Origin of the sequence: Gilliamella sp. BG1, assembly GCF_046635625.1 — a bacterium.
Classification (GTDB): domain Bacteria; phylum Pseudomonadota; class Gammaproteobacteria; order Enterobacterales; family Orbaceae; genus Gilliamella; species Gilliamella bombi.
Genome location: NZ_JBIDFG010000002.1, coordinates 1 through 57,671 on the forward strand (window position 1 = coordinate 1; position 57,671 = coordinate 57,671).

Sequence of the window (57,671 nt, forward strand, 5' to 3'; positions counted from 1 at the left end):
TATTTGTAGTAGCTTTTCCCACCGTTTATCTGTTAGCATTGTTCTTGGCATGATGAATCGAGTTATGGTTGTTTTTGACAGAATTATTATAACTCACATCATGCCGTCTAAAAAATAATCACGAAAGATCAACACGCCCTAGTTATAAAAAATTCTAAAATTGTAACTATCCCTTAAAATAGTGGAATGGCAACACATATTCAAACAACAAAATTAAGGAGTGGTTGTTAGTTAAACTCTATCGGTGGCAAATAACATAACGATGAATGCAACCATTTGTGATTGTACCAATAAGCATAGGCTGCAAAAGATTGTCGCAATTCTAAGGAAAAAATAATAATAAAAGGAGAAATGTTTAAAGTTTCAAAAAGTGAACTAATAAATTTTATTCAAAAATCAATAGATATGGGTGATATGCGAGAATTTCTGATTTCACCGATTTCGACCAATAGTAAAAAGGAAGTTCTATATTTAACAGAAGATTCATATTATTTATATGAACCTTAGTTTTATTTAATTATACATATAGAAAGTAAATACATCACGACAACCTAGACAGGATGGTAAGCAAAAAACACAGCAAACACGGCCAAACCGATTACCGCCACGACGAGCACGGCCGAACCCAAACCAAACAGAGCATCGGCGCCACCCAGCACTACCACTACGACGCCGAACACCGCCTGAGCGAAGTACGCATCGAACAGCTCAACAAAACCGAACGATACCGCTACCTCTATGACGCCCTTGGCAGACGCATCGAAAAACAGAAGTTAGACCGCGAAGGCAAACCCTACAACCGTACCCGCATCCTGTGGGACGGCTTAAGAATGATTCAGGAAACCGGCCCGAATCACCCCACCAGCCTGTATATCTATACCGACCAGAACAGCTACGAACCACTGGCGCGGATAGATAAACGAAGTAACGAGCCAGAAAGAGTCATGTACTTCCACACCGACCTCAACGGCTGTCCGGAAGAGCTTACCGATGCAAACGGTGAAATACTGTGGGAATGCAGCTTTCAGCTGTAGAGAAAACGGATTCATGAAATCGAACATGAATCGGTAGAACAAAACCTCAGATATCAGGGACAATATTTAGACAGAGAAACTGGTTTACATTACAATACGTTCAGGTACTATGATCCGGATATAGGTAGATTTACCCAGCCAGACCCGATTGGGTTGCTGGGTGGTTTTAATCTGTATCAGTATGCGCCTAATGGGTTGACTTGGATTGATCCGTGGGGTTAACATCTTGTAAACCTGTAAAAGCTGGTGAAGGTGGTAAATTTAGAAAACTAAATGCTCGTGGGGTTAAAGGTGATAAATTGACTCCTCACCATATGCCTCAAGCTGCGGCAGGATTTACTTCAAAAGCTGATGGTGGCGCACTTGTAATAACCGAATCAGAACACTATTTAACAAGGACTTATGGATACAAAGGTGCGATAACTAAGGTACAGGACTTTGGATTATCATTCCGGCAAGTACTTGCAAAAGATATTAAAGATATAAGAAATATTGTTGGCTCTAAATATGATGAGGGTATTCGAGATATTATTAAATATTACAAAACAAACTATCCAGAATTAATGAAAAAATGATTTGGAGATTCTATGAGACGATCTGTTAATGAACTTATTAAAATGGGGCCTTTGCCTTCAGAGGAAAGTTCTGATATTGACTTTATTCAGAAATATCAGAATATTTTACATAGCATTCAACCACCTTTATCAAATGAAGAAGCGACTAAACTAATTACACTCTTTGGTAATGATGAAAGTTATGGATTAGCTTGGTCACTATTACATCTTATTGAATCGAGTGCCGATTTTTCAGTAGATAAGCAACTATTAGAAAATGGAAATCCATGGATTCAGCTATTAAAAAAGAGAACTATGAATAAATAACCTTTAAATTGTAATGAATCTGTAACTATCCCCTAAAATAGTACAGCCAAAAGTAGAAAATTCTCTTCATTAACCCTCAGAGGATTTAATTATGAAAAAAATGACTGAACATTAAATTGTCGCTATTTTAAATAGAAGCTGAAGCCGGTATTCCTGTCAAAGAACTTTGCCGTAAATATGGCATCGGCAATTCGACTTTCTATAAATGGCGGGAAAAATACGGTGGTATGGAAACCTCCGATATCAAACGTTTAAAGGAGCTGGAGGCTGAAAACCGCAAGCTTAAGCAGATGTTTGCTGAGCTCAGTTTAAAATCTCAGCTTCAGGAGGAAATCATAAAAAAGCTATAGTGCCTACCAAGGCACGTAAAGCATAGGCTTTGGAGTTACAAGAAAATCATTTTGTTACTATTGCTATGAGCTGCGCTATTGTTGGCTTAAGCCGCTGTGCTTACTATTATCAGCCCAAGTTACCGGATGATTCAGTGATTAGGTCGGTACTCAGTGCGATCACCGATAAGCATTTACGCTGGGGCTTTCCCAAGTGTTTTAATCGCATCAGAAAGCTCGGCTATAAATGGAATCATAAACGTGTGTATCGGGTGTATTGTGAATTGAAGCTTAATCTCAGGGTAAAGCGTAAACAGCGTATTCCTCCACGAAGCCCAGAAAGGCTATCAGTACCCAATAAACAAGGTGAATGCTGGTCAATGGATTTTATGAGTGACAGCAGTCGCAATCAACGCAAGTTTAGAACTTTCAATGTGATAGATGACTTTAATCGTGAGGCGTTAGGCATTGATATTGCAGTCAGCTTGCCGGCTGCAGGATTACCCGTTATCTGGATAAACTGGCCGAATATCATGGATATCCATTAAAAATACGGGTCGATAATGGGCCAGAATTTACAGGAAAAACCTTTATAAACTGGGCTAAATCACATGATATAACCATTGATTATATCCAACCCGGTAGCCCATATCAAAACGGGTATATTGAACGATTTAATCGTACCTATCGTACTGAAGTACTCGATTTATATCTTTTTAACAACTTAGCACAAGCAAGGAGAATAACCGAAGAATGGTTAACGATTTATAATGCCGAAAGACCGCATGAGGCATTAAATAACATGACACCGATTGAGTATAAAACACTAAAACAAGCAGCATGATTTTCTACGTGAGTTGTGTACTAAGTTTGGGGTATTTACAATATAGATTCAAACCAAGCAACAATCCAACTATGTCAGACTGTAAAGCGTCCTATATCCAGATCATAATATTGGAAAGTATTGTAATGTAAGCTGTCTTCTCTGTCTAAATATTGTTCCTGATATCTAAGGTTTTGTTCTAATGATTCGTGTTTGATTTCATGAATGCCCTTACCCCAAATCTGATAGCTGCATTACCACAGTATTTCGCCATTCACATCTGGTAGTTCTTTCTGGCTGCCGTTCAGGTTAGTATAGGAATACAAGCTGGTAGGATAATTCGGCCTGTTTCCTAAGCTATCCTTAAACAGTCCCACAGGAACAGGTACGGTTGTAGTGTTTGCCTTCGTGGGTTAGGTAAAGCTTACTTTTACAGCTGTGCTAGTAACCTTTATTGTTTCGCTATTTTAAAACTATCGTATTGTATATACCCATAATGATTCTTTTTTTGTTTTAAAAAAATTAGAGGAAGAAAAGTCGATATCATTCTTTTTTGAATATGAAAGTAATAGATCATAGGTAACCCTATCTCTAATTCGCTTTTTATTATATTGTTCTTTGTCTTCAAACCACAAAAGATCACCTTTTTCATAAAAAAGCCATTTATCTTCTTTCATTGCCCTAACTAAGCGGACAGTTTCTCCAGAATCAGTAAAACTCATCTCTATTAAAGGGTAAGCTCCACTTAGTATCCTAAATGATAGATAGCTTGAATGGTTTGCTTCCGTTATACAATAAAGTAAGGAATCCCAACCATCAGATAAATTAGATACAAAGATTAATTTATTATCATTCACACATGAATAATAAAAAGCTCCTACTGGTGGGAAATAGCCACCTTTTTGAATATTCAAATGTATTTCTTCAATTAGTTTTCTACTTTTTTGAGGCTCATACAACCAGTTTAATCCATTCTGAATAATACTTTCAATCTCTGTGAGATTACTATTAACTATGGAAAACGCTAACATCTTATTCATATCTTGAAAAGCCATTTAAAATATTTCCTGAATCGTCAATTAACTAAAATGTATTTCTGGCATTAGGATCAAGTCTTGGAATTATATTTTGATGTCCAAGGCTACCCTTTAATATTGTATCCACTTCAATATTATGGTGTTTACAATCTAAATCAAATTGAATATCTGGTCTATTTTTACCAACTACATTACCTTTTAATATCTACTTTCGGATGGTTCTAGCACCGTGATTTTTAGCATCCTTAATAATATTGTCAATAAAATTATTATGAGCTAATCCATCGTATTTTTTCCATTACCATGATTTGGACAAGCAGCCCCCCCCCACAGTTCCACCTAATAAACCATTAGGTGCATACTGATACGGATTCAAGCCACCCAACAGCCCAATCAGATCCGGCTGAGTAAATCTACCTATATCCAGATCATAATACCTAAAGGTATTGTAATGTAAACCAGTTTCTCTGTCTAAATATTGTCCCTAATATCTGAGGTTTTGCTCTACTGATTCGTGTTCGATTTCGTGAATCCGTTTCCCCCATAACTGAAAGCTGCATTCCCACAGTATTTCGTCGTTTGCATCGGTTAGTTCTTCCGGTACTTTCTAGTATTAATGAATAGCCTTTTATTTTGTTAAATATTTATTGACTAAACATTTTTCTTAATAAATTATGATAATACCCCTAAATACCAATTCAAGACGTATAAAGATTTAGATCTAACATTATTTAGATCTTACTTATCTGTATTTTCATCTTTTCTAAGATTTTTTCTAAATTCATCTAGTCCTTCCGAACTCAAATCTTTAATATAGATTAATGTCGCTATGCCAGTTTTATTATTTACTTCTTTTAGCCATTCACAAAAATTATCAAATATAATATCGTCACATTCCTCTTGATATAAAAATCCACTACCTATCGTATGTGAGTCATGTAATTGGTCTAAAGCACAAATAAATTCATCTTTATTTTTAATGAACCAACTCATAGGTAGTTTAGTCATAATATCCATTAGCTTTAGTTCATCATCATAATCTAAAAAGGATGGTTTATTTTTCAAAAAATTGTATAGTATATTCTCGTTCATAAATTAATATCCTGAGCCATCTAATAAAATCTGAGCCCCATTATTGTCACTACGAAAAGGTTCCCATATTACATCAGTTCTATGATTCTGCTTATTTAAGGTATTGGTAATACAAGCCATTAGACCATTTGCTAAGTTAGATGTTAGCCATTTGGCTTCCGCGGAAAAATCCGTGCCATGTCCATATATTTGATATCCATCACCCTTATACTTAAATCTAGCTCTTGAGAAACGATTAGGCTCAGCCCTTCAATTGTTTGCTATTTCTCTTTATTTGGCACATATATCGATATTTTATTAGATTTCCCCTCCTTTATAAACATAAATAGGTTGCATTGTTCCTCTTTCGCCATTTTCTCCAAGACAAAAGGTAAAGTCTTTATTAACAAAATAGATAGCAGGAAATAAACCATCATTTCTATTTTCAAGATATGATAAAAAGTTTTTCAAAGAAGATAAAAATAAGTACATATTTTTTCCTTTTCCATCGACTAATACATAACCCTGTATATTTTTATCTATATCAAGATTAGTAATATCAATCGCCCCTTTTGGCGCTATATAGTGATTCCATAAAGGACCATGAGTCTTTATATCTTTTTTAACAAAAGGTTTTCTGAAAGTATGAATAATAACTTTTCTAATTTCTATTGCTTTATCGTTCTCAATGTTTGTACCAAAAAAATTGGTATATGTCGAAAATAATAGGTCCATAAATTAATTCCATATATCATAAAATACATGTCCGTCTGCCCCTTATTTAGTCTGCCAGTCATACCATTTTATATGTTGAAGATCATTATCGAATGGAACTGTAGATTCTGGAATTCTATGATATTCATAGCCTCAGTTTACAGTTTTAGGGTGTAGTTTATTATGTGAAAAACCTTCACCAAAAATATCTTCAATTAGCTCTCAAGTATTGCGCTCATTTGGAACACGTATATTGTGAATGTTATTGCCATCATTATCAGTTACATATACTCTAGTCATTCTTAATTTTCTACTGCTTTTTGCTATGCTTTTATTCCTGGCTTTGCATTGCAGACGGATTTTGCGACCGTTTTTAAACTGGTATTTAGCACCAGAGAGGGTATAATACTTTTCGATGCTGTCAGATAGTTATGTTAAAATAATTATGCCATTTGAACAAAAAAAAGACCCGCATTATTAAAATCATCAATTTTCTTTTTTAAAAATAAATACCCAATAGCATCAGATAAAAATAATGCTCCACCATCATGAACTGGAATATCTGATGAATATAATTGACCAATAAAATCATATTGTTGCATTAATTTTTCACAAGCAACAATTCCCTTGGGTATTTTATTTGACAAAAAAGAAAATGTTGGATAATCACTATTCTTTAATTGTGTTTTTTTTAATTCAAGATATTGAGGAGCAAGGCTATTACTATTTTCGCATAGCTTTGATATGCTTGTTAACGTTACTCTTGTAAATCCTGATTTTAAGTGATCGAGTTCTGCATCATCACCAAAATAAACAATATCGTCTAAGAAATATCTATTTTCATTATAAGTTGAAAATACGGAAATATATTTATCTTTAGGAAGATTAATTCCACTAATAGAATCAGATAATTTATCATTATCAATTGTGAATAATAATGTTAAATTTTCACCTAATGGATTTTGGGGCCACTTGCCATCAATAAATGCACCTCCTCCAAATTTGATACCACTATTTTCATTTGATGAAGGTATAAGTTCATATACTTGTTGCATGATATCTCCATTAACAACATTTGCTAATTTTTTATAAAATCTATCTGTTTTTTTTTCAGGAATACCAGCTCTTTTCAGAAAATAAATTTGTAAATACCTCTAGACTTAGTACACAACTTACGTAGAAAATTAAGCTGCTTGTTTTGGTGTTTTATACCCAATCGATGTTATGTTATTTAATGCCTCATGCGGTCTTTCAGTGTTATAATGTAATCCAGACCTTATCTAAATACTATCTCTGATATCTAATAAAATCTTGCTATATTGATTCATACTCAATTTCCTGAATACCCCTGCCCCATAACTGAAAACTGCATTTCCTCAGTATTTCGCCGTTCGCATCGGGCAGTTCTTCTGGACAGTCGTTCTATGCGGACTTTGCTCAGGTGGTGTTCAGCGTCATAGTGGTAGTACTATTAGCCAACCTAATTTAATTTCAGTTTTTCTTTTTAACTTAAAAATATTTTTTCAATATATTCGCTTACTTTTGAATTAATATTACTTATATACTTAATGTCTTCATAAGAGCCAAATTTTAAAGCACCTTCTAAGTTATCATGCAGGACTAAAAGATTATATGCTAATTCCTTTGAAATAAAATCTTTTTCTTTATAATTAGTTACCATTTCATCTAGTGAAGAATAGAGATCATTCATTGTTTTTTCATCTAACTTATTTAATAATCTAATTTTTCCAACTACGTCGATAATCTTTTCATTAACATCAGAATTTATAATGTTCATAAAATACCTAATTAGTTACATGTCCTGCAACCATATATTATTCGAGTTTAGTTAAAAAAGTCCAAAAGTTATGTTTTAATCTTGTCTAATAACTCTATAGACTTTGCCGTTTTTTATACAACCAAACTTTCTTTGCTAATCGATTAATTCACGTTAGAGAATTAGGCGCATACAGAAACAGATTAAATCTACCCAATAACCCAATCAGGTCTAGCTGAGTAAATTTACCTATATCTGGGTTTCAAATAATAAAATTAAACAGACTTTTTTAGTGATAACCCAAAATCGATAAATCCCTCAGAACTTATAACAAGACACCATTTATTTAAAGAATCAAAAAAATAATGATGTTGAGGGATGCTTTCTACAGCAAAAGCTAGAAAACTATCAAATTGATTAAATTTTAAATGCACTGCAAAATTTAAAGATGAATCATTTATATAGTAAATATCTCCGCTTTCTCTAATTTTAGCGGATATATCATTATCTATAATAAATTTTTTTATTGTAAATAACCAATTAGAATAGCTTCCAAAAAGTTGATTACTTTTGTGTTTAAGAGTTTTTGACCAATCAATTTTGGTTCCTTTCCACTCAAACGAATTAGATAATTGGTATGCAATATTTTCCCAGTTATCGATCAACTCTGCTGGTTCTGATAATTGAGAAAGTTTAATTTTTATTTCATCATCAAAAGTCATGAAACTCTCCATGGCTTAGAAGGAAGTTTAAATCTAAGCTACTACACTGTCGCTGACTGCTATTTAGTTTTACTATAAACTACTGTGATGCATTTCCCTACGTCTATTTATTTTTATAATAATTATAATAAATATGCTGTTCCACTGTTAGTTTATGTGCCAATTGACTCGTTTTATCTCATTTGTAATCCGCCCTTTGCACCAACTTGTATAGCTATAAAACAAAATACTACTAATAGATAATAATTATTTATATTTACTAAATTTTTCTACCCAGCCTTTTTTTGTGAATAGTTCACCTGATAAACCATCACTGATATCAACAATATTTTTTTCATTTTTACCTTCTTGAGATATTAATAATCTTATACTTTCTTCATTTTGTTCTAGCATATCTAATGTATTGTAAATAACACTATCAATAGCAGTCAGTACTACTTTTTTTAAAATTTCAATCTGATGTTTATCAAATATTTTTAATTCATTATTTAATTTAACCATATTTGCAGATTTAATTTTACCTTGAACCATTCCTTCAAATTCAAAAATTGACTGATCTCTAACACGACTAATGAGCTTTTGACCAAAAATATCAAGTAATTCTTTATCTAGCATATTAAGACTCTCCGGTTTAATTCCCATGGATTTCCCCATAACTGAAAGCTGCATTCCCACAATATTTCACGGTTTGCATCAGGTTGCGCCGATGGTCTGTTTGATATCGGATGATGATACTTATCTGGTGCTGGTGGCCATCGCCATAAAAATGAGGCTAAGGCCAAATATATCCCTGTTATTTAAATAATTTATATTATTGCAGAAATTTAATAAATTAGAGATCTAAAAAATTGTCATATTCAGAATAATAATTTAATGCTTTTATAAATTCATTTGTAGTAGCTGAAGGTTTCTGATCTATAACTGAATCGACTACATCAGCAAATTGTTGACCTGAGTAAAGATAGTTTAGTTTCTTTTTTAACACAAGAGGCGGATAAATTTCTTTTCCATTATCATCTACATCTGGATAGTCATCAATGTAATAACTTTTATTACTTAGCAAATCTTCATCAGATTCACTATAGAGACAAAAATCATCACCTCTTTCAATATTGCCTTTCACATAAGAGATAATATCCTTTATTGGATAAAGATTACCTTTAACAAGCATAATATTCATACTCCGTAATAGAAATTATTTAACAAAGTTTCTTACTGATAAAATCATTTAAAATTCATTTTGATTATTCTTCTACATATCACGGCCACTTTTATAAATAACATCCGTTGTTGAAATTTTTAATGTTTCATTAAAGACCTAACTAAAGAAATTTGCTTATATCAAAATAAGAGTTCCCATGAAATCATTGTGTAAGTCAGCTTCTATTTTTAAATATCAACTTTAAAATTGATACTTGTGGTGCCTTTTGATTATCAAATGATTTAATTAAAGAAGAATAGTTTGAAGTTATTTCTTTGGTTAAAACGGCAAAGTTCCTTTTATACTCCCAAAATGCTCAACATTGACATCCAATGATTTAAAATAATTAAAAGCATCGATTATATTTGAGAATTCTTTAATTTCTTCTGTACCATAATCCTCAATAATTTCCATCTTTTTTCTATGATATAGAAAAGATAGGTATTATATAATCCATTTTTCTTTTTCAGTGCGTATTGGAATAAATAGCATTCACCATCTATTTCCTTTACTTCATCAAATCCTCTAACCTTGCCTTTTTCTATGACAGAAATTAAATGTTCAATTGAAAAGTTATTCATCTATATCGATACTCACCATTGTTCCATTTGAACGTTTAATGCTTATATGGAGCAAAGAGCTATGCCCTGTTCCTTTAGTGTCGTCATAACCATATTACACGACAGATATTAGAATCAATAGAATAATTTTTTTGTAACAAATTTTACCACTTTTTTTGGATTTTACACTAATTTGCAGTTCCTTGAGGGCCTCCTTGTAAAAATTTAATGTTTTTAGGTTTTACAAAAAATTAAATACCTTTAAATATTATTAAAAGGGTAAATTAATTTTTTTATTAAGTTTTTCTTCAATAAGCATAGATAATTTTTCAAATAATGTTTCCCAAACCTGTACATACTCTATTTTACTGATAGAAAGTTTCATATCAGGAATTTTTCCATTATATATACCTACATCTGGTCCCTTCTTATATTCAAGTTCTACACCTTTATCATTAATGTCATAATAGAAGTAAAAATCTGAACCTTGCTCACAAAACCAAATATCATCTTTGCCTGTCCAATTATTTTTTACTCGTTTGATTGACTTAACTATTTCTTCATAACATACTGTTATATCAGGATAAAGATCAATATTTACTTTGTAAGTTTCTTTCAGTTTAATAAAAAACTCACAATCAACATATCTTCTCAATTCTTCCAATGCATATTGAAAATGAGTTAGTTCATCATCTATATCATTATCAATATCGTCTATAGGATTTTTATATTTAATATTGAATATGGTTTCCATTTTAGTTTCCATGAATATATGACATAATTTTTACTTTGAGGTATTAATAAAAACACCTAGTCACAGTATACATATATATTTAAACCATCATTGAATGATTTTTCCAGAAAATCAATGAAATGAATAATTGTTTCAAGATGTAATTTTTTTGTTTTAATAAGACTTTTTAAGTCCTTTATCAAAGGCTGAATTTCACCATATAAAATGGTAGTATCAGCATAATAATCATCAATTTTTTTTATTATTGGATACTGACTTAATGGTTTCGCATTATTGAGTAATTTATCATAATCAAATTTCCTAAATGAAAATACTGGTGTGCTTTCATCTATTTTCTTTTCATTTTTTGATGCCATAAAATCCAAAGCCGTAAATACCTCATATTTAACTTGATGAGAAGCCTCTATTCCTTTTCCGTTTATCATTACCACTATTCAATCCCACTGATGGTTTCAAGCCAATCCATCACACACTAACACAGGTTAAACCTGACTAAAAACCTAAAACGGATCAAGCTGAACAAAGTGGACAATATCTGGAGCATAATACCTGAAAGTATTGTAATATAAGCCAGTTTTTATGTATAAATATTGTCTTCAATACCAACTGGGAGCAGATTAACCTGACGGCTATTATTTATAAACCATATAAATCATCTAGATCATCTTCACACACTAATTTAGAAATAAATTCATTAAAGCTATTGCATAGAAAAAGAGTACTCTTATCTTGATTATCCGTTAAAGATAAATTGTCTGACCATGTGTCAAGAGTATAGTAGTATATTTTTCCATTATTAATATCGATGCAGAAATAATTACCACCTGCCTCAATCGCAAAAGGTAAAAAAGTTTCCGGTAATAACTTTCTACCCCATAAATCTGCTGCTTTGAAAGGCATTAAATAGTTCTTGTTATTATTAAATTTTTTATAGTATTTAACAGGTATGAGCTCATGGATTGCAACCCATTCAAATTCACCTTCAGGATCCAGCCAAGCATTATTCTCTGGCATTCCACCATTGTGGTGTAACAGGAATTGTCTTAATTGAACAGGAATTTTTATCTTTAAAAGTTTTTCAACCTCATTTAGGTCAACGGTATTAATTGCTTGTTCTGAGTCATAGAATTTGTTACTTGCTCTTGGTTTAATATCTTCATCTTCAACGGTTTCTGCATTGCTTTGCTCTTCATCATAAGTTAAAGCATTTAAAAAATTTTCTAATGAATCAGATAAATAAATGCTATTTTTTTTAAAATTTTGTTCTGTATTTAGAGTATCGTCCCATTCTAGTCTGAGATATTGATATATCGCACCAGTATTAATATTTATACACAAAAAACCATTGCTTAAATCGAGAGCAAAAGGTAACAGCTCCTTAGGTAACTTTTTATCGCCCCAAAGTTTGAAGGCAATACCTTCCATGATAAAATCTGGGTCATTTTTAAATGCTTTATTATATTTTATAGGAATAAAATTAAAAACTTGAAGTTTGTATGGAGGAACAGTTGTTTTCCAAATATCTTTATATACCATTCCACCATTACAATTAAGGTAAAGCTGTTTTAAAGAATCTGGAATTGTGATACCTAACTTCTTTTCACAAGCATTTAAATCTTTATCAGTCAGTTTTTTTTCGTAGTCATAAAAATTATCTATATTAATCATATTAATTCCCCAATTATATTACATCTGTAATTATCGTTCTAAAAATTGTTCAAAAAGTACAAAATTCATCTACTATATAAATAGAATGAGATGTTAATTTTTAGATAAATGCTATGATCCAACAAATATTAAATAATATAAAAAATGGTCCAACTATTTTAACGTTATCTCAGATAATAGACATAATAAAATATCTTCAAGCAATTACAGTTGATGAGATTTTAAAAAATGATAAAGCTTTTTTGGAGATATTAGATTTATTAGTTGATTCTTATTCTGATTCTGCAATATTTGAAATCGATAATGATAATAAATTATTTTTACATCATTTTAGTGATTGGCTGCTCAAATTAGGGAAAAAATACCCGCTTGGTAAAAATCAAGATAATTTAAGCTCTTATTCAGATATGTTTTTAAAAGAAATGTGCAATAAAAATATTACTCGGGGATGTTGAGCTTTTGTATTCATCATGATCCTTCTTTACATTTTTAACCGTATCATACAACATGCTAATATCGTTATACCAATTGGCGATATTTATAGACACTAGCAATATGACCCTTTCGTGAGTTTTTTATTGAAATATCTCATCACGGACAACCAATTCAAATTTGATAAAAAATACCTTCTAACGTGTTACAATACGCTTATTTATTATCCAATTTAGCCTGTATTTAGTATCCATTTTTATCTCTTTTTCCAAGTGGGTATTTGTCAATATTAGTCTGAACATAAATTCATATTGATCTTACACAGTGTTGTGAGAGTATTTTTCCGCTCTAAAATTGCTCAGGTAGACTATTGATTTTATTGAAGTTTTTCATAAATGGTATTTTTTGGAAAAATCAAACAATTACATTATATTTTTGTTTTTTGATGAAAACTAAAGCTTGATTAAAACATTTTGGCTGTAGCATCAATTTTATTTGATTTTTTACACTCTTTTTAATAAAAAGGATCCCTCCATTTTTATGCGATCAGTGACAATTCATCACTTTGTCGGTATTATATTGGGCATTTTATTATAATTGGTTAGGTTTAGTGTGAATATTCAACAATTATTAACGCAACGTGTTTCGCAAGCTATGATTATGGCAGGTGCAGATAAGAACTGTGACGCTTTAATTAAGCAATCAAACAAAGCACAATTTGGTGATTACCAAGCTAATGGCATTATGTCAGTTGCCAAAAAACTTGGTATGCCACCTCGAGATCTTGCCCAAGCTGTTTTGCAACATTTAGATATCGATGATATCGCCGAAAAAGTTGAAATTGCAGGTCCTGGTTTTATTAATATCTTTTTGAAAAATAGCTGGATTGCTGAGCAAAATGAAGTTGCTTTAAGTGGTGATAAGCTTAATATTACTTTACCCGCCAAACCGCAAACTATAGTAGTTGATTATTCGGCGCCTAATGTCGCCAAAGAGATGCATGTTGGACACTTGCGTTCAACTATTATTGGTGATGCTAGCGTTCGTGTTTTATCTTTTTTAGGTCATAATGTTATTCGTGCTAATCATGTTGGTGATTGGGGAACGCAATTTGGTATGTTAATTGCGTATCTTGAAAAGATGCAAAATGAACATGCCAATGATATGGATCTTTCAGATTTAGAGTCATTCTATCGCGCCGCTAAAAAACATTATGACGAAGACGAAGTGTTTGCCGAAAAAGCCCGTAATTATGTAGTGAAATTACAAGGTGGCGATGAATATTGTCGTGATATGTGGCGCAAGCTAGTTGATATTACCATGACGCAAAATATTGCCACTTATAAACGTTTAAATGTTACGTTATCGCTTGAAGACACCATGGGTGAGAGCATTTATAACAGCATGCTACCTAATATCGTTGCCGATTTAAAACAGAAAGGGCTTGCGGTTGAAAGTGAAGGGGCGATTGTTGTTTTTCTTGATGAGTATAAAAACAAAGAAGGCGAACCGATGGGTGTTATCATCCAAAAACGTGATGGTGGCTACCTTTATGCAACAACCGATATTGCTTGTGCTAAATACCGTTACGAAACGTTACATGCCGATCGTATTCTTTATTATACTGATTCCCGCCAACATCAACATTTAGAGCAAGTTTGGGCTATTGTTCACAAAGCTAAGTATGTACCAGAATCATTAAAGCTTGAACACCATATGTTTGGTATGATGTTAGGTAAAGATGGTAAGCCGTTTAAAACCCGTTCTGGCGATACTGTTAAATTAAATCATTTACTAGATGAAGCGTGTGAACGCGCAACAACTTTAATTCGTAACAAAAATCCAGATCTTTCTGAAAGTGAGCTTGCAAAAATTGTCGATGCGGTGGCTATTGGTGCAGTTAAATATGCTGATCTTTCTAAAAATCGGACTACTGATTATGTTTTTGATTGGGATAATATGTTGTCATTTGAAGGCAACACCGCACCTTATTTGCAATATGCTTATACCCGTGTGTTATCAATTTTTAAAAAGTCCAATATTTCTGAAGATAGCTTAACAGCTAATATTAGTTTGGAATCTGATAAAGAGCGTGCTTTAGCAACTCGTTTAATTCAATTTGATGAGACTATTTCAATCGTGGCAAGCGAAGGTACACCGCATGTGCTTTGTGCTTATCTTTATGAAATTGCAACGCTGTTTTCAAGTTTTTATGAAAACTGCCCTATTTTAGCAGCCAAAAACGAAAACCTGAAACAAAGTCGCTTAAAATTAGCTTCTTTAACAGCTAAAACACTTAAAACTGGCCTTGATATGCTAGGCATTAAGACTGTTGATAAAATGTAATTTAACCACCACCGATGTGAACGCATTGGTGGTGTTTTTTAATACATGCGTTTTAAGCTTTTGACTAAATATGTTCAGGTTTATTATTCGTCATCAAAATAAATTAATGGCTTTGTTACTATTATTTATTGCGATCCTTATTATTCGTTTGTTACCTCATGCCCCTCTTTCTGAATCACTTACTTTTTCAAAGCGCTATTATGATAATAATAACCAGCTAATTCGAATGACATTAGCCAATGATGATCGTTATCGTTTATGGACACCTTTAGAAGATATTTCGCCTGATATTGTTAATGGTTTGTTACTGCACGAAGATCAGTGGTTTTATTATCATGTTGGCTTTAATCCATTTAGTCTAATTAGGGCTTTTGGAGCAACCTATCTTGGTGGTGGAAATCGTCAAGGTGCTTCAACCATTACCATGCAACTTGCGCGAATGCATTGGCGGTTAAATACTAAAACCATTGGTGGGAAGTTGCATCAAATTGCTAGGGCTATACAGTTAGAGCTGATGTATTCTAAACATGATATTTTAGAAGCGTATTTAAATTATGCCCCTTTTGGTCGCAATATTGAAAGTATTGGTGCTGCGTCATTTATCTATTTTAATAAACCACCTTCACAAGTCAATTTGCCCGAGGCGTTAACTTTGGTGGTATTACCTCAATCACCAACATATCGAGTTGATCGAAAAACCGGATTTGCTGGCAAAGCGTTAGTTAAAGCAAGAAATCAATTATTTGAGCGTTGGCAAGAAAAATATTTTGTTGATAGCAATATTGTCGCTCTTTTTTCGCAAAAGTTGGTTTTGCGTCAACCAGAACGAATGCCTTTTGGTGCACCGCATTTTATTAATCAAATCATTCAACAACAGCAAAGCGATGCTCAAGAAATTAAAACTACGTTAGATAATAATCTGCAAAAAATCATTAGTCGGCAAGTCAATTTGTTTATTGAGCGAAATCGCATAAAAGGTATTAATAATGCGTCGATAATTTTGGTTGATACCCAAACAATGAAGGTTAAGGCACTGATTGGCTCGGCTAATTATTTTAATAATTCTATTCAAGGTCAAGTTAATGGTACACTTGCTAAACGCTCACCCGGATCTACACTTAAGCCGTTTATTTATGCGCTTGGTATGGACCAAGGTGTTTTACATCCTCGTACAATTTTAAAAGATGTGGCAACTGATTTTGGTTCATACACGCCAGAAAACTTTGATCGTAACTTTCGTGGACCTATTTCAGCAACCGATGCATTAATTCATAGCCGTAATATTCCTGCTGTATCGGTGGCCTCTAAATTACATAATCCCTCTTTTTATCAATTTTTGGTCAATGCCCATATCCAAAAACTCGCCGATGAGTCGCATTATGGTTTATCTTTAGTGTTAGGTGGTGGTGAAGTTAGTGCACAAGAATTAGTCGGGTTATATGCCATGCTAGCCAACGAAGGTCGTTGGCAGCCATTGCAATTTATTGAAGCCGACGACTCACCCGAACCACAAAAGCTGTTAAGTCCACAAGCAGCATTTATGACCATTGATATGTTGAAACAAAATACCCGCCCACAAGATGTACTTAGCAAAATGCAAAAAAAGGTGGTGCCCGTTGCTTGGAAAACAGGTACATCATGGGGATTTCGTGATGCTTGGACAGCTGGAACTTTTGGTAACTATGCTATGGTGGTTTGGCTTGGTAACTTTGATGGTAGTGGTAATAATGCCTTTGTAGGCGTCGATGCCGCCACACCGCTCTTTTTTAATATCGTTGAAAGTATTAACGCTTATTATCCTAACTTGCGTGAACCTAATCGCCCATTACCTCCAAATTTAAAGCGTATCGATATTTGTCTAACCAGTGGCAATCTACTGACTCAATGGTGCAAGGCAAAAGGTAAAACGTGGTTTATTCCGGGTGTGTCGCCAATTAATCCCGATACCATTTTTAGACCCGTTATGGTCGACAATCAAACAGGTAAAGCTGTTTGTCCTCCTTATGATTTAGCAACCTCTCACTTAGCTGTTTTTGAATATTGGCCGTCAGATTTAGCCGCTGTTTTTGCTAAAGCCGGGATTGCTAAAAAAGCGCCACCATCAACAAAACATTGTCATTCATCACAAAATTTTTTAGGCGAACCGCCAAAAATAACTTCGCCTCTTAAAAATGTAGTTTATCAATTTAGAACCACTAAACAAAAAAATGAACAAATTAGTTTTACTGCTAATTGTGATGGTGATGTTAAATCACTTTATTGGTTTGTTAATAACAGTTTTATTGGGCAAACCGAGCCACGGAAGGCTCTTAACTGGATCCCAACACAAAGCGGGACTTTTAAAATTTTAGTGCTTGACGATATGGGTCGAAGTGATTCACGGAATATAAAAATCGAACTGTTTGATTAATTAATATGGTAGTTAACCCCAAATGTTAGCTACTATCATCTTTTAAGTTATATTACTTGTTTGGCAATATTAATCTCTAATCTATCAGTATGTTCTTTAGCAAAGTTGGCAAATTCAACAAAATGTGGCGTTGTGTTGTGAAAATCAATTGCCTGCTGTGATACCCATGTTTCGACCACTATGAAGATATTTGAATTATCTATACTTTGATTAAGTTCATAGCGTAAACAGCCTGCTTCAGCTCAACTACCTGCTACTAGAGGTTTAAAAATTGGCTGAAATGCGTCATAGAATTCTGGTTTAACTGTGATTCTGGCAATAATATTTAATTGACTCATGTCAGTAGACTACCTATATTTCAAAATAAGTTGCTTGTGTAGTATACGCTTGCTACTGCTAATATCAAAAAGCAGTATTTAAGGTTAATAATCTCATTTTTGTGACAACTAATTATTGTTATTAAATAATTAGTTATGATTTTATTTCTTAATTTATTGGTAATTAACTTTATTAAAAACTATTTTTTGAAGTAAGAAATCTAAAAAATAATACTTTAACCATTTCATTTATTTATATATTTTATAAATTATAGTACTTGCTATTAAAAATATTTTGGTTAGAATTTCTGCAATTTTTTATCGATACGGTGTAGGCGCAATGATCAATTGTAACTCAGTAATCTTAATCATTAATATTATTGATTCCATTTTATCCTCCTTTTTGGGGGATTTTTTTTGCCTATTGCGTCCGATTTTATCAACTTCATTTAGATTGAATTGTAGAGGCATATTATGATTGAACATAAAAACATGTTATTAACCACAAGAGACCAAAGTTTAAAAGCCTATTTAATGAATAATATTAAGCAAAAAGGCGGATGGGTTAATGCACATATGCATGCTGATCGTGCTTTTACTATTTCGGTTGATAGTTTTGATGTCTATCAAAAACAGACTTTAATTGAAAAATGGGATACATTAGATAAAGTCAAAGCATCAATGAGCGAAGATGATTACTATCGCCATTTTAGTATGGCGGTTGAGCGTATGATTGAGCAAGGTGTAAGTGCCATGGGATCGTTTGTTGATATTGATCCTATTGCTGAAGAACGAGCAATTAAAGGTGCCTTAAGAGCACGAGAAACTTATAAAAATGACATCACCATAAAATTAGTTAATCAAACACTTAAAGGTGTTATTGATAAAGAAGCACGTTATTGGTTTGATAAAGGGGCTGATTTAGTTGATATTATTGGCGGTTTACCACGTCGTGATGAGCGTGATCATGGTGAAGGTATGGGACTTAAACATCTTGATGTGTTAATGCAAACAGGTAAATCATTAGGCAAAATGGTACATGTACATGTTGACCAATTTAACTCACAAGATGAAATCGAAACAGAACAACTTACCGATAAAACTCTTGAGCATGGTATGCACGGGCGAGTTGTTGCTATCCATAGCATTTCTATCACCGCGCATAGTTTAGCATATCGCCAAAAACTCTACAAAAAAATGAAAGAGGCCAAAATGATGGTTATTGCTTGTCCTTTTGCTTGGATCGATAGCCCTCGTCGTGAAGAACAAGGCCCTACTCGTAACTCATTAACCCCTGTTGATGAACTGGCGGCTGCTGGTATTCCTGTTGCTATTGGCACAGATAATGTTAGTGATTATATGTTACCATTTTCAACGGGTAATATGTGGGAAGAACTTAAATTGTTAGTAACAGGATGCCGTTATACCGATTTAGACAATGTGATTAATGTGGCAACTAAGAATGGGCGAATGGTGCTAGGTATTGATTGATTTGAGATAGAACAAACTTATCAAAATAAGTTACTCATTCATATTTATTTTGAAAAAATGACACCAATATTGATTCTGTAAATAAATTTGTGTATTTGACTATTTTTGAACATCTCTAACGAGTAAAAAATAGGTTGAGAGATGGTAGTAGAACTATCCAAAGGAATAAAAACCAAGAAGATTTAGGTAAATTAACGGATATTATGAATAAATTGGTGATATAAACAGCATTAAATAAAAAATACCTCAGAATTTAAGTCATAAAAAATAACAGAAAAATGCGGTAGAACCTTTAAATCGTATTATTTGCCATACATCAAGAAACGTAAGGTTTTACCGACTAATGACTCAGTAAAAAAATCATCTAACTAGCGATACAACAAGATTCAAAAAATGGATTATGCAATTCCAAAAAAGAAAAGTGTAATGAGTCTGTTTATTACAGAGTTTGGTGACAAAACAACCATCATTTTAACTTGCAAATATACAAAACTTAGAATCGGTGCTATTTCCCAAAAAATAACTCTAATATATTGTCACTAATTTTTCTAACACCAACAAACTCAAGTAATATTCGCCTTGCCTCACCAGCATCTCCTCTATCAAGTGCAACCTGAACTTCTTCCGATGCGATAAAAAAACCAATTCCCCACATAGCATGCCCCAAAGCAGAAAGATAATTTGTGATTTTATCGTTAGCTGACGCTAGATAACGAGAAGTTCGATCAATACTTTTCTGCATTTCTGGCGATAAATTGAGATAAGTCTTTTTAAGATTGTCAAAATAATCATAAGTTATAAACTTTCTGTCAGGGCTATTAAATTTTAACCAAAATTCAATATTATCTGGCGCTAATTTAGCGCCTGCGGCATCTAAACCGGCAATATTTTTAATATGCTCAAAAGCACGCCCCATTCCCTCGGTTTGTTCGATAGATCTTAATACCGATGTTGGAATACCATTGACTGACCTCACTTTGGGATTATTCAATAATGCCGGTAATTCTGTGGCAGCAAAAACCCGCCCCGAGTCCATTCCAAACCCACCAAGTACACGAACATCACCCACTGCACCATCAACAAAGCGTTTAGAAATAGCATCCCATGCGCCATTAGGTTGACGGCTGCCATTGCTATTTGAGCCAAAAAGGAATTCATATGCTTGGCTAGGTAACTCATCCCTGCCCTTTACACCAAATATTTGCTTTAACTTGCGATTTAACGGTGAATCATCTACAGTAGCATCAGCTAAAAATTTAGATGCCTCGGTATTATCGATAAGGCGAAGAGAAGAGTTATTTTTTAATTGGTCGATAATCTGTGATGTATGCACGCCAGAATCTAACATCCCCGAATAGAGAATGGTAGTTTTTCCATGGGTATTTATATCTAATTGCTGTATTAAATCACGTAATCCATCGGCATCCTTGACCTTAAATAATCGTTTTTCCGCTTCCTCTTTAGTCAATCCCACCATATTGGTCTATTCCTCCAGTATAATAATTGATTATAGTGTTAGCTTACAAAATACTAAAAATTAAACTTAAAAAATGATTTCTTATTAGTTTCCAAATTTCGAATTCCTCTACATTTATAGATAGTTAACGCCTCTTTTAAAATGGTTAATAAATCCGCCTTTGACAAAGTAGGTAAACTACTGGGGTTCATTGACACTATTTCCCAAGCAAATTGTATAGGATATAGGTCATTAGATACTGACTCACTAGGATCCAAATCACTAGAGTCCAAAATAAATTCAATATTCTGGCCATCAACATGCAGGATAAATACCTCCTTACTTGTTGGTTCAGGGATACCGGAAGGACTATCATAATTATGCACACGACCACAGCTAAATAACCAATACCCTCGTTCCTTATCCACACACCAAGCGTGTTGATGAACATCAAAACTGTTTAATAGGTTTGGCATTTTATGATTAGGCCAGATATTGTACTTATTCCATAAATTATCTAAATCATATTTTTTGGCATCTTCTTCCGAGACATAGGCATTGACAAATGACATCAGTCACTCCTTAATTAAATTGTGTTAAATAAATTTGGGGGTGTTTTATATAAATGCAGATAAATAGAATTATAAATAAGATAGTTGGTTTGTAAATAAACAAAAATAGACGATATAATAATTGATTATAGTGTTAGCTTACAAAATACTAAAAATTACATCTAATCAGTGCTTCTTCATTAGATTCTACATCTCTAAGTCCACTAAATTTATAGACAGTTAACGCCTCTTTTAAAATGGTTAATAAATCCGCCTTCGACATACTAGGTAAACTACTCGGGGTCATTGACACAATATTCCAAGCAATTTGTATAGGAAATGAATTAGCATATTCCAAACCGATCGCTTGCAAATCGCTAGGATCCCAATCAGTAGCCTCCAGAATAAAATCAATATGCTGACCATCAACATGCAGGATAAACACCTGCTTATTCGTTGGTTCAGGGATACCGGAAGGGCTATCATAATTGAGCACACAATTACAGTTAAATAACCAATACCCTCGTTCCTTATCCACACACCAAGCGTGTTGGCGAACGTCAAAACTCTTCAATTGCTCGGGCATTTTTATACCCCAACGATTGTACTTATTCCATAAATTATCTAAATCATATTTTTTGGCATCTTCTTCCGACACATAGGCATTGACAAATGGCATCAGTCACTCCTTAATTCAATTGTGTTAAATAAATTTGGGTTCTGTTATATAAAATATAAATGCAGATAAACAGAATTATAAATAAGATAGTTGGTTTGTGAATAACCCAAAACAGATTATAAGTATTCATTATTAGGGCATGATTTGATTAAATTATTGTTATAATTTGTTTAATAATTGATCGGTAACAATATTGAAATACGATTGAAAGTTATGCTGATATTTTGAAGGGAGCAGTAAATTGAAATTTAGCAGATTAAAATTTAGTAAATGTGAATTTAGAGCATTTTAGAGGATGGTTGTTTTGCCATGCGTATTTATATCTAATTGCTGTATTAAATCACGTAATCCATCGGCATCCTTGACCTTAAATAATCGTTTTTCCGCTTCCTCTTTAGTCAATCCCACCATATTGGTCTATTCCTCCAGTATAATAATTGATTATAGCGTTAGCTTACAAAATACTAAAAATTACATCTAATCAGTGCTTCATCATTAGCTTCTAAATTTCTAATTCCATTACATTTATAGACAGTTAATGCCTCTTTTAAAATGGTTAATAAATCCGCCTTCGACATAGTCGATAAACAACTTGGATTCATTGACACAATATTCCAAGCAATTTTTACAGGAAAGGAGTTAGCATATTCCAAACCGATCGCTTCCAAATCGCTAGATTTCCAACGGCCAGCTTCCAAAATAAGCTCAATATTCTGGCCATTAACATGCAGGATATATACCTCCTTATTAGTTGCTGCGGGTAAACCAGACGGAGTATCATAATTCAGCACATAGTCACAGTTAAATAACCAATACCCTCGTTCCTTATCCACACACCAAGCGTGTTGATGAACATCAAAACTCTTCAATAGTTCAGGCATTTTGGTACCAAAGCGGCGGTACTTATTCCATAAATTATCTAAATCATATTTTTTAGCATCTTCTTCCGACACATAGGCATTGACAAATGACATCAGTCACTCCTTAATTTAATTGTGTTAAATAAATTTGGGCTCTGTTATATAAAATATAAATGCAGATAAATAGAATTATAAATAAGATAGTTGGTTTGTAAATAAACAAAAATAGACGATATAATAATTGATTATAGCGTTAGCTTACAAAATACTAAAAATTACATCTAATCAGTGCTTCATCATTAGCTTCTAAATTTCTAATTCCATTACATTTATAGACAGTTAATGCCTCTTTTAAAACGGTTAATAAATCCTCTTTCGACATACTAGGTAGACAACTCGGGGTCATTGACACAATATTCCAAGCAATTTTTACAAGAAATGAGTTAGCATATTCCAAACCGATCGCTTCCAAATCGCTAGGTTTCCAACGGCCAGCTTCCAGAATAAAATCAATATTCTGACCATTAACATGCAGGATAAACACCTGCTTATTCGTTGGTTCAGGGAGACCCGAAGGACTATCATAATTCAGCACCCAACCACAGTTAAATAACCAATACCCTCGTTCCTTATCCACACACCAAGCGTGTTGGTGAACATCAAAACTCTTCAATAGTTCAGGCATTTGAGTGAACCAAGGATTGTACTTATTCCATAAATTATCTAAATCATATTTTTTAGCATCTTCTTCCGACACATAGGCATTGACAAATGGCATCAGTCACTCCTTAATTAAATTGTGTTAAATAAATTTGGGTTGTTTTATATAAATGCAGATAAATAGAATTATAAATAAGAATGTTCCAAGTCAGAATGTTTTGTTTTTTATGTATATTCATTACGTTTTTTTCTCAAAATAGTGTAAACAGCATGACTAATTTCTACACTTAAAAAAGTGTTTTATAAATTTTTTGATATACAAAAATATGACTAAGATCAAATTAATCACATTATTTATACAAATATTCAGCTAAAGCAACGCTTAAATCTTTTTTGTTTTTTGTTATCGTGTATTATAGCTAACTAAGCGATGTTTTTATAAATTATAACCAGAATTCTAATAAAAAAGATTGTACACAAGTTAAGTTTTGCTTATTAGTTAGAGGAAATTATGAAAAGAGTTTTTATTATGATCCTAGATTCGTTTGGTATCGGTGGCGCTGAAGATGCAAATAAATATGGCGATGAGGGTGCTGATACTTTAGGACATATTGCTGAAGCTTGTGCTTTAGGTAAAGCTGAGCATGGTCGTAGTGGTCCATTAAATTTACCTAATTTAGGCAAATTAGGCTTAATCGAAGCGGCGTATGAATCAACTGGTCATTATCCTAAAGGTATGCAAACTGAAGGTGAAATTATTGGTTCATATGGCTATGCAAGCGAGATTTCCTCAGGCAAAGATACTCCATCAGGACATTGGGAATTAGCTGGCGTGCCAGTTCTTTTTGACTGGGGTTATTTTACTAATACCACTAATAGCTTCCCTCAAGATCTTTTAGATAAAATTGTCTCTCGTGCAAAACTTCATGGTTACCTCGGTAATTGTCACTCATCTGGTACAGTCATTCTTGATGAACTTGGTGAAGAACATATAGCATCTGGCAAGCCAATTTTTTATACTTCTGCTGATTCTGTATTCCAAATTGCATGTCATGAGGAGGCATTTGGTTTAGATAAACTTTATGAAGTCTGCGAAATTGCACGTGATGAGCTAAATAAAGGTAATTACAACATTGGCCGCGTTATTGCTAGACCTTTTGTTGGCAAAAAAGCGGGCGAATTTGTGCGTACGGGTAACCGCCACGATCTTGCTGTTGAACCACCAGCACCAACGATGATTAAAAAACTAGTTGATGAAAAACAAGGTACCGTAGTGTCAATTGGTAAAATTGCCGATATTTATGCACAAGTTGGAATTACCAAAAAAGTAAAAGCAACCGGTCTTGAAGCTTTATTTAATGCGTCACTAGAAGAAATTAAGCAGGCTAAAGATAATACGATTGTATTTACTAATTTTGTCGATTTTGACTCTTCTTATGGGCATCGTCGCGATGTCTCAGGTTATGCCGCTGCTTTAGAATATTTTGATAGTCGTCTTCCTGAGATGTTAGCGCTTATCCAACCTGGCGATCTGCTTATTATTAGCGCCGATCATGGTTGTGATCCAACTTGGTCAGGTACCGATCATACTCGCGAACATATACCTGTCATTGTCTACGGAGATAGTGTGCCTGTTGGCTCTTTAGGTCATCGTGAAACATTTGCCGATATAGGACAGAGTGTTGCCGATTATTTTGATTTATCGCCAATGGATTACGGTAAATCTTTTATAAAAAAATAAATAATTTAAGTTTAAGTAATATCGATTTCAAAACAAATATCAGGAGAAGTTAATGTCTACCCCGCATATTAATGCTGTTGATAATGCCTTTGCAAAAACCGTTTTAATGCCCGGCGATCCGCTACGAGCAAAATTCATTGCAGAAACCTTTTTAGAGAATGCAACAGAAGTTACTAATGTAAGATCCATGTTGGGTTTTACTGGTTATTACAAAGATAAAAAGGTTTCAGTTATGGGGCATGGAATGGGTATTCCATCTTGTTCAATCTATACAACCGAACTAATTAAATTTTATGGTGTTGAAAACATCATTCGTATTGGTTCATGTGGTGCAATTAGCCCTAATGTCAACTTGGGGGATGTTATTGTTGGGTTAGGTTCTTGTACCGATTCAAAAGTCAACCGTTTACGTTTTAAAGATCATGATTTTGCCGCTATCGCCGATTTTGATTTAACTTGTAATGCCGTTAATGCAGCTAAAAAATTGGGTGTGAATGTTAAAGTTGGTAACCTTTTTTCTGCTGACCTTTTTTATAGTGTTGAACCTGATATGTTTGATGTTATGGAAAAATACAATATTTTAGGCGTCGAAATGGAAGCTGCTGGCATTTATGGCGTTGCGGCTGAATATGGTGCAAAAGCACTGGCTATTTGTACAGTTTCAGATCATATCCGAAAAGGCGAAGCAATGTCAGCAGAACAAAGACAATTAGGGTTCAAAGAAATGATCACTGTTGCACTGGAGTCTGTTTTATTAAATCAAAACTAAAAAAATGGCAGGTTAATCTGCCATTTTTTATTTTGATCAAATAATTATTTTATTGATATTTAGATATTAGATTATAGTAAATCTCGTTTATTAAGGAATTATAAATGAATATTCATTTTAAACTTAGGGTTATATTTTTCTTACAATATTTTATCTGGGGAAGTTGGTTAATAACTCTCGGTTCTTATATGATACGTAAATTACAATTTACTGGTCTTGAAGTAGGATCGATATACGGAACAATGGGTATCGCTTCTTTGTTTATGCCAGGCTTACTTGGGATTGTAGCGGATAGATGGATACCAGCTAACCGTTTGTATATGCTTTGTCATTTAATCGGTGCTTTAACGCTATTTATTGCGGCTTCAGTAACATCTCCTTTCATGATGATGATTGTGATATTGATTCATTGCCTAGCTTTCATGCCAACCATCGCCATTTCAAATTCAATCGCTTATTCTTGCTTAGAATCACGTGGACTTGATGTTATTACCGAGTTCCCTTGTATCAGAATTTTTGGCACCATTGGATTTATTGTTGCTATGTGGCTTGTGAGTCTTTTAAAATTAGAACTGAGTAGCATGCAACTTTATATTGCAGCTGCATCTGCTTTATTACTCAGCCTTTATTCATTCTTGCTACCATTGATTCCAACAACAAAAAATAAAACTGAAGAAAAAAACATCATTAGCGCATTAGGGTTAGATGCTATTGTTTTATTCAAACAACCTCGAATGGTTATATTTTTTCTATTTGCGGTTTTATTAGGCGGTATTTTACAAATAACCAATACTTTTGGTAATCCATTTTTACATGATTTTGAAAGATTCCCTGAATATGCTGATAGTTTAGTGGTTAAATACCCTTCTATACTGTTGTCTATTTCTCAAATGTCAGAAGTCGCATTTATCTTATTTGTACCTTTCTTTATGAAACGTTTAGGTATCAAATATGTTATGCTTATTAGTATGCTTGCTTGGGTTGCTCGTTTTGGTTTATTTGCTTATGGCGATCCATCTCTTTTCGGTTCTGTATTACTTCTTCTTTCAATGATTGTTTATGGTTGTGCTTTCGACTTTTACAATATATCTGGTTCAATGTATGTTGAAAAATCGGTATCGCCAACTATTCGTAATAGTGCTCAAGGATTATTTATGACCATGACTAATGGGTTCGGTGCTTATTTAGGTTCGGTAGGCAGTGGTTATGTAGTCGATTATTATAAAACTGGAAATGTTACTGAATGGCAAACAGTTTGGCTTATTTTTGCAGGTTATGCTTTGGTTCTAGCAATTGTATTTATGTTGATCTTTAAAAACGAAAAGCCTAATCCAAAAACTATTTAAATCATTAATTAATTATTCTTTGTGTGGTGGAGCTTTTTCCCACTCAATCAATACGTAGGCAACAATACATTTTGTTGCCTTTTTACTAACAATTAATTATCGTAAAAATTTGATTTACCGCACAAAAATATAAATAAGTGATGCAAAAGATATAGCAGATAAGTATCTTATCAAGTTAAAATAACCAAATTAACAATGATATACATGTTATTAAAAATTTTTTAATAAGCGTTTAATGTCATTGTTAGTAAAACCAATGTTACTAAAGCCAATTTAGCTCATTTAAAAATAGATTAAATACCTAATGAACGATCAAATGATACCTAAAGTTATATTGCACGAACATGTTGAAGGCAGCATTACCCCTGTCATGGCTCATCAGTTAGCGCAAAAAAATAATATTCCTTTTCCTAGTACACTATGTTACAAATCTGGTCAATACAATGCCAAAGAATATAAAAATGGTAGATATTTGTATGACGAATCCAAATTTGAAGAATTTATTAATACATATGATACCGTTTCTAGCTTTCTAAAAGATCCTGAAGATTATTATTCTATTACTTACGATTTTCTTAATAGAAATGCTAAACAAGGGTTAATTTATTGCGAGCTATTTTTGTCCCCCTATCATATTTGCACAACCGAAGTTAATGGAAAATTAATTTGGGATAAAGAAAGGTTTAATAAAACTCTTTTCTACATGGACAAAGCGATTATAAAAGTACAAAACGACTATGATATTACAGTTAGATATCATGTTATTGGTGTTAGACACCTAGGCGCTAAAGTTGTTTATGATACGTTGTGTTTTATTCAGCAAAATCATCACCCTTTTATTACGGGATTTAATATTGCTGGTAACGAAATGGCTGGGCATTTTGATGATTTTAAAGATGCACATAAGTTGGCTACTCAGCTGAACTTAAAAAAATCGTATCATGCTGGCGAAATTGATTCAGATGAGAGCATTATTCAAGCTCTTAAACACGGTGCAATCAGAATCGGTCATGGTATTCGTGCCATTGAAAACAAAGCGCTTATTTGTGAACTGGTCGAAAAAAAAATCACTCTAGAAATTGCTTTAACGAGTAATCGGATTTTAGTGAATGAATTGCATGGCGATATTTATCAACATCCAATAAGGCAACTTTATGACCAAGGTGTTCGCATTACCTTAAATACCGATGATGCAGGGATTTTTGGTACTGATATTGAAAAAGAATATAGTATCGCCCAATCCATATTTGCATTTTCACGATTAGAATTGCTTGATATAACGCTATGTGGCATTCAAGCCGCATTTGTTGAAGATATGGTTAAAAGTCGTTTAACTGAGCAAGTTCTTTTATGTTTTTCATCTGATGATAGACAATTGCTTAAAAAATTTATTAATGACAAAAAATATCATCCAGCAATCATTGAACGATTTTTAGAATATCAGAAGCTGTTACTAGCCATACCCGTTAACTAATTTAGTTGTCAGAATAATAGGATATTTGCATGAAAAAAAATAAGTTAATTTTACCCTTTTTAACCCTATTTATATCTGGCGTTGTTAATGCCGTAACTGTTGATTTAAGGATTATTGAAACAACCGACTTGCATGGAAACATGATGAATTATGATTATTTCAAAGATCAGTCTGTTGATTCTTTTGGATTAGTAAAAACTGCTAATTTAATTCATCAAGCAAGAAGTGAGGTAAAAAATAGTGTTCTTGTTGATAATGGTGACCTAATTCAAGGTAGCCCAATGGCTGATTATGCCGTAAAGAAGGGTTTTAATGATGGCGATATTCATCCTGTTTATAAAGCGCTCAATACACTTAATTATAGTGTGGGTAATATTGGTAACCACGAATTTAATTTTGGATTGGAATTTCTACAAAAAAGTCTTTCTGGGGCTAAATTTCCTTACATCAACGCTAATGTTTATGATGCCAAAACTCAAAAGCCATTTTTTACACAATATATTATCTTAGATACTCCTGTTATTGATAGAAACGGCAATAAGCACACGATTAAAATCGGCTATATTGGTTTTGTCCCTCCACAGATTATGCAATGGGACAAACTTAATCTTGATGGCAAAGTTGTCGTCAAAGATATTACAGAAACGGCCAAACTATTAGTGCCTGAAATGAAAAAACAAGGCGCTAATGTTATTATTGCTATTCCACATTCTGGTGTTTCAGCTGTACCTTATAAAGCATTAGCTGAAAATTCGGTTTACTACTTGAGTCAAGTAGAGGGTATTAATGCAATTATGTTTGGTCATTCTCACGGCATATTTCCTAGTGAAGATTTCAAATCATTACCAAATACTGATATCAAAACTGGTAACATTAATCATGTGCCTGCTGTTATGCCCGGACATTGGGGTAGCCATTTGGGAGTGGTGGACTTAGTTCTTGATGGTGATAAATCAAAATGGCAAGTGATTTCAGGTAAATCAGAAGCTAGACCAATCTATGATGTAAAAACTAAAAAGGCACTTGTTAAAGCCGATCAAAAAATCGTCGACATTCTAAACAAAGATCACCAAGGAACACGTGAATTTGTTAGTAAACCAATAGGTAAAGTTTCAACCGATATTACGAGCTATCTAGCATTGGTTGAAGATACATCTGCCTTACAAATTATTAATGATGCACAAATCGATTACGTTAAGCAGTTTATTAAAGGGGATCCTGATCTTGATGGTTTGCCCGTTTTATCGGCCATTGCACCATTTAAAGCTGGCGGCAGGAAAAACGATCCTAGCGCTTTTGTTGATGTTAAAGCAGGTAATTTGTCGTTTAGAAATGCTGCAGATATTTACCTTTATCCTAATATTTTGTCTGCTGTGAAAATTACAGGTAAAGATGTCAAAGAGTGGTTAGAGTGTTCAGCTGGTGTATATAATCAAATTAATACTAATTCATCACAACCACAATATTTAATTAATTGGGATAAATTCAGAACCTATAATTTTGATATTATTGATGGAGTGAATTATCAAATAGATGTAACAAAGCCACCCCGTTATGATGCAAATTGCCAGTTAATTAACCCTACATCTGAAAGAATTAGGAATCTGACTTATCAACAAAAAACAATTGCTCCTAACCAAGAATTCTTAATTGCCACCAATAATTATCGTGCTTATAGTGGTATATTTCCAGGTACTGGTGAAAAAAATGTCAAATTTAATTCTCCTGACGATCTAAGAGTAATTCTTTCAGCCTATATTACCAATACTACCCAAAAATATAGTATAACGAATGTTACCATCGACAATAATTGGCAAATTTCTCCAATTACTAGTAACACAAAATTAGATATTCGCTTTGAATCATCACCAACTGATGAAGCTAAAACCTATATCGAGAAACATTCACTATACCCTATTCATTTTATCGATACAGATACATCTGGTTTTGGTGTTTATAAGATAGATTTGCAGTCTCCTGTTAACACTCAACCTAAAATTTAGTTAGATTTATTACGGCCAAAAGGATTATTAATATGAAAATTGAAAAACTGATTGAACTTGCTAAAACAGCCCGTTCTAAAGCTTATGTACCTTATTCTAAATTTCAGGTTGGTGCCGTGCTAATTACTGAAGATGATGAAGCAATTTTAGGTTGTAATATTGAAAACGCATCTTATGGACTAGCAAATTGTGCCGAAAGAACGGCAATTTTTAAAGCGGTTTCTGAAGGTAAAACAAAATTTAAAAAATTGGTGGTAATTGGAGATACTGATGGGCCTATTTCACCATGTGGAGCTTGCCGTCAAGTTATTAGTGAGTTTTGTGCTAAAGATATGCCTGTTATTTTGACCAATATGAACGGTAAAATTCAGGAAACAACAGTGGGAGAATTATTACCTTGGTCTTTTTCACCAAGTGATCTTGATTAACATTATTTTTTAACAATAAAAAATAATAATCATGACTTAAAATTTATTTTGTATAAACAAAGCAATACACTAATTTTATTTATTGATAGTAAGAGAGAATAGTAATGAGATTTGTAGATATTATAGAAAAAAAACGTGACGGCAATGTATTAACCACTGATGAAATCCAATTTTTTATCACTAATTATACCAATGGAACTATCCCCGATTATCAAGTTAGTGCTTTATTAATGGCAATTTATTATCAAGGTATGACTTCCAAAGAGTGCGCAGATTTAACCTCGGCGATGATGTATTCTGGCGATACTGTTGATCTGTCTTCAATCAAAGGCATTAAAGTTGATAAACATTCAACTGGCGGTGTAGGTGACACTACAACATTAGTTCTAGCTCCTTTAGTAGCAGCTTTAGATGTTCCAGTAGCAAAAATGTCTGGACGAGGGCTTGGTCACACGGGCGGCACCACAGATAAATTTGAATCGATTCCTGATTTTAAAATTGAATTAAGTAAACAAGATTTTATTAATCAAGTTAATAATAAAGGCCTTGCAGTTATTGGTCAATCAGGCAATTTAACCCCAGCAGACAAGAAACTTTATTCGTTACGTGATGTAACAGGTACTGTTAACTCTATTCCTCTTATTGCAAGTTCAATTATGAGTAAAAAATTGGCAGCGGGTGCTGATGCCATCGTTCTTGATGTTAAAACAGGTGATGGTGCGCTAATGAAAGATATGGCCGATTCAGAAAAATTAGCCCATGAAATGGTAAATATTGGTAATCAAATTGGCCGTAGAACCATGGCAATTATTTCGGATATGTCTCAACCTCTTGGTTTTGCAATTGGTAATGCTCTTGAAGTAAAAGAAGCAATTGATACGTTAAAAGGTCATGGTCCAGCCGATTTAACCGAACTGGTTTTAACATTAGGTAGTCAAATGGTTGTACTTGCCGATAAAGCAAAAACATTAGAAGAAGCCAGAATAAAACTTCATGAAGTCATTAAAAATGGTAAAGCTATCGAGAAGTTTAAAACCCTAATTGAAGCACAAGGCGGTGATAGTTCGGTCGTTGATCATCCTGAAAAATTGGCTAGTGCACCTTACCAAATTGCCCTACCAGCCCTTAAATCAGGTTATGTATCAAAAATTATCGCAGATCAAATCGGGATAGCTGCAATGCAATTAGGCGCTGGTCGCGCAACCAAAGAAGATATTATTGATCCCGCTGTTGGTATCGTGTTACATAAAAAAGTAGGCGACAAAGTTACTGAAGGTGAAGCTTTATTAACGATACACGCCAATACTGATAAGCTTGATACTATCAAGCAAAAATTATATGACAATATTACCATTAGTGATAACGCAACTGAGCCACAACTTATTTACAAGGTGATTACAGGATAATAGCTGTTATATAAGGATTTAGGAGATACCATGTACTATTATCAGTTTAATAAAAAATTATCATTACTTGTTTGTATGGGGCTATTTTCAGCCTCTTGCATGGCCGCTGTTTCCACAAAAAGCTCATCAGTTCCAACTTTAGAAAAAGACAAGTCTTATCAATTTACTATTTTGCATACCAATGACCACCACGGCCGTTTTTGGCAAAATGATATTGGTGAGTATGGGCTTGCTGCTCAAAAAACCGTAGTAGATGAAATTCGAAAAGAAGTTACGGCAAAAGGAGGGAAATTACTGCTGCTATCAGGTGGTGATATTAATACTGGTGTCCCTGAATCTGATGTACAGCAAGCCAAACCTGATTTTATTGGCATGAATGCGGTTGGTTACGATGCTATGGCTGTGGGTAATCATGAGTTTGATCATCCTTTGACTATTATTCGTGAGCAACAGAAATGGGCAAAATTTCCTTTTTTATCGGCAAACACTTACTTTAAAGGCACAGATAAACGTGTATTTGATGCCTATAAAATGTTTGATTTGAATGGTATTAAAGTTGCTGTGTTTGGTTTAACCACTGACGATACCATTTTTCTTGCTTCACCCAAAAATACGGAAGGCGTCGAATTTCGACAAACCTTACCCGAAGCACAAAAAATAATTAAACAGTTAAAAGATAATGAACACCCTGATATGATTATTGCTGTCACTCATATGGGGCATTATGAAAATGGTGAACATGGCTCAATGGCACCGGGTGATGTTGAATTAGCCAGAAATTTACAGACCGGCGATTTAGATATGATAGTGGGAGGACACTCACAAAACCCTGTGTGTATGGCTAGTCCTAATAAACGTATTACCGAATATGTACCAGGTACACCTTGTGCGCCAGATCAACAAAATGGCACATGGATTGTGCAGGCCCACGAATGGGGAAAATATGTTGGACGTGCAGATTTTGTCTTTTTAAATGGCAAAATCACGTTAAAAAATTACCAATTAATTCCTATTAACCTTAAAAAAGAGGTTGATAATGGTAACAGTACCAAACGCCTTGAATATTACACGCAAGAAATTCCTCAAGATAAATCCTTACTTGAAAATTTAAGACCTTATCAAGAATTAGGTAAACAGCAGTTATTAGTGAAAAGTGGCGAGTTAAAAGGACGATTAGAAGGTAATCGAGATGTTGTTAGATACCAACAAAGCAATATGGGACAACTGTTACTCAGTGCTTTTGTTGAAAAAACCAATGCAAACGTTGGCATTATGTCTGGGGGGATGATTCGTGACTCATTAATTGAAGGTGATATTACTTATCGTGATATTTTAAAAGTAGAACCTTTTGGTAATAGTGTAGTTTATTTTGAATTAACTGGTAGTGAATTAATTGATTATCTAAAAGTTGCATTAAGTAAAAAACAAGGTTCGGGTGGGTATGCACATTTGAAAAATATACACCTAACAAGAAATGGGAACAATATTGAAGATGTAAAAATTAATGATCAACCGATCAATTTACAAAAAAACTACCGCATTGCTACACTTGACTTTTTAGCCGCTGGTGGAGATGGCTATCCAATAACTAATACATCACCGACTTACGTTGATACGGGTTATCGCGATGCCGATGTAGTAAAACAGTATTTTGAGAACCATTCGCCAATTACTGCGTCTGATTATGAACCAAAACAATTTATTATTGAGAAATAAATATTGAGATAATTATGACCATGACCGAATTTCAACAAAGTTGTTATAATATTGTGACAGACCCCAATTTGTCACCCAAACAAAAAGCAAATTTGCTCGCCTTAGCAGCAGAAAATAATTTACCTTATGTAGATCTGGATGAAGAAACACAACAAGCTTTAAATGACCGCGTTATTTGTGATATGTACGAAGGTCACGCACCTTATAAACCTCGTTATGTTTTACCTGATTATGTGAAATTTTTAAAACAAGGATCACAATGGCTAGAACTTAATCCAGCTGAAACATTTGATGATGCATTGAATTTGCTTATCATCATCTATCATCATGTTCCTTCAGTAACTGGTATGCCTGTTTATTTAGGATGCTTAGATCAAATTTTACTTCCTTACGTTGGTAATCTTACTGAAGATGAGATTTATCAGCGATTAAAGCATTTTTGGATCATGCTTGATCGTAATTTACCTGATGCATTTATGCATGCAAACATTGGACCAACCGATAATATTATCTGTCGGGTAATCTTACGTATAGATAGAGAGCTCAAACAAGTTGCTCCAAATTTAACCTTTATCTATGATGAAGACATTACACCAGAATCATTATTATTAGTGGCAATTGAAAATATTTGTGAAACAAGCAAACCTCATATTGCAAACAACAATATGATTCAAAAAGATTTTGATAACCAAGGTTACGGTGTTGTAAGTTGCTATAATTCACTACCAGTAGCTGGAGGGGGAAGCACGCTTTCACGAATCAATTTAAAAGAAGTTGCAGTACGTAGTAAAAATATAGAAGACTTTTTGTCAAATATCTTACCTCACTACTGTCAATTGCAGCTCAATCTTATTCAAGCAAGGTCAAACTTTCTTTACAATAAATCGAACTTTTTTAACAGCAGCTTTTTAGTTGAAGAAGGTTTAATTGATCCAAAACGATTTGCTCCAATGTTTGGTATCTTTGGAATGGCTGAAGCTGTCAATATCTTGCAAGAAAAAGCAAATTTAGCTGGACGTTATGGTTTTGATGAACAAGCTAATGAACTTGCATTAACTATTACACAATTAATTGCCGAATTTATTGATAACCATACAATAGATTATGCTTGGAAAGGGAAAGCAATGCTGCATTCACAATCAGGCATTAGTATAGATAGAGCAACAACACCTGGATTAAGAATACCATATGGGCAAGAACCCGATCCTGTCACTCATATTATGGCACTGTATAAACATCACCAGTATTTCACTTCGGGTATTAGTGATATTTTAACAATTGATGAGACCATAAAAAATAATCCCCTAGCCTTGCTACAAATTTGTAAAGCTGCTTTCAAATTTGGTTTCCGTGAATTTACTGCCAATATCAGTGGTAATGATCTTGTTCGAGTTACAGGTTATATGGTGAGATTATCTGATATTAAAAGATATAAAAAAGAAGGCTCACGAATTAATACTACTTTCTTAGGAGCCGAGGCTGCCGACGATACCGAAAATAATAGTTATTTATGTCGAAAACCACGAGTAATTAGTCATGAGCAAGTCATGGGCAATCGTTAATAAGCTTTTACCCTTTTCTTGTGTAGATGGACCTGGTAATCGACTAGTTATATTTTTACAAGGATGTAATTTTCGTTGTTTAAACTGCCATAATCCTTATACGATATCATTGTGCAAGGATTGTGGTCAATGTGTTGATACTTGTCCACACAAAGCATTAAGTTTTAGTAACAATAAAGTTATATGGCAAACTTCAAATTGTCAGCAATGTGATACTTGTATTAATACTTGTAAACATTCTTCATCACCAATGACTTATAGATATAGTGTAGATGATATTTTAATCGCTATCCGGAAATATCTACCATTTTTAAATGGTATTACCATAAGTGGTGGAGAAGCAACAATGCAGTTACCCTTTATTAAAGAGCTATTCAATGTTATCAAACAATCTAACGATTTAAAGCACCTTACCTGTTTTATTGATAGCAATGGTTATTTAACTAAAACCGGGTGGCAAAAAGTAGAAAATGTGATGGATGGCGCAATGATTGATCTCAAAGCTTGGGATAATGATGTGCATAAAAAGTTAACGGGAAGAGACAATCAACGAGTAAAAGAAACGATTAAATATCTGGCAAAAATAAAAAAACTATATGAGGTAAGACTTTTAATTATTCCTAAACAAACGGATCTACAGGATAATGTTGAAAATATTGCCAAATTTTTAATTGATTTAGATCCCAATATTCAAATAAGAATTAATGCTTTTCATAATCATGGTGTACGTGGTATCGCTAAAAACTGGCCATCCGCCAGTAGGCCTGAAGTAGAACAGTTTGCAGAACAATTAAAACAACATAGCCTACAACATATTATATTACCTAATGTTTATTTGTAATGGTATTACTTGTTACTTTTAAGTATCAATAAATAACAGATAATTTATACCAATGTGTAAATACTTCAAACTTAGTCAAGATTCAAGTAGAAATTATGCTGCTTGTTTAAGGAGATTTACAATAGAGTTATTTAATATTAATAATACGTTATATCATAACCAATAATACTATTACATTAAGATCGAAAAAAGATAAACTTGATTTGGTTTTACTGATATGGTTCAGTTCTATATTGAGTAGATCGCTATTAGGTAGCTTTGACTAAATGGTTCTAAATGCAGAAAAGGGACAATTGTCCCTTAAACTAGAAAAATATTATTTATTCTTTTTAAATGCAGTTGCAAATGCATTTCCCATGACATTATTAGTCATTGAAGATGAATGTTGTTTTTTAGTATTGTTAACCGAACGTTCATTAATGAATTTTCGATTATCAGTTTTTGGCGCAGCAGGATCATCTAATCGCATTGATAAAGCGATACGTTTTCGAGGAATGTCAACTTCTATCACTTTAACTTTGACTATATCACCAGCTTTTACCACTGTTCTTGGATCATCAACAAACTTATCCGATAAAGCTGAAATATGCACTAAACCATCTTGATGCACACCAATATCAACAAACGCACCAAAATTAGTTACATTAGTAACAGATCCTTCCATAATCAGACCTATTTTTAGGTCTTCCATCGTTTCTATATCATCAGCAAACTGCGCAGTTTTAAATTCAGGTCTTGGATCACGACCAGGTTTATCAAGCTCTTTGATAATATCTGTAACTGTTGGCACACCAAAATGATCATCTACGTAATCGATTGCTTTAAGTGATTTTAAATAGTTTGTATCACCTAAAATTTCTTTTAAAGATTTGTGATTTTTTTCTAAAATTCGTTCTACAACTGGATAAGCTTCTGGATGAACGGCCGATGCGTCAAGAGGATTTTTACCATCCATTATACGTAAAAATCCAGCGCACTGTTCAAATGCTTTAGGACCTAAGCGAGCCACTTTCAATAATTGTTTACGATCCGTAAATTGTCCATTTTCATTACGCCAATTAATTATATTTTGAGCTATTACTTTATTAAGTCCAGCAATACGAGCAAGTAACATCATCGAAGCAGTGTTTAAATTCACACCAACGGCATTAACACCATCTTCAACAACAGCATCAAGTTTTTTTGCTAACTGAGTTTGGCTAACATCATGCTGATATTGCCCCACCCCAATCGATTTAGGATCTATTTTAACAAGCTCTGCTAATGGATCTTGTAAACGACGTGCAATTGATACTGCACCACGAATAGATACATCTAAATCAGGAAATTCTTGCACTGCTAGTTCTGATGCAGAATAAACCGAGGCACCTGCTTCGCTTACAATCACTTTTTGCGCTTTCACTTCTGGATATTTCTTTTGAACATCAAGATAAAAACGTTCAGTTTCGCGCGAAGCTGTACCATTACCAATGGCCACTAATTCAACTTGATATTTAATACAAAGTGCGGCAATAACCATAGCTGCTTTATCTGCCTGCCCTGTATGAGGGTAAATCGTTTCAGTCGCAACTAATTTACCTGTTGCATCAACAACAGCAATTTTTACACCCGTCCTTAAACCGGGATCCATGCCCATAGTAACTTTCATACCTGCTGGAGCAGCCATTAACATATCATGCAAGTTAGCAGCAAATACGTTAATCGCTTCTTCCTCTGCTCGCTCACGTAATGTTGTCATTAATTCGGTTTCCATGTGCATCAGAATTTTAATTCGCCATGTCCAATTAATCACAGCTTTGCGCCATTTATCTGCTGGCTGTTCATTAAAATGGACGCCTAGATATTCAGTGATAATTTGTTCACAATAACTCTCTTTAGGCGCTTGTTCAAATTGCGGATCAGCATTTAAGGAGAGTTGTAAAAAGCCTTCATTTCGCCCTCTAAACATTGCTAATGCACGATGAGATGGTATTTTAGAAATCAGCTCGCTTTGTGAAAAATAGTCTCGGAATTTAGCTCCTTCTTCCTCTTTACCACTCACCACTTGCGAAACTAAATGAGCATTATTCCAAAGATAATGACGCACTTTTGCTAATAATGCTGCATCTTCTGCAAAGCGCTCCATCAAAATGTAACGAGCTCCATCCATTGCTGATTTTGTATCAGTAATACCTTTATCGGAATTGATATATTTTTCGGCTTCAATTACTGGGTCAAGTATGGGATTTTGCCATAAGTCGTCAGCTAATGGTTCAAGCCCTGCTTCAATGGCAATTTGACCTCGAGTACGGCGTTTAGGTTTATATGGTAAATAGAGATCTTCAAGTTCAGTTTTACTAAGCGTTTGTGCAATACTGTTACTTAATTCTAATGTCAATTTACCTTGTTCTTCAATAGACTTTAAAATTGTTTGCTTACGATCTTCAAGTTCTCGCAAATAGCTTAATCGACTATCAAGAGTACGTAATTGGGTATCATCAAGCCCACCTGTCACCTCTTTTCGATAACGAGCAATAAAAGGAACGGTACTGCCCTCATCTAATAATTGAATCGCCGCTTGAACTTGTTCTGACTTTACGGCTAACTCACTGGCTATAATATGGCTAATTTGTTTATTCATCATGGTATTTTTAACAATTTTAAGCAAAGTAGTGATTATATACCTATCCTTGTTTCTGTTGCAATTCTGAGCCTTTTATCTCCTCCCTAAAAATTATAACTGCTAGTTATTGGGATATTTTTCGATTGGCTAACATTAAATAAAGCTAATCATAAATTTAACTTCTTTATTTAGAACTACATAATGCATAATACTGATGCTCAGGACCTCTATCACCATTAAATGCAGCATCATTCATATTAATATAAATAGGATCACCTGTAGAAATTGAATAATCGCTAGTCCAACCATAAGTTGGGTTATAAAAATTATCACCTTGATAATACGCTAATCCCCCCCATTCAGTAATTAATCCCCCATGTACAGCTCTTTTATAGTAGTTATCAGGATTATTACCATATTTATCTTGATGAAGCAGAAAGTTTGCATTACTCAGCTCTCTAAGAGATGCTAATTTATAATCACCTAAACTTCTACACCAATCTTTTTGCTCTTGATATGTATCAATATATTCTCCTCTATTGATAAACCATTTAGTTATCCGGAAACTGTAACTAAGCATTACGCCTTGTTTGGTTTCGCCTATTATCTCAATATCAACAGGTAAATTCGCTTTGGGTGCTGTAGCTCGATTAGCACCTTTAGATGAGGAATCAGGACCTTTTAACGTAACCAGAACCATATTTTTCGCATCATAAGCCTTAAAACCACCTACAACTACTGCTCTTGGAGCCTCTGACTTTGTAACTGTCGCTGTAATTGCGCCAGGTGCTCCTTTATCAGGATCCGATGTTCTTACGATCCATTTTGTTGTGCTTAGTGAATTATCAATATTCTCGGTAATTAAATAGAAAAAGAGATCATTTGCACCAACTGAAGGGAAATTATTTAAATAATCATCTTGTGGTACAAAACCATTCCAGTCTACCCAATCAAAAACAGATCTATCCCCCCAAGAATAAGCTGGAGCACTATAAAGCATATGTGGACTAGCATATTTGATAGCTTCACCACCTACTTGTACATTAAAATTTCGATAAGGTGTTTTTGTTATAGCAATCTTACTATCTGGGTAATTTTGAAAATTTGGAACTCCGTATTTTGTAGTTAAAGCTACCCCACCACTAACTTTAATATAAGGATAAATACCACTTTTTACTAATTTTTCAAATGTCGTTTTTGTTTGATCGTCTGTTAATTTAACTTCTTTATTATTTTCGTCTTCGTAATACCATTCCAGCGAAACTGGGTTATCCTTGTCCTCTGATAATTTAATATCTCCATCACCATCAACATCTATAACCTCAGAGCTTTCTGGTTGTTTAATTGCTGCTAATAAACCTAAACTTTCAGGAGTTTTAGTTGAAACATCTGAGCCTAATGCTGTGTTCAAATCACCTGTATAAAAATAGGTATTTCCATTATAGATGACACCAAAATAATTAAATGCTTTATTGGATTGAATATTATTTTCAATTGAACTAATAAAACGAGGACTATTTCCATTAATAGGATTTGCAGTAACAGCCGATAATGCTAAAGATTTAGTTGAAAAAAAACTAATAAGACAAACTAGACCCCAAATTGGCTCTTTCCGTGTAGTCATATTCATTCCTAATGGTGATAATAATAACAACTTATTTATTTTATTATTGTATAATTGCGAAATTAAACTTATTTATGCGATATAATTAACTTAATTACTTATTGAGCAAGAGATATTCCAAGAATAAAATAAAAAAACACAACACAAGCAATGAAAAAATAATATCATTTTAATGTTGATTTTTAAAGATTATTTAACGTTATTTTGATAAATATTAAAAAATAGAATAAATTTTATTAAATAAATGTCGAGTTTTTACTCGAACAATATATTTTAATAAAGAAATATCGAGTTTTTGCTCGAAAAATAAAGATTACTATAGGGAATGAAAATATGCGAAAGAATAATTATATAACAAGAGAAGGTTATTTGAACCTTAATCGTGAATTGAAATATTTATGGAAAGAAGAAAGACCTCGCGTTACACAAGCTGTATCAGATGCAGCAGCCCTCGGCGATCGTAGTGAGAATGCAGAATATATTTATGGAAAACGAAGATTACGCGAAATTGATCGGCGTATACGTTTTCTTACCAAGCGACTAGAAACGTTAACAATTGTCGAACCACACCCAAAACAAGAAGGTAAAGTATTTTTTGGCGCATGGGTAAAATTGGAAGATGAATCTGGTAATTTACATATTTACCGTATTGTTGGTAGCGATGAATTTGATCCTAAAAAAAATTGGATATCAATCAATAGCCCTGTAGCAAAAGCATTAATAGGTCATAAAGTTGATGATGAAATAGCCGTTATCACCCCTAATGGCAAAGCATTGTATTATATTACTGAAATTAGCTATACCGAGTTATGCTAATATGCCCTAAATTATTCATTCCATTTGTTAAATCTAAAAACTATAAGATATGGGTAATTAAGTATATAATTATCAAAACATTTGTAATTTATGTAAGATATTATGATTTTTGTCAATCAACTATACATCTACCCAATCAAATCGATGCAAGGGATACAACTAACAAAAGCAAATACAGTTGATGGAGGCTTTGAGCATGACCGTATATTGATGCTTAGTGAACCCGATGGCACTTTTATCACGGCAAGACAACACCCTGAGCTCCTGAAATTCAAAACATTCATAGTAAAAAACGAAGTACATATTTCGCTATCTCCAACTGAAATGATAATATTTAATCTTGATGAGTTTTCGTTGAATTATGAGCCTACTGAAATTTGGGGTAATCATTTTACTTCATTAATTGCCCCTATAAGAGTCAATCAATTTTTCAGTCAAATTTTGCATAAAGATGTACAATTAAGATGGGTTGGTCAACAATTAACTCGTCGAACCAAACGCTATCCTGAAATTCCTGTTAGTTTTGCTGATGGTTATCCTTATTTGTTATTAAATAAAGCTTCATTTGATTATTTACAACAGCAATGCCCTGAAAAACTCGATATTAGACAATTTCGTGGAAATATCGTTATTCAAGGAGCACTACCTTTTGCGGAAGACGGCTGGAAAACAATAAAAATTGGCAATGTGATTTTTGATATTGTTAAACCTTGTAGTCGCTGTGTTATAACGACAATGAACATAAAATCTGCAACATCCTTAGCTGATAATGAACCAATTAAAACCTTACGTTACTTTAGAGCCGATAAGCAAGGTGAAATTGATTTTGGTATGAATATGATAGCCCGAAATCATGGAACAATTTCAGTTCACGATAAAATTGAAGTATTGGAACGGCAACCAGCTAAAAATTATATTAAAACCTTTCCAACAGAAATAAAAACTGAAGCAAAAGTTTGTACAATAAATTTTGAAAATCAAATAATTAAAGGTAATAATAAGCAAACTATTTTAGAGCAGTTAGAACAACATAAAATAGCATTACCTTATTCTTGCCGTGCAGGTATTTGTGGACGTTGTCTAGTTGAATTAAAACAAGGTGAAGTAGAGGCATTAACACAAGCTGCTATTAGGCGAAATAATAAAATTCTAGCCTGTAGTTGTGTGCCTAAAGGAGATATTACAATTAAATTACTTAAGAAATAGCCTTAAATTCAAAATTATCTGAAGTCAGCTTTTGTTCAGTAAATTTTTTCTCTACAGATATTAATCTATCATTCATTACTTTAATTGCTTCAGAAAACACAAACGTTTTATTCATTGCAATAAATGAAGCTTGTGCAATAATACAAAGAGATGCATTTTCCCCCGCTTCAACGACCATTAAACAAACCTTTTGTCCATCTTCTTGTAAAATTACCTCAACAATATCAGCTATTTTGGGCTTGTATAACATTGGTTGTTGTGAAAAATACCAACTTTTAGGCATTTGAGGCTTTAAAAAATTAGCTGCAACAATAGCGTTAATAGCTAGTTCAATCTTTTGTGAATCTGTCAAATTAAGTAACTGACAACTATTATAAAATTGATAATAAGACGTTGCGTCACTAACAGAAAATGGAAACTCACCAAAAACATCAGGAACTAACATTTTACTTGGATAACAAGAACGAAATAACATTTCAGATGAAACTTCAAGCATTAAACTATCGTATTCGCTATCAAAATACCATCGCCAACAATCAGTTGGTCGAAAAGTCATTTTCATTAATATGTTACCCTTATCATTTGATTTAAAATTGGTCAAAAAGATAACATAAATTACATAAAAAATAAATAAAAAGTTAAAATAAAAATAATTTAATTATATAATTTTTAAAAATTTAATTATAAAGTGAAAGGATCAAAAAAATATAACTTGGATCTAAATTAGATCCAGTTAGATCCTTTTAGATCTAATCATTTTATACTGAAACATATACTTACCTGAAAGTTTTTTACAATAAATTCAATTTTTAGATACAAAAAAAGGTACTTTTCAGCACCTTTTTTATAATTATAAATAGCTATTTAGCTTGCAACATTGATGCGTTTCATATCAGTCATATAACTACGTAATTTACGACCGATTGTTTCAATTGGATGATTACGGATTTCTTCATTCACATCGCGTAATTGTGCATTATCAACACTACCTTCAGGGATCGCTTTACCTAGATCGCCAGCTTGTAACATTGGCATAAATTTTTCTTTTAATAGTGGTACAGCGGCATTAGCAAATAGATAGTTGCCATACTCAGCTGTGTCAGAAATAACAACATTCATTTCATACAAACGTTTACGCGCAATAGTATTAGCAATAAGTGGTAACTCATGTAATGATTCATAATAAGCTGATTCAGCTAAAATACCAGATTCAAGCATAGTTTCGAAGGCAAGTTCAACACCGGCTTTAACCATTGCAACCATAACAACGCCTTGATCAAAATAAGCTTGTTCATCAATTTTACCTTGATAGTCAGCAGCTTTTTCAAAGGCGGTTTCACCTGTTTCTCTACGCCATTTAAGAAGGTTCGCATCATCATTTGCCCAGTCTTTCATCATAGTTGACGAAAACTCACCTGATATAATGTCGTCCATATGTTTACGATAAAGATCCGTCATGATCACTTTTAATTCTTTTGCTAAAGCATTTGCTCTCAATTTAGCTGGATTTGATAAACGATCCATCATTAAAGTAATTCCACCTTGTTTTAGCGCCTCAGTGATCGTTTCCCAACCAAATTGGAGTAATTTACATGCATAAGCAGGATCAACACCATCTGCCACTAGCTTATCAAAACAAAGTAATGATCCTGTTTGTAACATTCCACAAAGGATTGTTTGTTCACCCATTAAATCTGACTTAACTTCGGCAACAAATGACGACTGTAAAACACCTGCACGATGTCCGCCAGTTGCCGCTGCCCATGCTTTAGCAATTGCTAGCCCTTCACCTTTTGGATCGTTTTCTGGATGAACTGCAATTAGTGTCGGCACACCAAAACCTCGTTTATATTCTTCACGAACTTCAGTACCAGGGCATTTAGGGGCTACCATCACTACTGTAATATCAGAGCGAATCTTTTCTCCTACTTCAACAATATTAAATCCGTGAGAATAGCCAAGCGCAGAGCCTTTTTTCATCAACGGTTGAATAGCTTGAACAACGGCAGAATGTTGTTTGTCAGGAGTCAAATTGATAACAAGATCTGCTGCTGGAATTAATTCTTCATAACTTCCTACTTTAAAACCATTTTCAGTTGCTTTCTTCCATGATGCGCGTTTTTCAGCAATAGCTTCTTTACGTAATGCATAAGATATATCTAAACCTGAATCTCGCATATTTAGACCTTGGTTAAGACCTTGTGCTCCACAACCAACAATTACAATTTTTTTACCTTTCAAAAAATTAGCTTCTGATGCAAATTCATCACGAGCCATAAAACGACATTGACCTAATTGTTCTAATTTTTCACGCAAATTCAGTGTATTAAAATAGTTTGACATTTTTCTCTCCAAGAGTTTAGGTATTCATAATCAACAATAAAACACTATATAATACTTTTAATATTGCTAAAATTGATATATTTAAAATATAATATTGCATAAATCGCAATATACTTGCTAAGTTCAATGCTTTCTTTTACTCTAAACCACCCTTAATTTTGAATAAATCAATATGGATGCTCGATATAAACAAGCAAATAAAGAGGCTAAACTTTCTTTATTACTAACTTTTATTTATCTTCTTGGATGGATCGTTTGTGCATACTGTATTAACGACAAAATAGGATTTTTAGGTCTTCCATTGTGGTTTGAACTATCTTGCATTATGGTGCCTATCGGTTTTATATTGCTTTGCTGGGTAGTTGTAAAATTTCAATTTAAAAATTTCTCATTAGAACAAACTAAGTGATCTAACATGCATTTAGATATTATTGTACCACTTATCATCTATCTTGTTTTTGTATTTGCATTATCAATTTATGCTTATGTAAAACGCAAAAAAATAAATCAATTTACTGATTATTTTATTGGCAATCGCACCATGGGAGGATTTTTACTCGCCATGACACTAGCCGCAACTTATATTAGTGCCAGCTCGTTTATTGGTGGTCCTGGTGCTGCTTATAAATTTGGCCTTGGTTGGGTGCTATTATCGATGATCCAAGTTCCAACTGTATTACTCTCGCTTGGTATTCTAGGCAAAAAATTTGCCATTTTAGCTCGTAAATATGATGCTATAACGTTAAGTGATATGCTTTATGCTCACTATAAAAGTAAAACTATTGTTTGGCTAGCAAGTATTACCCTTGTCGTTGCCTTTATCGGCGCAATGACAGTACAGTTTGTTGGTGGGGCTCGCTTACTACAATCATCAGTAGGTATACCTTATCATACGGGCTTATTAATATTTGGTATTGGTACGGTTATTTATACCGCATTTGGCGGTTTTCGAGCCAGTATATTAAATGATGCTTTTCAAGGGTTAGTGATGATCATAGGTGCTATATTATTACTTGGTGCTATTATCTATGCAGGTGGTGGAATCACTGCAATAATTGATCAGCTAATAAAAATTGACCCTGCTCTTTTAACACCACAAGGACCTAATGACTTTATGGACTTTCCGTTCATGGCTTCATTTTGGATATTAGTTTGTTTTGGTGTGGTTGGCTTACCTCATACTGCTGTTCGTTGTATGGCCTATAAAGATAGCAAAGCAGTACATCAAGGAATTATTCTTGGCACCATTGTCGTTACTGTTATTATGCTAACTATGCATTTATCTGGTGCTTTAGGGCGTGCTATTATTAGCGATTTAACCATTCCTGATCAAATAGTACCGACATTAATTATAAATGTATTACCACCTTTTGCTGCTGGAATCTTTTTAGCTGCTCCACTTGCCGCTATTATGTCCACCATTAATGCTCAATTATTACAAGTATCATCTGTTATCATCAAAGATCTGTTTTTAAGCATCAAAACTAATATTAATTTCAGTGATAAGTTTCTTACTCGGATTTCGGTCACTATCACTTTTATTTTTGGTGGGTTACTTATTTGGGCAGCATGGACCCCGCCTGATATGATTATTTGGCTAAATTTACTCGCTTTTGGTGGACTTGAAGCTGTCTTTTTATGGCCGTTAGTACTTGGATTATATTGGAAAAAAGCTAATGCTACTGGTGCTCTTTGTTCAATGCTTACAGGAGCTATAAGTTATACATTATTGGCAAGTTATAATATTAAATTATTATCACTACACCCAATAGTCCCCTCTTTAACTATTGGATTTATTATTTTTATTATAGCCAATATGTTTGACAATAAAAGGAAGAATTATGCCTTGGATTCAACTCAAAATTAATACAACCAACGATCTTGCTGAACAAATTAGCGAACAATTAGAGGAGTCTGGTGCTGTATCAGTCACTTTTCAAGATACCTTTGACACGCCTGTCTTTGAACCATTACCCGGCGAAACTAAACTTTGGGGTAATACCGATGTGATTGGGCTTTATGATGCTCAAACAGATATCGATGAATTAAGAGCAATATTAAATCTTGAACAATATTCTTATAAAATTGAACAATTAGAAGATAAAGACTGGGAACGTGAATGGATGGACAACTTTCATCCTATGAAATTTGGTGAGCGACTTTGGATTTGTCCTAGTTGGCGTGACGTGCCCGACACTAATGCTGTTAATGTTATGTTAGACCCTGGATTAGCATTTGGCACAGGTACTCACCCAACCACGGCATTATGCTTAACTTGGCTTGATAGTTTAGACCTTAAAGATAAATTAGTTATCGATTATGGTTGTGGTTCTGGTATTTTGGCGATTGCTGCGTTAAAATTAGGAGCAAAACAAGTAATAGGTATTGATATCGATCCTCAAGCCATTCAAGCTAGCCGTGACAATGCACAGCGTAATGATGTCAGTGAAAGACTAGAGCTTTATTTATCAAAAGAGATTCCAGACAATTTGCAAGCAGATATAGTTGTTGCCAATATTTTAGCTGGACCATTAAAAGAGCTTGAACCACATATAAGTAAATTAGTAAAACCTGAAGGTAAACTAGGTTTATCTGGTATTTTAACTACCCAATCATCAAGTGTTTGCATGGCTTACCAACCCAATTTTAAATTAGATCCAGTGGTTGAACTTGACGAGTGGTGTTGTATCACTGGTAAAAAAAATAAAAAAAATTAACGCTACCCCCTTTTAAGTTTGAAAAAAAATGCGTAATATAGCCGACTTTAATTTACTTAGCATTGGTGAACTAAAATTAAAGAATAATTTAATTGCTGCACCAATGGCTGGAATAAGTGATAAACCATTTCGTAATCTATGTCATCGATTTGGTGCTGGTATGACTGTTTCAGAAATGTTTTTAGCAAATTCTGATGTTTGGCATACCGATAAATCAGCTATGCGAATGATAGCGAGTGATGATGTTGGTATTCGTGCAGTACAAATTGTCGGTTCTGATCCCGACGAAATGGCTAAAGCTGCTGAATTTAATGTCAAACACGGTGCTCAGTTGATTGACATTAATATGGGATGTCCGGCTAAAAAGGTCAATAGAAAATTGGCTGGATCTGCTTTAATGCAGTATCCGGAACTTATTAAAAAAATTTTGCAGAAAGTTGTCGGTGCAGTTGATGTTCCGGTAACATTAAAAACGCGGACTGGATGGAATAAAGAAAATAGAAATTGCATAGAAATCGCACAAATTGCACAGGATTGTGGTATAAAGGCAATTACTATTCACGGAAGAACACGTGCTTGCTTATTCAACGGTGTCGCTGAATATGACTCTATTAGAGCAGTTAAAGAAAATGTTACAATTCCTGTAATTGCTAATGGAGATATTTGTACACCTGAACAGGCAAAAGATGTTTTTCAATATACGCAGGCTGATGCTATAATGATCGGGCGAGCGGCACAAGGGCGACCTTGGATATTTGAAGAAATTGCATTCTATTTAACACATGGACAGTTACAGAAAAACAAAAGTATTGATGAAGTAGAACAAGTTGTACTATCACATCTTGATGATCTTTATCAATTCTATGGAGAATACAAAGGATTAAGGATTGCCAGAAAGCATGTAAATTGGTACACCAAGAATTATGCTGACAGCGATCAATTCAGGCGCTTATTTAGTGTACTTAGCAATACAAGTGAGCAAGTAAACACTCTAAAAGCATTTTTTAGTAAAATTAGAAACAACCCAAAGAGTTAAGAATACTATGTCAGAACAACGCGTTACAGCTGCAGCACTTAAATTTACAACTGTAAATTCTCAAGACCAAATAACACAAAAGCCATTGCGTGATTCAGTGAAGCAAGCTTTAAAAAACTATTTATCACAATTAAATGGTGAAGATCCGACAGATCTTTATGAATTAGTGTTAGCTGAAGTTGAACATCCATTCCTTGATATGGTTATGCAATATACACGCGGCAATCAAACTCGAGCAGCAAATATGCTTGGTATCAACCGCGGTACACTTCGCAAAAAATTAAAACAATATGGAATGAGTTAATCTTCTATTATTTAACATTTTATAATATAAAAAGTACCTTAATATAAGGTGCTTTTTTTCTATTTTAGAACACAATGAGAAAATTCATTGAATTATCCTCTTTCATAAAATATATAAATAAACTGGGTTTCTATACCTCATAAGAATAGTTTTAATCTGACATTTGCGTTATTTTATAACGTAACTAGGAGTGTCATAATTGAATCAAACAGAAAAATCATTAAACCTAAATTATGGCTTTTAGAATTAACCAGCAACTTAGTACGCACAATAAGCCTGTAAAGTCATAGGATATAATCGAGATAATTATTATCGCTTTAAAAAATGAGCAATGAGAAGGGACTTGCTCTTCAAGAAATCAGTTGTAGTAGCTCAGATTTAATTTAAGCTAGTACATTTAAAAATGCATCTTTTAAGATTAGTGATCATGAAAATTCAATAATATATCTTCCACATTTTTTTGACTTATACAAATAATATTTAATAGCTATATTGAAACACATCCCAAAGCTAAAGATTCAATCGAATTTTACATGAATAAATTAAGAGAACGTTATTCAAGTAAATAGTGAAATCCCCCATATACTCTATGAGAATATTGTTTTATTTAAAGCAAAATAATTGGCGTTTTGAGAAAAACGTAACCGCAAAATCAAGCGAGGCGCAGATGATAAAATAAACAACTATAACAAATAGAAAGATTTCTGTTGGATAAATCATACTACGATTATTAATTTGGGTTGCAATAAAAGTAAATTCCGCTACTCCAACAATATAAGCCAGTGAAGTATCTTTAATCAGTGATACCCATTGATTTACAAAAGACGGCAACATCATTTTAAGGGCTTGTGGTAATATGATAAATATAATAACTTGCTTTTTAGTTAAGCCTAATGAAAACGCCGCTTGCCATTGTTCTTTAGCCACAGCAATCATACCTGCATGAACTGAATGTCCAATGTATGCAGCTCCTATCAAGGATAATGCAAATATTACCGTTGCAATTGCTGGCACATCTACACTAAGTAACACAGGTAGAAGAAAGTAAGTCCAGAAAATAAGCATAATGACAGGAATAGCTCTTAAAAAACCAAGTATACCAACTAAAAAATAACGCATAACTCCTTTTAAAACAGTCAACCCGACTCCAGCAAGAATACCCAAAAAACTTGAAAATATAATTGCGGCAAAACTCATTAACAGCGTTAAAAAAATTCCTCCAGGAAAATTTCCCCACATCATATAACTGAAATTGTGGTAAATAACCTCTAAACCTTTAAGCTCCATAAATGATTACACCTTACCTATTTGCAATCGTTTTGCTTGATAAATATTACCCAAAGTTCCAACAATCACTATCGCCAAAATATATAATAAAGTTGCAATAGCAAAATCTTGAAAGGTTTTTAATGATTCGGTTTCAACTTGACGCGATACATAAGAAAGTTCTAACACACCAATGGCCATTGTTAACGACGAATTTTTTATAATATTCATGTACTGACCAATTAAAGGTGGAAATGCAATACGAAAACTTTGTGGCAAAATAATAAATCGCATACTTTGCCACCAAGTTAAACCTAATGCCAATGAAGCCTGTTCTTGCCCTCGACTTACACCAGCTATACCCGCTCTAAACTCTTCGGCAATAAAAGCACTGGAATAACAAGTTAAACCAACTAAACCGATTATAAATTCAAATGATGGCATTTTCAGTGAAAAAAACAGCAACTGGATTTGCGGTTCGTCAAATAACCATAATTTAAATTCTATTGGTAATAAATTACCCACACCAAAATACCAAAAAAAGAGTTGAGGCAATAATGGAGAATAACGAAAAATTGCGTTATACCCCATTACTATAACTTGAATGAATTTAATTCGACTTTGTTGAGCAATAACCAGCAAAAAACCTAGTGATGTTGAAAATATAATGGTTAGCAATGAGATAGCTAACGTAACTAAAAAACCATCCCATAACCACCACAAATAACGAGGCTCAAGTAATTGCTCATACATAACTACTGACCTTTACCAATTTTAAAATCACCACGAGGCATCGCTGATGCAGTTTCAGGTCCAAACCAACGATTATAAATCGTTAATGCTTCACCATCTTTTTCTAGTGTTAACAAAATTTGATTCACTTTTTCTTTCAAACGATCTTCCCCTTTTGGTATACCAACAGCTTGATATTCTTGAGTAATACTAAATGGTGAAATTTCAAATACAGCTCGTTGTTCTTCTGGTAAATTCGCTAATAGGCCGATTAATTTTGCATCATCTTGAGTAATTGCCTGCACAACACCATTACGTAATGCTGCAAACGCAAATGGTGTATCATCATAAGAAATTACTTTAGCTGTTGGGTATTTTTCTCGCAATGTAATTTCCATAACTGTACCTTTATCGGCACCAATACGAAGATTTTTCAAATTATCTGCTGATTTCAATACTCCTTTTTTTGCTACAAATTTCTGACCAGTCGCAAAATAAGGAAGGCTAAAATCAACGGTTTTTGCTCTTTCATCAGTAACGGTAAAATTAGCTACAATTAAATCGGCTTTTTGGGATGTTAATAACGGAATTCGATTGGCCGGATTAGTCGGAACTAGCTCAACATTAACCTTTAATGCTTTTGCTATCTCGTTGGCATAATCAACGTCAAGACCAACAATTTTATTTGTCTTTTCGTCAATATAACCAAATGGCGGATTACTATCAAATACCGCTATTTTTATTTCTCCTCGTTTCTCAATATCATCAAGGCGATCTGCATAAGCAGAATTTGCACCTAACAAACTACTTACTAATGCAACAACAGCTAGTGATTTAGTCAACAATTTCATTCTGATTCTCCCTCAATCAAGGTTATGTTATGTACCGTTAAAGTCTAGCAACAAAGAATTGAATAAATAAATAACAAATACTCACATGGTTATAACTTAAAGTTATATGTAGTAGTTTTCGATTAATGACATTAAAAAACTAATACAAGCTAAAACAGCTTATATCACTATTTTGATTTATTTAATAATATTGATTTACCCTACTATCTCGCTATCAACAAAAAAATAAGCAATTTCTTTTTCAGCCGAGGTTAGAGAATCTGAGCCATGTACGGCATTTTCAGTCATACTGTCAGCAAAATCAGCTCGTAAAGTGCCTGTGGCTGCTTTAGATAAATCAGTTGGTCCCATCAATTCTCGATAACGCTTAATAGCATTATCGCCTTCGAGAATCTGAACAACTATCGGCCCAGATATCATAAATTTAACCAACTTATCAAAAAATGATTTACCTTGGTGCTCAGCATAAAATCCTTCTGCCTGTTCTTTTGTTAATCTAAGCATTTTTAAGGCAATAATGTTAAGTTTTGCTTGGCTAATACGGGTTTCAATTTCACCAATCAATTGTTTTTTAACGGCATTAGGTTTGATGATAGATAAGGTTCTTTCAATAGCCATAGGTTTGCTCCTTATTGGTTTAATCAAGGGTAAATGTCATTCGTGAAATTTGTCCACTTTGATCTAATAAAAATAGATGATGTAAACCTTTATGAGTAACTGTCAAAGCTACCTTTTGATCGCCATACGTTTTCTCAATAAGTTGACCATCTAAAAACCACCATTTGTCACCAACACCACCTTGTGGAGTTAGATCGATAGTGACATCTTGCTGCCCAGGTAATCGTTTTACCAATTGCTTATCTTGCAGCCCAATAATATTGAGTGGCAAAAAGATATCTTTACCAAACACTGGGCAATGATTATCAACTTCAGGAATTAGCGATTGTCGACGTTCTTTGGGTAGTAGCCAATTTTCTAAAGCTATTGGCCAAAGTGCAACCTGTTTTTTATGTGCATTGCTACAGTCTGCTGACACACGTTTGCCGGCATCATTTACCCAAATAGTCACCCACCCTGAACGATAAATATTATTATTAAGTGCCGTTAGAGTATCAAGTGTTGGAGGTATCATATTATTTAATACCCATGCATTTTTTTGACGGTGGCAGTTTTCATCAGTTGCAGGTAACTTTTGTCCTGATGGCCAACAAATTTTTTCTAAGGTTACTGTTGTCGGTTTAGTTACTAAGGGAAGTGGGCGATTTATTCGTCGCTCTTTATTTAATAATAACGTGTTAACTTGCTGTAGTATCGGCACCGCTGTAATACTGCCATATTGACCAACAACGGGCGTTCCATCAGGACGACCGACCCAAATGCCAATCAAATAGCGAGGATTGATCCCAATCGCCCATGCATCACGATATCCATAGCTAGTGCCTGTTTTATAGGCAAGCTGATAATTATTAACTAGCATCTGTCTTGTGATCCATGCACTTCCATCGCTAATAAATGGCTTGCTTAGTAAGGGATCTGCTTGCGTAAATCGTAAAGGACTTACTTGCCCATGACGAGCAAAGGCACTATATGCGCTAACTAAATTATCCATTCTTAACGACGCACCACCCAAAATATACGATATATTAGGATCATTACCTTTAGATTGAAGCGATAAGCCAATACTAAACAGCTTGCCAGCAAATCGTTTTGGTCCATAAAGCTCAATTAACTCAACAGCAGGTAAGTTTAATGAATTCTTTAATGCATCTGAGGCACTGATTGGTCCATAAAAATCTTCATCAAAATTCGTAGGTCGATAATCAGAACTGATTCTAGGTGTATCTTGCAATAACGATTCAGAATGAATCATGCCGTCATCAATCGCTAAAGCATACATAAAAGGCTTTAATGTCGATCCAGGAGATCGAAGCGAACTTATCATATCAACCTGACCGAATCGCTCTTTATCGTTAAAATCAACCGACCCAACATAGCCTTTTACGGACATATCCGTATGATCGACAACTAAAATAGCTAGTGAGTTTTTGGGAGGTAACTGATTTTTACGATTAGCAGCAATATCTTCAAGGCTGTATTGAAGAGAGAGATCGATATTTGATCGAATAATATCAACATCAGGATATTGTTGACTTAACCTTCGAGCTAATAAAGGAGCTAATTGTGGCTTTTTACGTGGGTAAACCCATACTTCTTCTTTTCTAACTTGCTCTATAATATCAGATGACCATACCTGATATTGGGCCAATCTTGCTAGAACTTTGTCGCGTGCTTGTTTGGCTCGTTCGGGGTACCTATCAGGACGCAAACGACTGGGTGCTTGTGGCAATACGGCCAATAAAACCGCCTCACTACGTGTTAACGCTTTGGGCTCTTTACCAAAATATGACCAACTAGCAGCCCCTAAGCCTTCGATTGTCCCGCCAAATGGGGCTCGATTAATATATAAAGTTAAAATTTCATCTTTTGTAAAATGTAATTCAAGTTGTAGTGTTCGAAATATTTGTTGTAACTTTCCTGCCATGGAGCGATCGTGTGGATAAAGTAACCTTGCAACCTGCATCGAAATAGTACTACCACCTGAAATAATTCTTTTATTGGTGATATTTTGCCAAGCTGCTCTCAATAAAGAGGCAGGATTAATACCAAAATGATCATAAAAATAGCGGTCTTCATAATTTAATAACACATCTAGGTAATCATTGGGAACTTCATCTAACTTGATAGGATACCGCCAAACACCATTTTCATCAGCAAATCGCCACAGAGGCGTACCATCTTGCGCAAGAATTGTTTGTGTCGTTTTATTTTTTGTTATTGATAAAGGATAAAAGTGATCGGCAACAAAAAAACTACCTAATAACAAAAGGATAGAAAAAAATAAGAAAGCCAGAATTTTAAGTAGGTGCTTTTTCATTTTGTCAAAAAGTTTCAGGTAACACTATGTTTCGGTATAATATGTTTCAGTATAAATAGATGCCGCTAACAATTGTTAGCGGATAATCAATTTGTTTACATTTTAAAAATCAAATTTAATTGATACATACTAGCTATTGTTGTTTAGGTTCATTGGGCTCTACATTGCGCTCAACAATAGACATTAAGTCAATTGATTGACCAATTGCAAACCGATCGGGGCGATACATAGATTCAACATAAGGGTATGGAATCATATAATTACCAGCCGTCACAGCTCTAGCCAAATAAGCAACCTGCGATCGATAAGTACCATCGCTCACATAGTGATTAATATCAACAGCTGCAACATATCTATCATCACGGAATTCTTGATATTTAATATCATTGCTATCTTCATCTTTCAACAAATTGGCAATTTCCGGTATTGCCTGTAGACTCACACTACTATTTGTGAGATTTTGATTTTCTAACTCAAGTCCAGCAGGTAAAAAATCAACAATTAACGCATCGTGAACGACTTCTTTATGTGCTCTAACATCCAATAATACCACCACTAAATCACCCACTTTCAAGTGATGAGGTTGAATTTTGTTACCTTTCAAATCGTAATAAGAACGATTGATAGTTAAAACATTTTCATCACTCGTTGGTGCAGGTGCTTTCTTGCCATAGCCTGATACGGTAAATTTAATATAAAGTGGTTGTGCATTTTCTGGATTAGAAATCGTTAATCTATTGGCTAAATTAGCAAAATCAAAAGAGCGTGATAAAGTCGAATCAACCTCATTTGACTGCTCGTTGAGCACCACATTAAATTTATGTGAAGATTTATGTTGTTCTAATGACCAGCCAGCCACAAATAATGCGTTAAGTTCCTGAGTTGAAAAATAACGAGTATCATTAAGCAAATCAGATAACTGAATTAAATAATCAGCTTGCTTATCAACACTTAAATTATTTTCTACCAATAAAGATAAAACTAATGCATTATCACGAATAGCACTACCATATTCGCCTAACCAAGAATAGCGATTATCATAACTTGTTGTAAATACTCGAGGCATCAAATTATTATAGATATTATCAAAACCAGCCAGCTTGGCGGAAAGCGCTAACTGAGCAACTGGTAATGGTGACAATACTTTAAAATCACTTTCAGTGATCTGTTGATACATCCGATTAATTTCATTACGCATAGGCACAGTGATTTTATTTTGCCTTGCCAACACAGCTAAAGCATAAGCTTTAGTTGCAAATTGCGTATAATTGCTTGCTTGTGAATTATCATAGTAGCTTTGTAACCCATTAAATGCATTGGCATCATAAGTATATTGGCTAATGCGGGTAATTGCGGCATCAAGCGCTTTATTATTGACATTATAACCACGCTCACTTGCTTGGATTAAAAAATCAGTTGCATACACCGTTAACCAATATTCCTCGGCACTGTCTTTACTCCATAAACCAAAACTACCATTATTACGTTGCATTGATAAAATTCGCGAAATACCTAGTTGTACTTTTTCACGTCGTTTGTCATCTGATTCAGTTTTAATCCCCAATGCAGAAAGCTGCTCTTGGTTTGCATATAACGATGGCATTAAACCACTAACAGTTTGTTCTAAACAACCATATGGATAAGCAAATAACTCTTTAATATACTGAGCAATATTAAGCGGAGGCTGATTTGATACAATTAATTTACCCTCAACGGTATTATCAATCATGTCAACAAGACTACCTTCTGGCAACGACCAACTTTCACCGCCATTTATTGCCATGGAATAATATTGTGTAGTTGCGGAATAACCAGGTCTAACGCCAATGTTCCAAGATCGTTTGATCTGATACTCAGAACCATCTTCTAACAAAATACCCTTAACATTAATGGTAACAGAACCTTTCCCATAGCCATAATCGGCCATGATTGGCACTTGAATAATCTGTCTTTGCTTACTATTTAATGTTAATGTTGTTACTTTAGATGAATCTTGATGAACCAAACCATCAGTAGACACCTCAATCTGCATTGTTTGCGTTTTTTCGGTTAGATTATTTAGATCTAGTGCCAAGGTAGCCTGATCACCACCCGATAAAAAGCGAGGTGTAGATAGCTCAGCAACGACTGGCGAGGCAACTAGCATAGTTTGTTCAGCCTTACCAAAACGTGTATCATCC

General features: G+C 33.8%; 54 protein-coding genes and 4 pseudogenes (1 of these 58 running past the window's edge). 27 read left to right on the forward strand and 31 right to left on the reverse strand.

Annotation, left to right across the window (positions count from 1 at the left end; all coding sequences use genetic code 11):
• Positions 1-560: 560 nt before the first annotated feature.
• The 5 genes and pseudogenes from ACGH80_RS00790 to ACGH80_RS00810 all read left to right on the forward strand — a co-directional run bounded on the left by ACGH80_RS00790 (position 561) and on the right by ACGH80_RS00810 (position 3,088).
• Positions 561-1,034: an RHS domain-containing protein gene (locus tag ACGH80_RS00790; RefSeq protein ID WP_411630394.1), complete on the forward strand. Its 474-nt coding sequence runs from the start codon at positions 561-563 to the stop codon at positions 1,032-1,034.
• 18 nt (positions 1,035-1,052) lie between these two features.
• Positions 1,053-1,256, forward strand: coding sequence for an RHS repeat-associated core domain-containing protein (locus ACGH80_RS00795; RefSeq protein WP_411630449.1), 204 nt, complete (start codon positions 1,053-1,055; stop codon positions 1,254-1,256).
• Positions 1,247-1,609, forward strand: a complete 363-nt coding sequence (locus ACGH80_RS00800; RefSeq protein ID WP_411630395.1) for a hypothetical protein — start codon at positions 1,247-1,249, stop codon at positions 1,607-1,609. The genes ACGH80_RS00795 and ACGH80_RS00800 overlap by 10 nt, the downstream gene beginning before the upstream one ends.
• A gap of 12 nt (positions 1,610-1,621) precedes the next feature.
• A complete protein-coding gene (locus ACGH80_RS00805) occupies positions 1,622-1,915 on the forward strand; it encodes a hypothetical protein (protein WP_085166098.1) in 294 nt (97 codons plus the stop codon).
• Between the two features lie 131 nt (positions 1,916-2,046).
• Positions 2,047-3,088, forward strand: a pseudogene (locus ACGH80_RS00810) (IS3 family transposase).
• A gap of 74 nt (positions 3,089-3,162) precedes the next feature.
• Here ACGH80_RS00810 and ACGH80_RS00815 read toward each other — a convergent pair.
• From ACGH80_RS00815 to ACGH80_RS00880, 14 genes and pseudogenes are all read right to left on the reverse strand, one after another.
• Complete coding sequence (locus tag ACGH80_RS00815; protein ID WP_411630450.1) at positions 3,163-3,309, reverse strand: RHS repeat-associated core domain-containing protein; 147 nt, start codon at positions 3,307-3,309, stop codon at positions 3,163-3,165.
• 231 nt (positions 3,310-3,540) lie between these two features.
• Positions 3,541-4,122, reverse strand: coding sequence for a hypothetical protein (locus tag ACGH80_RS00820; protein ID WP_174799412.1), 582 nt, complete (start codon positions 4,120-4,122; stop codon positions 3,541-3,543).
• A 325-nt stretch (positions 4,123-4,447) separates the two neighbouring features.
• Positions 4,448-4,705, reverse strand: a pseudogene (locus ACGH80_RS00825) (RHS repeat domain-containing protein); the annotation flags it as partial.
• A gap of 137 nt (positions 4,706-4,842) precedes the next feature.
• The gene (locus ACGH80_RS00830) at positions 4,843-5,196 is read right to left on the reverse strand and encodes a hypothetical protein (RefSeq protein ID WP_411630396.1); all 354 of its coding nucleotides are present in this window, start codon (positions 5,194-5,196) and stop codon (positions 4,843-4,845) included.
• 297 nt (positions 5,197-5,493) lie between these two features.
• A complete protein-coding gene (locus ACGH80_RS00835) occupies positions 5,494-5,910 on the reverse strand; it encodes a hypothetical protein (RefSeq protein WP_085166134.1) in 417 nt (138 codons plus the stop codon).
• 422 nt (positions 5,911-6,332) lie between these two features.
• A complete protein-coding gene (locus tag ACGH80_RS00840; RefSeq protein WP_411630397.1) occupies positions 6,333-6,944 on the reverse strand; it encodes a DUF1963 domain-containing protein in 612 nt (203 codons plus the stop codon).
• A gap of 449 nt (positions 6,945-7,393) precedes the next feature.
• Positions 7,394-7,687, reverse strand: coding sequence for a hypothetical protein (locus tag ACGH80_RS00845; protein ID WP_411630398.1), 294 nt, complete (start codon positions 7,685-7,687; stop codon positions 7,394-7,396).
• 254 nt (positions 7,688-7,941) lie between these two features.
• The gene (locus tag ACGH80_RS00850) at positions 7,942-8,388 is read right to left on the reverse strand and encodes a type IV secretion protein Rhs (RefSeq protein ID WP_174799410.1); all 447 of its coding nucleotides are present in this window, start codon (positions 8,386-8,388) and stop codon (positions 7,942-7,944) included.
• A 246-nt stretch (positions 8,389-8,634) separates the two neighbouring features.
• Positions 8,635-9,030: a hypothetical protein gene (locus ACGH80_RS00855; protein WP_085166131.1), complete on the reverse strand. Its 396-nt coding sequence runs from the start codon at positions 9,028-9,030 to the stop codon at positions 8,635-8,637.
• Between the two features lie 190 nt (positions 9,031-9,220).
• On the reverse strand, positions 9,221-9,559 hold the full coding sequence (locus ACGH80_RS00860; protein WP_174799409.1) for a hypothetical protein: 339 nt from the start codon (positions 9,557-9,559) through the stop codon (positions 9,221-9,223).
• 309 nt (positions 9,560-9,868) lie between these two features.
• Positions 9,869-10,003, reverse strand: coding sequence for a hypothetical protein (locus ACGH80_RS00865; protein ID WP_255456993.1), 135 nt, complete (start codon positions 10,001-10,003; stop codon positions 9,869-9,871).
• 417 nt (positions 10,004-10,420) lie between these two features.
• Entirely contained in the window at positions 10,421-10,903 is a 483-nt protein-coding gene (locus ACGH80_RS00870; protein WP_411591511.1) for a hypothetical protein, read from the reverse strand.
• Between the two features lie 56 nt (positions 10,904-10,959).
• Complete coding sequence (locus ACGH80_RS00875) at positions 10,960-11,328, reverse strand: hypothetical protein (RefSeq protein ID WP_411630399.1); 369 nt, start codon at positions 11,326-11,328, stop codon at positions 10,960-10,962.
• A gap of 211 nt (positions 11,329-11,539) precedes the next feature.
• Positions 11,540-12,571 carry an SMI1/KNR4 family protein gene (locus ACGH80_RS00880; RefSeq protein WP_411630400.1) on the reverse strand — a complete coding sequence of 344 codons (1,032 nt, stop codon included), beginning with the start codon at positions 12,569-12,571 and terminating at the stop codon, positions 11,540-11,542.
• 113 nt (positions 12,572-12,684) lie between these two features.
• On the opposite strand from ACGH80_RS00880, the gene ACGH80_RS00885 reads away from it, so the two are divergent.
• From ACGH80_RS00885 to pbpC (ACGH80_RS00895), 3 genes are all read left to right on the forward strand, one after another.
• Positions 12,685-13,026 carry a hypothetical protein gene (locus ACGH80_RS00885; RefSeq protein ID WP_085163978.1) on the forward strand — a complete coding sequence of 114 codons (342 nt, stop codon included), beginning with the start codon at positions 12,685-12,687 and terminating at the stop codon, positions 13,024-13,026.
• A gap of 589 nt (positions 13,027-13,615) precedes the next feature.
• Positions 13,616-15,349, forward strand: coding sequence for an arginine--tRNA ligase (gene argS, locus ACGH80_RS00890; protein WP_411630401.1), 1,734 nt, complete (start codon positions 13,616-13,618; stop codon positions 15,347-15,349).
• Between the two features lie 70 nt (positions 15,350-15,419).
• Positions 15,420-17,759, forward strand: coding sequence for a penicillin-binding protein 1C (pbpC, locus tag ACGH80_RS00895; protein ID WP_411630402.1), 2,340 nt, complete (start codon positions 15,420-15,422; stop codon positions 17,757-17,759).
• A gap of 47 nt (positions 17,760-17,806) precedes the next feature.
• Here the strand turns inward: pbpC (ACGH80_RS00895) and ACGH80_RS00900 are convergent.
• Positions 17,807-17,989: pseudogene (locus tag ACGH80_RS00900) on the reverse strand (putative quinol monooxygenase); the annotation flags it as partial.
• 561 nt (positions 17,990-18,550) lie between these two features.
• Between ACGH80_RS00900 and ACGH80_RS00905 the strand changes: the two are divergent.
• On the forward strand, positions 18,551-19,567 hold the full coding sequence (locus tag ACGH80_RS00905) for an amidohydrolase family protein (RefSeq protein WP_202961539.1): 1,017 nt from the start codon (positions 18,551-18,553) through the stop codon (positions 19,565-19,567).
• 505 nt (positions 19,568-20,072) lie between these two features.
• Here ACGH80_RS00905 and ACGH80_RS00910 read toward each other — a convergent pair.
• The 6 genes from ACGH80_RS00910 to ACGH80_RS00935 all read right to left on the reverse strand — a co-directional run bounded on the left by ACGH80_RS00910 (position 20,073) and on the right by ACGH80_RS00935 (position 23,891).
• Positions 20,073-21,044: a hypothetical protein gene (locus ACGH80_RS00910; RefSeq protein ID WP_411630403.1), complete on the reverse strand. Its 972-nt coding sequence runs from the start codon at positions 21,042-21,044 to the stop codon at positions 20,073-20,075.
• A 53-nt stretch (positions 21,045-21,097) separates the two neighbouring features.
• Entirely contained in the window at positions 21,098-21,595 is a 498-nt protein-coding gene (locus ACGH80_RS00915) for a hypothetical protein (protein ID WP_411630404.1), read from the reverse strand.
• 148 nt (positions 21,596-21,743) lie between these two features.
• A complete protein-coding gene (locus ACGH80_RS00920; RefSeq protein WP_065589970.1) occupies positions 21,744-22,253 on the reverse strand; it encodes a hypothetical protein in 510 nt (169 codons plus the stop codon).
• Between the two features lie 288 nt (positions 22,254-22,541).
• Entirely contained in the window at positions 22,542-22,664 is a 123-nt protein-coding gene (locus ACGH80_RS00925) for a hypothetical protein (protein WP_255306795.1), read from the reverse strand.
• A gap of 53 nt (positions 22,665-22,717) precedes the next feature.
• Complete coding sequence (locus ACGH80_RS00930; RefSeq protein WP_065589845.1) at positions 22,718-23,227, reverse strand: hypothetical protein; 510 nt, start codon at positions 23,225-23,227, stop codon at positions 22,718-22,720.
• Positions 23,228-23,381: 154 nt separating this feature from the next.
• The gene (locus ACGH80_RS00935) at positions 23,382-23,891 is read right to left on the reverse strand and encodes a hypothetical protein (protein ID WP_411630405.1); all 510 of its coding nucleotides are present in this window, start codon (positions 23,889-23,891) and stop codon (positions 23,382-23,384) included.
• A 393-nt stretch (positions 23,892-24,284) separates the two neighbouring features.
• Here ACGH80_RS00935 and ACGH80_RS00940 point away from each other — a divergent pair, with 393 nt between their 5' ends.
• From ACGH80_RS00940 to ACGH80_RS00985, 10 genes are all read left to right on the forward strand, one after another.
• Positions 24,285-25,514 (forward strand): phosphopentomutase, encoded by a 1,230-nt coding sequence (locus ACGH80_RS00940; protein WP_411630406.1) that lies wholly within the window; start codon positions 24,285-24,287, stop codon positions 25,512-25,514.
• 52 nt (positions 25,515-25,566) lie between these two features.
• Positions 25,567-26,283 carry a purine-nucleoside phosphorylase gene (deoD, locus tag ACGH80_RS00945; RefSeq protein WP_411630407.1) on the forward strand — a complete coding sequence of 239 codons (717 nt, stop codon included), beginning with the start codon at positions 25,567-25,569 and terminating at the stop codon, positions 26,281-26,283.
• A gap of 104 nt (positions 26,284-26,387) precedes the next feature.
• Positions 26,388-27,629 carry a nucleoside permease gene (locus tag ACGH80_RS00950; RefSeq protein WP_085163972.1) on the forward strand — a complete coding sequence of 414 codons (1,242 nt, stop codon included), beginning with the start codon at positions 26,388-26,390 and terminating at the stop codon, positions 27,627-27,629.
• 304 nt (positions 27,630-27,933) lie between these two features.
• A complete protein-coding gene (gene add, locus ACGH80_RS00955) occupies positions 27,934-29,103 on the forward strand; it encodes an adenosine deaminase (protein ID WP_085163971.1) in 1,170 nt (389 codons plus the stop codon).
• Positions 29,104-29,132: 29 nt separating this feature from the next.
• Complete coding sequence (locus ACGH80_RS00960; RefSeq protein WP_411630408.1) at positions 29,133-31,106, forward strand: bifunctional 2',3'-cyclic-nucleotide 2'-phosphodiesterase/3'-nucleotidase; 1,974 nt, start codon at positions 29,133-29,135, stop codon at positions 31,104-31,106.
• Positions 31,107-31,129: 23 nt separating this feature from the next.
• Positions 31,130-31,534 carry a cytidine deaminase gene (locus tag ACGH80_RS00965; protein ID WP_411630451.1) on the forward strand — a complete coding sequence of 135 codons (405 nt, stop codon included), beginning with the start codon at positions 31,130-31,132 and terminating at the stop codon, positions 31,532-31,534.
• Between the two features lie 104 nt (positions 31,535-31,638).
• Positions 31,639-32,940: a pyrimidine-nucleoside phosphorylase gene (locus ACGH80_RS00970; protein WP_085163969.1), complete on the forward strand. Its 1,302-nt coding sequence runs from the start codon at positions 31,639-31,641 to the stop codon at positions 32,938-32,940.
• Positions 32,941-33,039: 99 nt separating this feature from the next.
• Entirely contained in the window at positions 33,040-34,656 is a 1,617-nt protein-coding gene (ushA, locus tag ACGH80_RS00975) for a bifunctional UDP-sugar hydrolase/5'-nucleotidase UshA (protein ID WP_411630452.1), read from the forward strand.
• 14 nt (positions 34,657-34,670) lie between these two features.
• Entirely contained in the window at positions 34,671-36,218 is a 1,548-nt protein-coding gene (locus tag ACGH80_RS00980) for a YjjI family glycine radical enzyme (RefSeq protein WP_411630409.1), read from the forward strand.
• A complete protein-coding gene (locus ACGH80_RS00985) occupies positions 36,193-37,059 on the forward strand; it encodes a YjjW family glycine radical enzyme activase (protein WP_296300051.1) in 867 nt (288 codons plus the stop codon). The genes ACGH80_RS00980 and ACGH80_RS00985 overlap by 26 nt, the downstream gene beginning before the upstream one ends.
• 316 nt (positions 37,060-37,375) lie before the next feature.
• Here the strand turns inward: ACGH80_RS00985 and ACGH80_RS00990 are convergent, their stop codons facing one another.
• Together ACGH80_RS00990 and ACGH80_RS00995 are read right to left on the reverse strand one after the other, a co-directional pair.
• Positions 37,376-39,682 carry a Tex family protein gene (locus tag ACGH80_RS00990; protein ID WP_411630410.1) on the reverse strand — a complete coding sequence of 769 codons (2,307 nt, stop codon included), beginning with the start codon at positions 39,680-39,682 and terminating at the stop codon, positions 37,376-37,378.
• A gap of 163 nt (positions 39,683-39,845) precedes the next feature.
• Positions 39,846-41,285, reverse strand: a complete 1,440-nt coding sequence (locus ACGH80_RS00995; RefSeq protein ID WP_411630411.1) for a hypothetical protein — start codon at positions 41,283-41,285, stop codon at positions 39,846-39,848.
• Positions 41,286-41,618: 333 nt separating this feature from the next.
• Between ACGH80_RS00995 and greB the strand changes: the two genes are divergently transcribed.
• Together greB and ACGH80_RS01005 are read left to right on the forward strand one after the other, a co-directional pair.
• Positions 41,619-42,101, forward strand: coding sequence for a transcription elongation factor GreB (gene greB / locus ACGH80_RS01000; protein WP_065589681.1), 483 nt, complete (start codon positions 41,619-41,621; stop codon positions 42,099-42,101).
• Positions 42,102-42,203: 102 nt separating this feature from the next.
• Positions 42,204-43,307, forward strand: a complete 1,104-nt coding sequence (locus ACGH80_RS01005; protein WP_411630412.1) for a YcbX family protein — start codon at positions 42,204-42,206, stop codon at positions 43,305-43,307.
• Here ACGH80_RS01005 and ACGH80_RS01010 read toward each other — a convergent pair.
• Together ACGH80_RS01010 and ilvC are read right to left on the reverse strand one after the other, a co-directional pair.
• A complete protein-coding gene (locus tag ACGH80_RS01010) occupies positions 43,297-43,869 on the reverse strand; it encodes a cell division protein ZapC (protein ID WP_085163963.1) in 573 nt (190 codons plus the stop codon). The two genes, ACGH80_RS01005 and ACGH80_RS01010, sit on opposite strands and share 11 nt — an antisense overlap.
• A 302-nt stretch (positions 43,870-44,171) precedes the next feature.
• Positions 44,172-45,650 (reverse strand): ketol-acid reductoisomerase, encoded by a 1,479-nt coding sequence (gene ilvC / locus ACGH80_RS01015; RefSeq protein ID WP_411630413.1) that lies wholly within the window; start codon positions 45,648-45,650, stop codon positions 44,172-44,174.
• A 172-nt stretch (positions 45,651-45,822) separates the two neighbouring features.
• Between ilvC and ACGH80_RS01020 the strand changes: the two genes are divergently transcribed.
• From ACGH80_RS01020 to ACGH80_RS01045, 6 genes and pseudogenes are all read left to right on the forward strand, one after another.
• The gene (locus ACGH80_RS01020; RefSeq protein WP_034911058.1) at positions 45,823-46,059 is read left to right on the forward strand and encodes a YhdT family protein; all 237 of its coding nucleotides are present in this window, start codon (positions 45,823-45,825) and stop codon (positions 46,057-46,059) included.
• Positions 46,060-46,065: 6 nt separating this feature from the next.
• Positions 46,066-47,517: a sodium/pantothenate symporter gene (gene panF, locus ACGH80_RS01025; RefSeq protein ID WP_411630414.1), complete on the forward strand. Its 1,452-nt coding sequence runs from the start codon at positions 46,066-46,068 to the stop codon at positions 47,515-47,517.
• A complete protein-coding gene (gene prmA, locus ACGH80_RS01030; protein ID WP_065589686.1) occupies positions 47,492-48,367 on the forward strand; it encodes a 50S ribosomal protein L11 methyltransferase in 876 nt (291 codons plus the stop codon). Before panF ends, prmA begins: the two co-directional genes overlap by 26 nt.
• A 28-nt stretch (positions 48,368-48,395) precedes the next feature.
• Entirely contained in the window at positions 48,396-49,403 is a 1,008-nt protein-coding gene (gene dusB, locus ACGH80_RS01035) for a tRNA dihydrouridine synthase DusB (protein WP_065589687.1), read from the forward strand.
• Positions 49,404-49,410: 7 nt separating this feature from the next.
• The gene (fis, locus tag ACGH80_RS01040) at positions 49,411-49,707 is read left to right on the forward strand and encodes a DNA-binding transcriptional regulator Fis (protein ID WP_034883623.1); all 297 of its coding nucleotides are present in this window, start codon (positions 49,411-49,413) and stop codon (positions 49,705-49,707) included.
• Positions 49,708-49,905: 198 nt separating this feature from the next.
• Positions 49,906-50,032 (forward strand): annotated as a pseudogene (locus ACGH80_RS01045) (IS481 family transposase); the annotation flags it as partial.
• A gap of 278 nt (positions 50,033-50,310) precedes the next feature.
• On the opposite strand, the gene ACGH80_RS01050 reads toward ACGH80_RS01045, so the two are convergent.
• From ACGH80_RS01050 to ACGH80_RS01075, 6 genes are all read right to left on the reverse strand, one after another.
• Entirely contained in the window at positions 50,311-50,994 is a 684-nt protein-coding gene (locus ACGH80_RS01050; RefSeq protein WP_065589688.1) for an amino acid ABC transporter permease, read from the reverse strand.
• Between the two features lie 6 nt (positions 50,995-51,000).
• Positions 51,001-51,726: an amino acid ABC transporter permease gene (locus tag ACGH80_RS01055; RefSeq protein ID WP_034911070.1), complete on the reverse strand. Its 726-nt coding sequence runs from the start codon at positions 51,724-51,726 to the stop codon at positions 51,001-51,003.
• Between the two features lie 2 nt (positions 51,727-51,728).
• On the reverse strand, positions 51,729-52,562 hold the full coding sequence (locus ACGH80_RS01060) for an ABC transporter substrate-binding protein (protein ID WP_370738293.1): 834 nt from the start codon (positions 52,560-52,562) through the stop codon (positions 51,729-51,731).
• Between the two features lie 189 nt (positions 52,563-52,751).
• Positions 52,752-53,174 (reverse strand): nucleoside-diphosphate kinase, encoded by a 423-nt coding sequence (gene ndk, locus ACGH80_RS01065; protein WP_411630415.1) that lies wholly within the window; start codon positions 53,172-53,174, stop codon positions 52,752-52,754.
• A 19-nt stretch (positions 53,175-53,193) separates the two neighbouring features.
• The gene (pbpC, locus tag ACGH80_RS01070) at positions 53,194-55,491 is read right to left on the reverse strand and encodes a penicillin-binding protein 1C (protein ID WP_411578576.1); all 2,298 of its coding nucleotides are present in this window, start codon (positions 55,489-55,491) and stop codon (positions 53,194-53,196) included.
• A gap of 133 nt (positions 55,492-55,624) precedes the next feature.
• Positions 55,625-57,671 carry the 3' portion of an alpha-2-macroglobulin family protein gene (locus ACGH80_RS01075; protein ID WP_296300028.1) on the reverse strand. The gene runs 3,107 nt beyond the window's last position, so 2,047 of the gene's 5,154 nt are visible here — the last part of the coding sequence; its start codon lies beyond the right edge, outside the window; its stop codon occupies positions 55,625-55,627.

Bases quoted from the DNA above. Each gene is read 5' to 3' on its own strand.
- ACGH80_RS00790 (WP_411630394.1), top strand. From the start codon at position 561: ATGGTAAGCAAAAAACACAGCAAACACGGCCAAACCGATTACCGCCAC.
- ACGH80_RS00805 (WP_085166098.1), top strand. From the start codon at position 1,622: ATGAGACGATCTGTTAATGAACTTATTAAAATGGGGCCTTTGCCTTCA.
- ACGH80_RS00820 (WP_174799412.1), bottom strand. From the start codon at position 4,122: ATGGCTTTTCAAGATATGAATAAGATGTTAGCGTTTTCCATAGTTAAT.
- ACGH80_RS00830 (WP_411630396.1), bottom strand. From the start codon at position 5,196: ATGAACGAGAATATACTATACAATTTTTTGAAAAATAAACCATCCTTT.
- ACGH80_RS00835 (WP_085166134.1), bottom strand. From the start codon at position 5,910: ATGGACCTATTATTTTCGACATATACCAATTTTTTTGGTACAAACATT.
- ACGH80_RS00840 (WP_411630397.1), bottom strand. From the start codon at position 6,944: ATGCAACAAGTATATGAACTTATACCTTCATCAAATGAAAATAGTGGT.
- ACGH80_RS00845 (WP_411630398.1), bottom strand. From the start codon at position 7,687: ATGAACATTATAAATTCTGATGTTAATGAAAAGATTATCGACGTAGTT.
- ACGH80_RS00850 (WP_174799410.1), bottom strand. From the start codon at position 8,388: ATGACTTTTGATGATGAAATAAAAATTAAACTTTCTCAATTATCAGAA.
- ACGH80_RS00855 (WP_085166131.1), bottom strand. From the start codon at position 9,030: ATGGGAATTAAACCGGAGAGTCTTAATATGCTAGATAAAGAATTACTT.
- ACGH80_RS00860 (WP_174799409.1), bottom strand. From the start codon at position 9,559: ATGCTTGTTAAAGGTAATCTTTATCCAATAAAGGATATTATCTCTTAT.
- ACGH80_RS00865 (WP_255456993.1), bottom strand. From the start codon at position 10,003: ATGGAAATTATTGAGGATTATGGTACAGAAGAAATTAAAGAATTCTCA.
- ACGH80_RS00870 (WP_411591511.1), bottom strand. From the start codon at position 10,903: ATGGAAACCATATTCAATATTAAATATAAAAATCCTATAGACGATATT.
- ACGH80_RS00875 (WP_411630399.1), bottom strand. From the start codon at position 11,328: ATGATAAACGGAAAAGGAATAGAGGCTTCTCATCAAGTTAAATATGAG.
- ACGH80_RS00880 (WP_411630400.1), bottom strand. From the start codon at position 12,571: ATGATTAATATAGATAATTTTTATGACTACGAAAAAAAACTGACTGAT.
- ACGH80_RS00885 (WP_085163978.1), top strand. From the start codon at position 12,685: ATGATCCAACAAATATTAAATAATATAAAAAATGGTCCAACTATTTTA.
- pbpC (WP_411630402.1), top strand. From the start codon at position 15,420: ATGTTCAGGTTTATTATTCGTCATCAAAATAAATTAATGGCTTTGTTA.
- ACGH80_RS00905 (WP_202961539.1), top strand. From the start codon at position 18,551: ATGATTGAACATAAAAACATGTTATTAACCACAAGAGACCAAAGTTTA.
- ACGH80_RS00910 (WP_411630403.1), bottom strand. From the start codon at position 21,044: ATGGTGGGATTGACTAAAGAGGAAGCGGAAAAACGATTATTTAAGGTC.
- ACGH80_RS00915 (WP_411630404.1), bottom strand. From the start codon at position 21,595: ATGTCATTTGTCAATGCCTATGTCTCGGAAGAAGATGCCAAAAAATAT.
- ACGH80_RS00920 (WP_065589970.1), bottom strand. From the start codon at position 22,253: ATGCCATTTGTCAATGCCTATGTGTCGGAAGAAGATGCCAAAAAATAT.
- ACGH80_RS00925 (WP_255306795.1), bottom strand. From the start codon at position 22,664: ATGGTGGGATTGACTAAAGAGGAAGCGGAAAAACGATTATTTAAGGTC.
- ACGH80_RS00930 (WP_065589845.1), bottom strand. From the start codon at position 23,227: ATGTCATTTGTCAATGCCTATGTGTCGGAAGAAGATGCTAAAAAATAT.
- ACGH80_RS00935 (WP_411630405.1), bottom strand. From the start codon at position 23,891: ATGCCATTTGTCAATGCCTATGTGTCGGAAGAAGATGCTAAAAAATAT.
- ACGH80_RS00940 (WP_411630406.1), top strand. From the start codon at position 24,285: ATGAAAAGAGTTTTTATTATGATCCTAGATTCGTTTGGTATCGGTGGC.
- deoD (WP_411630407.1), top strand. From the start codon at position 25,567: ATGTCTACCCCGCATATTAATGCTGTTGATAATGCCTTTGCAAAAACC.
- ACGH80_RS00950 (WP_085163972.1), top strand. From the start codon at position 26,388: ATGAATATTCATTTTAAACTTAGGGTTATATTTTTCTTACAATATTTT.
- add (WP_085163971.1), top strand. From the start codon at position 27,934: ATGAACGATCAAATGATACCTAAAGTTATATTGCACGAACATGTTGAA.
- ACGH80_RS00960 (WP_411630408.1), top strand. From the start codon at position 29,133: ATGAAAAAAAATAAGTTAATTTTACCCTTTTTAACCCTATTTATATCT.
- ACGH80_RS00970 (WP_085163969.1), top strand. From the start codon at position 31,639: ATGAGATTTGTAGATATTATAGAAAAAAAACGTGACGGCAATGTATTA.
- ushA (WP_411630452.1), top strand. From the start codon at position 33,040: ATGGCCGCTGTTTCCACAAAAAGCTCATCAGTTCCAACTTTAGAAAAA.
- ACGH80_RS00980 (WP_411630409.1), top strand. From the start codon at position 34,671: ATGACCATGACCGAATTTCAACAAAGTTGTTATAATATTGTGACAGAC.
- ACGH80_RS00985 (WP_296300051.1), top strand. From the start codon at position 36,193: ATGAGCAAGTCATGGGCAATCGTTAATAAGCTTTTACCCTTTTCTTGT.
- ACGH80_RS00990 (WP_411630410.1), bottom strand. From the start codon at position 39,682: ATGATGAATAAACAAATTAGCCATATTATAGCCAGTGAGTTAGCCGTA.
- ACGH80_RS00995 (WP_411630411.1), bottom strand. From the start codon at position 41,285: ATGACTACACGGAAAGAGCCAATTTGGGGTCTAGTTTGTCTTATTAGT.
- greB (WP_065589681.1), top strand. From the start codon at position 41,619: ATGCGAAAGAATAATTATATAACAAGAGAAGGTTATTTGAACCTTAAT.
- ACGH80_RS01005 (WP_411630412.1), top strand. From the start codon at position 42,204: ATGATTTTTGTCAATCAACTATACATCTACCCAATCAAATCGATGCAA.
- ACGH80_RS01010 (WP_085163963.1), bottom strand. From the start codon at position 43,869: ATGAAAATGACTTTTCGACCAACTGATTGTTGGCGATGGTATTTTGAT.
- ilvC (WP_411630413.1), bottom strand. From the start codon at position 45,650: ATGTCAAACTATTTTAATACACTGAATTTGCGTGAAAAATTAGAACAA.
- ACGH80_RS01020 (WP_034911058.1), top strand. From the start codon at position 45,823: ATGGATGCTCGATATAAACAAGCAAATAAAGAGGCTAAACTTTCTTTA.
- panF (WP_411630414.1), top strand. From the start codon at position 46,066: ATGCATTTAGATATTATTGTACCACTTATCATCTATCTTGTTTTTGTA.
- prmA (WP_065589686.1), top strand. From the start codon at position 47,492: ATGCCTTGGATTCAACTCAAAATTAATACAACCAACGATCTTGCTGAA.
- dusB (WP_065589687.1), top strand. From the start codon at position 48,396: ATGCGTAATATAGCCGACTTTAATTTACTTAGCATTGGTGAACTAAAA.
- fis (WP_034883623.1), top strand. From the start codon at position 49,411: ATGTCAGAACAACGCGTTACAGCTGCAGCACTTAAATTTACAACTGTA.
- ACGH80_RS01050 (WP_065589688.1), bottom strand. From the start codon at position 50,994: ATGGAGCTTAAAGGTTTAGAGGTTATTTACCACAATTTCAGTTATATG.
- ACGH80_RS01055 (WP_034911070.1), bottom strand. From the start codon at position 51,726: ATGTATGAGCAATTACTTGAGCCTCGTTATTTGTGGTGGTTATGGGAT.
- ndk (WP_411630415.1), bottom strand. From the start codon at position 53,174: ATGGCTATTGAAAGAACCTTATCTATCATCAAACCTAATGCCGTTAAA.
- pbpC (WP_411578576.1), bottom strand. From the start codon at position 55,491: ATGAAAAAGCACCTACTTAAAATTCTGGCTTTCTTATTTTTTTCTATC.